Source organism: Flavobacterium koreense, assembly GCF_054776075.1.
The window spans coordinates 115343-173013 of the sequence record NZ_BAAHCF010000029.1 but is presented as its reverse complement, the minus strand read 5'-3'; the positions used below and the strand labels follow the sequence as shown (position 1 = coordinate 173013).

Annotated in this window: 45 protein-coding genes (2 of these 45 running past the window's edge); 25 read left to right on the top strand and 20 right to left on the bottom strand. The window is 31.5% G+C overall.

Going from position 1 to position 57671, the window contains the following annotated elements; all coding sequences use genetic code 11:
* On the top strand, positions 1–293 hold the 3' end of the coding sequence (locus tag ACYU7A_RS08935; protein ID WP_460575874.1) for a WbqC family protein. 319 nt of this gene lie to the left of the window's left edge; the window shows 293 of its 612 coding nt (coding positions 320–612); its start codon lies beyond the left edge, outside the window; the stop codon is at positions 291–293.
* On the opposite strand, the gene ACYU7A_RS08930 is transcribed toward ACYU7A_RS08935, so the two are convergent.
* The 6 genes from ACYU7A_RS08930 to ACYU7A_RS08905 form a co-directional block, all read right to left on the bottom strand.
* A complete protein-coding gene (locus ACYU7A_RS08930) occupies positions 294–1340 on the bottom strand; it encodes an endonuclease/exonuclease/phosphatase family protein (RefSeq protein ID WP_298308334.1) in 1047 nt (348 codons plus the stop codon).
* 101 nt (positions 1341–1441) lie between these two features.
* Positions 1442–2308, bottom strand: a complete 867-nt coding sequence (locus tag ACYU7A_RS08925; protein WP_460575872.1) for a rhomboid family intramembrane serine protease — start codon at positions 2306–2308, stop codon at positions 1442–1444.
* Positions 2309–3055, bottom strand: coding sequence for a rhomboid family intramembrane serine protease (locus tag ACYU7A_RS08920; RefSeq protein WP_460576692.1), 747 nt, complete (start codon positions 3053–3055; stop codon positions 2309–2311).
* Positions 3055–4911 (bottom strand): DNA mismatch repair endonuclease MutL, encoded by a 1857-nt coding sequence (gene mutL, locus ACYU7A_RS08915; protein WP_460575870.1) that lies wholly within the window; start codon positions 4909–4911, stop codon positions 3055–3057. The genes ACYU7A_RS08920 and mutL overlap by 1 nt, the downstream gene beginning before the upstream one ends.
* Positions 4912–5075: 164 nt before the next feature.
* Positions 5076–5573 (bottom strand): 6,7-dimethyl-8-ribityllumazine synthase, encoded by a 498-nt coding sequence (gene ribH / locus ACYU7A_RS08910; RefSeq protein ID WP_460575868.1) that lies wholly within the window; start codon positions 5571–5573, stop codon positions 5076–5078.
* Positions 5574–5648: 75 nt separating this feature from the next.
* Positions 5649–6443 carry a tol-pal system YbgF family protein gene (locus tag ACYU7A_RS08905; RefSeq protein WP_396145037.1) on the bottom strand — a complete coding sequence of 265 codons (795 nt, stop codon included), beginning with the start codon at positions 6441–6443 and terminating at the stop codon, positions 5649–5651.
* Positions 6444–6585: 142 nt separating this feature from the next.
* Here ACYU7A_RS08905 and recF point away from each other — a divergent pair, with 142 nt between their 5' ends.
* From recF to ACYU7A_RS08850, 11 genes are all read left to right on the top strand, one after another.
* Entirely contained in the window at positions 6586–7665 is a 1080-nt protein-coding gene (gene recF / locus ACYU7A_RS08900) for a DNA replication/repair protein RecF (RefSeq protein WP_460575865.1), read from the top strand.
* Positions 7666–7720: 55 nt separating this feature from the next.
* A complete protein-coding gene (locus ACYU7A_RS08895; RefSeq protein WP_460575863.1) occupies positions 7721–8440 on the top strand; it encodes a rhodanese-like domain-containing protein in 720 nt (239 codons plus the stop codon).
* 47 nt (positions 8441–8487) lie between these two features.
* Positions 8488–9162, top strand: a complete 675-nt coding sequence (locus ACYU7A_RS08890) for a DUF2461 domain-containing protein (RefSeq protein ID WP_460575861.1) — start codon at positions 8488–8490, stop codon at positions 9160–9162.
* Between the two features lie 88 nt (positions 9163–9250).
* Positions 9251–10264 carry a UDP-N-acetylmuramate dehydrogenase gene (gene murB / locus ACYU7A_RS08885; RefSeq protein WP_460575859.1) on the top strand — a complete coding sequence of 338 codons (1014 nt, stop codon included), beginning with the start codon at positions 9251–9253 and terminating at the stop codon, positions 10262–10264.
* 114 nt (positions 10265–10378) lie between these two features.
* On the top strand, positions 10379–11485 hold the full coding sequence (locus ACYU7A_RS08880) for a glycosyltransferase (RefSeq protein WP_460575857.1): 1107 nt from the start codon (positions 10379–10381) through the stop codon (positions 11483–11485).
* Positions 11476–12027: an RNA polymerase sigma factor gene (locus tag ACYU7A_RS08875; RefSeq protein WP_298308368.1), complete on the top strand. Its 552-nt coding sequence runs from the start codon at positions 11476–11478 to the stop codon at positions 12025–12027. Before ACYU7A_RS08880 ends, ACYU7A_RS08875 begins: the two co-directional genes overlap by 10 nt.
* 354 nt (positions 12028–12381) lie before the next feature.
* Positions 12382–13197, top strand: coding sequence for an energy transducer TonB (locus ACYU7A_RS08870; RefSeq protein ID WP_460575856.1), 816 nt, complete (start codon positions 12382–12384; stop codon positions 13195–13197).
* A 174-nt stretch (positions 13198–13371) separates the two neighbouring features.
* Positions 13372–14241 (top strand): lipoyl synthase, encoded by an 870-nt coding sequence (gene lipA / locus ACYU7A_RS08865; RefSeq protein ID WP_298308373.1) that lies wholly within the window; start codon positions 13372–13374, stop codon positions 14239–14241.
* A gap of 4 nt (positions 14242–14245) precedes the next feature.
* Positions 14246–15127, top strand: a complete 882-nt coding sequence (locus ACYU7A_RS08860; protein ID WP_298308376.1) for a cation diffusion facilitator family transporter — start codon at positions 14246–14248, stop codon at positions 15125–15127.
* Entirely contained in the window at positions 15120–16112 is a 993-nt protein-coding gene (gene gap / locus ACYU7A_RS08855; RefSeq protein ID WP_460575854.1) for a type I glyceraldehyde-3-phosphate dehydrogenase, read from the top strand. The genes ACYU7A_RS08860 and gap overlap by 8 nt, the downstream gene beginning before the upstream one ends.
* A gap of 41 nt (positions 16113–16153) precedes the next feature.
* A complete protein-coding gene (locus ACYU7A_RS08850) occupies positions 16154–18322 on the top strand; it encodes an ATP-binding protein (RefSeq protein WP_460575852.1) in 2169 nt (722 codons plus the stop codon).
* A gap of 33 nt (positions 18323–18355) precedes the next feature.
* On the opposite strand, the gene ACYU7A_RS08845 is transcribed toward ACYU7A_RS08850, so the two are convergent.
* Positions 18356–19168, bottom strand: coding sequence for a purine-nucleoside phosphorylase (locus ACYU7A_RS08845; protein ID WP_460575851.1), 813 nt, complete (start codon positions 19166–19168; stop codon positions 18356–18358).
* Positions 19140–20156 carry a tetraacyldisaccharide 4'-kinase gene (gene lpxK, locus ACYU7A_RS08840; RefSeq protein ID WP_460575849.1) on the bottom strand — a complete coding sequence of 339 codons (1017 nt, stop codon included), beginning with the start codon at positions 20154–20156 and terminating at the stop codon, positions 19140–19142. Before lpxK ends, ACYU7A_RS08845 begins: the two co-directional genes overlap by 29 nt.
* Before the next feature lie 49 nt (positions 20157–20205).
* Here lpxK and ACYU7A_RS08835 point away from each other — a divergent pair, with 49 nt between their 5' ends.
* The 5 genes from ACYU7A_RS08835 to rluF all read left to right on the top strand — a co-directional run bounded on the left by ACYU7A_RS08835 (position 20206) and on the right by rluF (position 24465).
* Complete coding sequence (locus ACYU7A_RS08835) at positions 20206–20769, top strand: hypothetical protein (RefSeq protein WP_460575847.1); 564 nt, start codon at positions 20206–20208, stop codon at positions 20767–20769.
* A gap of 70 nt (positions 20770–20839) precedes the next feature.
* Positions 20840–21934, top strand: coding sequence for a Nif3-like dinuclear metal center hexameric protein (locus ACYU7A_RS08830; RefSeq protein ID WP_460575845.1), 1095 nt, complete (start codon positions 20840–20842; stop codon positions 21932–21934).
* 3 nt (positions 21935–21937) lie between these two features.
* Complete coding sequence (locus tag ACYU7A_RS08825) at positions 21938–22717, top strand: zinc ribbon domain-containing protein (protein WP_460575843.1); 780 nt, start codon at positions 21938–21940, stop codon at positions 22715–22717.
* A 34-nt stretch (positions 22718–22751) separates the two neighbouring features.
* On the top strand, positions 22752–23591 hold the full coding sequence (locus ACYU7A_RS08820; protein WP_460575841.1) for an alpha/beta fold hydrolase: 840 nt from the start codon (positions 22752–22754) through the stop codon (positions 23589–23591).
* Positions 23592–23673: 82 nt separating this feature from the next.
* Positions 23674–24465 (top strand): 23S rRNA pseudouridine(2604) synthase RluF, encoded by a 792-nt coding sequence (rluF, locus tag ACYU7A_RS08815; protein ID WP_460575839.1) that lies wholly within the window; start codon positions 23674–23676, stop codon positions 24463–24465.
* Positions 24466–24495: 30 nt separating this feature from the next.
* Here rluF and ACYU7A_RS08810 read toward each other — a convergent pair whose 3' ends face one another.
* From ACYU7A_RS08810 to ACYU7A_RS08775, 8 genes are all read right to left on the bottom strand, one after another.
* Positions 24496–24987: a GNAT family N-acetyltransferase gene (locus ACYU7A_RS08810; protein ID WP_460575837.1), complete on the bottom strand. Its 492-nt coding sequence runs from the start codon at positions 24985–24987 to the stop codon at positions 24496–24498.
* Position 24988: 1 nt separating this feature from the next.
* Positions 24989–25873 carry a bifunctional 5,10-methylenetetrahydrofolate dehydrogenase/5,10-methenyltetrahydrofolate cyclohydrolase gene (locus ACYU7A_RS08805; protein WP_460575835.1) on the bottom strand — a complete coding sequence of 295 codons (885 nt, stop codon included), beginning with the start codon at positions 25871–25873 and terminating at the stop codon, positions 24989–24991.
* A 63-nt stretch (positions 25874–25936) separates the two neighbouring features.
* The gene (gene ffh / locus ACYU7A_RS08800; protein ID WP_460575833.1) at positions 25937–27274 is read right to left on the bottom strand and encodes a signal recognition particle protein; all 1338 of its coding nucleotides are present in this window, start codon (positions 27272–27274) and stop codon (positions 25937–25939) included.
* Between the two features lie 133 nt (positions 27275–27407).
* The gene (locus tag ACYU7A_RS08795) at positions 27408–27872 is read right to left on the bottom strand and encodes a hypothetical protein (protein ID WP_460575831.1); all 465 of its coding nucleotides are present in this window, start codon (positions 27870–27872) and stop codon (positions 27408–27410) included.
* Between the two features lie 63 nt (positions 27873–27935).
* The gene (gene argS / locus ACYU7A_RS08790; protein WP_460575829.1) at positions 27936–29711 is read right to left on the bottom strand and encodes an arginine--tRNA ligase; all 1776 of its coding nucleotides are present in this window, start codon (positions 29709–29711) and stop codon (positions 27936–27938) included.
* Positions 29712–30097: 386 nt separating this feature from the next.
* Positions 30098–30442, bottom strand: coding sequence for a hypothetical protein (locus tag ACYU7A_RS08785; RefSeq protein WP_460575827.1), 345 nt, complete (start codon positions 30440–30442; stop codon positions 30098–30100).
* Between the two features lie 3 nt (positions 30443–30445).
* The gene (locus ACYU7A_RS08780; RefSeq protein ID WP_344815081.1) at positions 30446–31453 is read right to left on the bottom strand and encodes a 3-oxoacyl-ACP synthase III family protein; all 1008 of its coding nucleotides are present in this window, start codon (positions 31451–31453) and stop codon (positions 30446–30448) included.
* Between the two features lie 158 nt (positions 31454–31611).
* The gene (locus ACYU7A_RS08775) at positions 31612–31944 is read right to left on the bottom strand and encodes a YegP family protein (protein ID WP_460575825.1); all 333 of its coding nucleotides are present in this window, start codon (positions 31942–31944) and stop codon (positions 31612–31614) included.
* A gap of 234 nt (positions 31945–32178) precedes the next feature.
* Between ACYU7A_RS08775 and ACYU7A_RS08770 the strand changes: the two genes are divergently transcribed.
* Together ACYU7A_RS08770 and ACYU7A_RS08765 are read left to right on the top strand one after the other, a co-directional pair.
* A complete protein-coding gene (locus tag ACYU7A_RS08770; protein ID WP_460575823.1) occupies positions 32179–36840 on the top strand; it encodes a T9SS type A sorting domain-containing protein in 4662 nt (1553 codons plus the stop codon).
* Between the two features lie 4 nt (positions 36841–36844).
* Positions 36845–37819, top strand: a complete 975-nt coding sequence (locus tag ACYU7A_RS08765) for a T9SS type A sorting domain-containing protein (protein ID WP_460575821.1) — start codon at positions 36845–36847, stop codon at positions 37817–37819.
* A 4-nt stretch (positions 37820–37823) separates the two neighbouring features.
* Here ACYU7A_RS08765 and ACYU7A_RS08760 read toward each other — a convergent pair whose 3' ends face one another.
* Entirely contained in the window at positions 37824–39083 is a 1260-nt protein-coding gene (locus ACYU7A_RS08760) for a T9SS type A sorting domain-containing protein (protein ID WP_460575819.1), read from the bottom strand.
* A 151-nt stretch (positions 39084–39234) separates the two neighbouring features.
* On the opposite strand from ACYU7A_RS08760, the gene ACYU7A_RS08755 reads away from it, so the two are divergent.
* Positions 39235–41643 carry a prolyl oligopeptidase family serine peptidase gene (locus tag ACYU7A_RS08755; RefSeq protein WP_460575817.1) on the top strand — a complete coding sequence of 803 codons (2409 nt, stop codon included), beginning with the start codon at positions 39235–39237 and terminating at the stop codon, positions 41641–41643.
* A gap of 55 nt (positions 41644–41698) precedes the next feature.
* On the opposite strand, the gene ACYU7A_RS08750 is transcribed toward ACYU7A_RS08755, so the two are convergent.
* The gene (locus ACYU7A_RS08750) at positions 41699–42619 is read right to left on the bottom strand and encodes an ABC transporter ATP-binding protein (RefSeq protein WP_460576690.1); all 921 of its coding nucleotides are present in this window, start codon (positions 42617–42619) and stop codon (positions 41699–41701) included.
* A gap of 193 nt (positions 42620–42812) precedes the next feature.
* On the opposite strand from ACYU7A_RS08750, the gene ACYU7A_RS08745 reads away from it, so the two are divergent.
* From ACYU7A_RS08745 to ACYU7A_RS08730, 4 genes are all read left to right on the top strand, one after another.
* Entirely contained in the window at positions 42813–44228 is a 1416-nt protein-coding gene (locus ACYU7A_RS08745; RefSeq protein WP_460575815.1) for an autotransporter outer membrane beta-barrel domain-containing protein, read from the top strand.
* Positions 44229–44823: 595 nt separating this feature from the next.
* Positions 44824–48939: a MopE-related protein gene (locus ACYU7A_RS08740; protein ID WP_460575813.1), complete on the top strand. Its 4116-nt coding sequence runs from the start codon at positions 44824–44826 to the stop codon at positions 48937–48939.
* Between the two features lie 87 nt (positions 48940–49026).
* Positions 49027–51252, top strand: a complete 2226-nt coding sequence (locus ACYU7A_RS08735) for a beta strand repeat-containing protein (RefSeq protein ID WP_460575811.1) — start codon at positions 49027–49029, stop codon at positions 51250–51252.
* Between the two features lie 232 nt (positions 51253–51484).
* Complete coding sequence (locus ACYU7A_RS08730; protein WP_460575809.1) at positions 51485–53089, top strand: hypothetical protein; 1605 nt, start codon at positions 51485–51487, stop codon at positions 53087–53089.
* 71 nt (positions 53090–53160) lie between these two features.
* Here ACYU7A_RS08730 and ACYU7A_RS08725 read toward each other — a convergent pair whose 3' ends face one another.
* A complete protein-coding gene (locus ACYU7A_RS08725; RefSeq protein ID WP_460575807.1) occupies positions 53161–54474 on the bottom strand; it encodes an ABC1 kinase family protein in 1314 nt (437 codons plus the stop codon).
* A 24-nt stretch (positions 54475–54498) separates the two neighbouring features.
* Positions 54499–55170: a TetR family transcriptional regulator C-terminal domain-containing protein gene (locus ACYU7A_RS08720; protein ID WP_460575805.1), complete on the bottom strand. Its 672-nt coding sequence runs from the start codon at positions 55168–55170 to the stop codon at positions 54499–54501.
* Between the two features lie 346 nt (positions 55171–55516).
* Between ACYU7A_RS08720 and ACYU7A_RS08715 the strand changes: the two genes are divergently transcribed.
* Positions 55517–57671: the beginning of a PKD domain-containing protein gene (locus ACYU7A_RS08715; protein WP_460575803.1), read on the top strand. 2732 nt of this gene lie beyond the right edge of the window; only the first 2155 of its 4887 coding nucleotides appear in the window; its start codon is at positions 55517–55519; its stop codon lies beyond the right edge, outside the window.

The window sequence follows — 57671 nt, the reverse complement described above, 5'->3', positions numbered from 1 at the left end:
TTGAAAAAAAATATGCTTTTTTGAAAGATTTAAATTTTGATACCATGACTTTGGTTTCAAAATGTTTACGAATGCCATTTGAATATAAAGAAACTTCAGAATATTTTCAAGAAGTTCCAAACTTCAGAGACTTTAGAGATTTAGCTAACGGAAAAAAAGACACAACCATCATTACTCCATACACACAAGTATTTGATGATAAACATGGTTTTAAAAACAATTTGAGTATTCTCGATTTGCTTTTTAATGAAGGTCGTTATGCTTTAGATTATTTAAAAAATCAATCATTATAATCACTCAATCATTAACCTAGCAATGATTGGATAATGATCTGAATTTTTGAAGTTTGGAAAGCTTTGAAAGCTCTTAACTTGAATTGATTTGTCAGCAAAAATATAATCAATTCGTGCAGGATAATATTTGAAGTTATAGGTTTGACCAAAACCATTTCCCACCTCTTCAAAACAATCGTTCAGGTTTCCTTTAATACTTCTATAAACATACGAAAAGGCACTATTATTCATATCGCCACAAATAATCATTGGATACGAACACTCTTTTTTGTGTTTTACTAAAATCTCTGCTTGCAATTGCTGTTTTGTAAAAGCTTTACTAATTCTTTTTACAACTAATTCCGATTTGTGTTGGTTTATAGAATCAACATTATCTTGCATTTCGTTAACATCTGGCGATATTTTAATGGATTGCAAATGCATATTATAAACTCTTATTGTGTCTTTTCCTTTTCTAATATCGGCGTAAACGATTAGGTTATTAGATTCTGGAAATTCAATATTTCCTTTATCAATAATAGGATATTTTGAAAAAATAGCTTGACCTGTTCTAATTTTATTGCCTTGCATAAAAATAAACTTATGCTTGTACACACGTAAATCTACATTAGCAGTTTCTGAATATTCTTGAATACAAAGAATATCAGGATTTTGATCATTAATAAATTGTTTAATCTCATCGCCTACATTTTCCTTAGGTAACCATTGAAAAAGATTGAATAGTCGAACATTATAACTCATAACCACAAAATCCTTTTCTTCAAAAGTTTTTTCATTAGAAGAAAACTTGTAAAACTTATTTACGAAAGTAATTCCAAGAATTAATACAATGCCAGAAAGCATCATTTGTCTTTTGATTTGAAACAACCAATAAATAAAGAATAATCCGTTTAGTATTAAAAATAAAGGCAATATGAGTGTCAAAACTGATAAAAACGGAAAAAACTTTGGCGCAAGAAACGGCAAAACATAAGCAAGAAAAGTCAATACAGTCAACACTATATTGAAAAAATACATTACTTTATTAAACCATGAAAGCTTCTTCATATTTGTTTTACCAGAAAGTTAATTTTATTATTTGCAAACTGAAAACTGCTATCTATTTTCTGCAAACTGCAAACTGAACACTGAACACTGAACACTGAACACTATTTACCAGCTTTAAACAAAAACTCCTTTTCTTCTGTTGTTAAACTATCATAACCGGATTGACTTATTTTATCTAAAATTTCATCAATTTGTTGTTGTGTTTTATCTTTTACTACTATCTTACTTTTAGTTGTAGTATTAGATTTTTTTGTATTAACATGAACTTTTTTGAATGGTGTCGATTTCTTTGGTTGAAACAAATTAACAAAAAAATCAATTACTATGGTTACAATTCTACTTAAATCCGTTCCGCTTTGAAGTAACTTGATATAAATAACTCCAAAAAAAGCACCAGCAATGTGTGCGATGTGTCCACCAGTATTTTCTATTAAAATCTGCATAATATCTAAAATAAGAATTACTGCAGTTATGTGCCATAGCTTTACATTTCCTATCAACAACAATCTAACATTCATTAATGGTTGATAGGCAGTTGCAGCAACTAATATAGATAAAACTGCTGCAGAAGCTCCAACAATTGGCGCATTAATTCCGAGCAAATAATAAGAAACAGCAAAAACCAAACCTGCAAAAATGGAACTCAAAATGTACAATCCTAAAAACTGCTTTTGTGTAAAAAACGTCAAAAACAATCTTCCTGAGAAATTGAGCATTACCATATTAAAAAACAAATGCCAAAATCCAGAATGAAGAAAAGCATAAGTCAAAAATGTCCAAGGAAATATCAAAAAATCATTTGGATTTGATGATAAAGCTAACCATGAAGGATAATCAAATTGATATTCCTTAAACTTAAAAAAAAGCACTAACGACAATAGAAAAACACCAACATTCCAATAAATTACTTTATTAGTGATGTCGCCAATTTTGTATTGCAATTTTATATCATCAAAAATCCTACTCATTTAGTCCCAACGTTTATGATTAAACTGATTTTTCTTCCAATACCACATCATTATAAAACCTGTTAATGCACCACCAATGTGAGCAAAATGGGCAATTCCTGTACTTCCTGCTCCAAAAATTGAACTTCCTTTGAAACCTAAAAATAAATCAATTGCTAAAATCCCAGGTACAAAATATTTGGCTTTTATTGGAATTGGAATAAACATCAATGCTAATTCAGCATTTGGAAACATAAAAGCAAAAGCAACTAAAAGGCCGTAAACAGCTCCTGAAGCTCCAACGGCTGGAGTATGGTAAGAAATACTTAATACATCAACTCCATCTTGTCCAATTATATCTAACCATCTTCTGTCAAACATATTTTGATTTAGTAAACTAAGTACATCCTCTTTTTTAAAACCAGAATCTAGTAAACACGAAAGTTCATTTCTAAACTCTAAATAATTAATAAAACTATGCAATAAAGCCGCTCCAAGTCCACATGAAATATAAAAAAACAAGAACTTATTTCCACCCCAAAAATGCTCTAAAGCACTTCCAAAGGAATACAATGCAAACATATTAAAGAAAATATGTGCAATCCCTCCATGCATAAACATGTGTGTTAATGGTTGCCAGAACTTGAACATGGGATTTTCAAAATAGTACAATGCAAAATAACTTTCTGCAAGTGGAACTATTTGACTTCCAATAAAAAAGATAATATTAATTATCAAAAGTTGTTTTACAACAGGTGTGATATTCATCATAAGGCAAATCGTTTATCAATATCTTCCACACGCATCGTGATGAAAGTTGGTTTTTGAAATGGCGAAACATTCGGTTCTTTGCACGCAAAAAGATTGTTAACCAAGTTTTCCTGTTCTTTTTCTGTTAAATAAGTTCCTGTTTTTACAGCCAAACTTTTGGCCATAGACTTAGCAATAGTATCATTTTGACTAAAACTACTATCAGGAATTCCGTCTTGCAAATCGGAAAGTAATTGCTCTAAAACCATTGAAATTTCACTTTCCGTAGTATTCACAGGAATTCCAGAAATATGAATAGAGTCTGTATCAAAAGCTTCAAAAACAAATCCTGTATTCTCTAAAGAAGGTTGCAATTCGGCTATCAATTTCAGTTCATTATTTGAAAAATACATCTGCAAAGGAAACAACAACTGTTGACTTGAAGCTTGATGAACAGTCATATTCGTAAGAAATTGTTCATACAAAATACGTTGATGCGCACGACCTTGATCCATAATAACCATTCCAGACTTTATTGGACTAACAATGTATTTTTTATGAATTTGATACGTTCTATTTATGGTTTGTTCTTCTTCTTTTTCATCAAATAATGATGCCGTCACTTCTTCACTTTCAAATGAAAAAGTTTCTACTTCTGAAGTATCATTTTTTAAACCAACATATAAACTTTCCCAATTAGAACCTGCAACTTCCTGCTTTTTATAAGAATTAGAACCTCCTGAAAATTGTTTGCTTGGCTTTTCGTCTGCAAATGGATTAAAAGTACTATCCACCTGAACTGTTGGATATTCTGCAGTTTTATTTTGATATTGATATGGCGTATCTAAATTTGGATCTCTATCAAAATCTAAAACAGGCGCTACATTAAATTGTCCTAAACTGTGCTTGATTGTGGAACGCAAAATCGCATACAAAGCATGTTCATCATCAAACTTAATTTCAGTTTTTGTTGGATGAATATTGATATCAATAGTATTAGGCGGAACATTTAAGTAAATAAAATAAGTAGGTTGCGAACCATTAGGCAACAAACCTTCGTAAGCAGCCATCACAGCATGATGCAAATAACCACTTTTTATGAATCTATCGTTGACAAAAAAGAATTGCTCGCCTCGATTTTTCTTAGCAAATTCAGGTTTTCCAACAAATCCTTCAATAGTTACAATTTCAGTTTCTTCTTGAATTGGAACCAATTTTTCATTGGTTTTACCCGAAAAAACATTCACAATTCGCTGACGATAATTAGAATTTGGAAGATTAAACATTTCACTTCCATTGTGATACATTGTGAAATAAATGTTTGGATGTGCTAACGCTACACGTTGAAATTCATCAACAATATGACGAAATTCAACTGTTTCAGATTTAAGAAAATTACGTCGTGCCGGAATATTAAAAAACAAATTCTTCACGGCAAACGAAGTTCCTTTTGGCAAAACTGATGGATCTTGCGAAATAAATTTGCTCCCTTCAATAATTATATGAGTTCCTAGTTCGTCTTGTTCTTGTTTGGTTTTCATTTCCACATGAGCAATAGCAGCAATCGATGCTAAAGCTTCACCGCGAAAACCTTTGGTATGAAGCGAAAATAAATCTTCCGCTTGACGAATTTTGGAAGTTGCGTGACGTTCAAAACACAATCTTGAATCGGTAACACTCATTCCTTTTCCGTTATCAATAACTTGAACTAACGATTTTCCAGCATCTTTTATAATTAATTTTATATCCGTTGCTCCAGCATCAACAGCATTTTCTAATAATTCTTTTACTACAGAAGCAGGACGTTGCACCACTTCACCAGCGGCAATTTGGTTGGCAACATGATCGGGAAGTAATTGAATTATGCTAGACATTTATTTGTTTATGGTTTGGTGTTTATTGTTCATGGTTAAAAACCAAAGTTAGCAAATTTAAGGAAAATCTATTGTTTATTATAGTTAACAACTTACTAAAAAAGAAAAAACCTACTCTTTGAAAAAGCAGGTTTAAATTTTATGTTTTATAACTTGAGTTAGAATTACTTATTTTCAGAATTTCTTCTTAAATCAGCCATTTTAATTGCCGCAATTGCTGCTTCTGTTCCTTTATTACCATGAACTCCTCCACTTCTATCGATAGATTGTTGCTCGTTATTATCAGTAAGCAAACAAAATATCACTGGAACATCAGTTTGAACATTCAAATCTTTTATTCCTTGAGTCACACCTTCGCAAACAAATTCGAAATGCATTGTTTCACCTTTGATTACACAACCAATCGTAATTACAACATCAACTTCTTGTGTTACAATCATTCTTTGCGCACCATAAACAAGTTCAAAACTTCCTGGCACATTCCAACGAATGATATTTTCTTGAACAGCACCACAATCCAAAAGAGCATCCAAAGTTCCTTTATAAAGTCCTTCTGTGATGTGGTCATTCCATTCTGAAACAACAATCCCAAACCGAAAGTTCTTCGCGTTTGGGATTGTGTTTTTATCGTAATTGGATAAATTTTTATTAGCTGTAGCCATTTTATTAGTGTTCAGTGCTCAGTTCACAGTGTTCAGCAACAAACTGCTAACTGAACACTGAATACTGAATACTAATTATTGAGCCATTCCAATTAAAGCATCAATTTGTTGTGCTTCTGGTGCAGTCTCATATTTTTCTTTGATTTGAGTAAAATATTTCAAAGCATCCGATTTTTTACCTAAAGCTAAAGCCGTTTGTCCTGCTTTATATAAATATCTTGGAGTTGTAAATTCATTTACATTTTGTTCAGAAGCTTTCACGTAAAAATCTAAAGCTTTTTGTGTGTCATTCTTTTGAGCGTAAGCATCACCAATAGCTCCAGTTGCAATAGCACCTAAGAAAGCATCTTTAGATGAAAATTTCTCAAGATATTTGATTGCATCATCATACTTTTTAAGATTCAAAGAAGCAATACCAGCATAATAGTTAGCTATATTTCCAGAATCAGTACCAGAATATTGGTCAGCGATTCCAGGAGCTCCTTGTTTTCCTTCAGAACCTTTAAGAACTAAAGTATATAATGAATCTTGTTTTTTAGCATCAGTAGCATCAGTAGCTAATTGAAAATTTTGTTGAGCAACAAATAAATCTTCAGTAGCATCAACTTGCTTTGGCTCAGCAATAAACTTTTGATAAAGTAAATAACCAATAGTTACAAGAGCAACAGCTCCTAAAAATCCTAAAATATATTTTTGGTTTTTAGCAACAAAATCTTCTGTTTTCGATGCTGTTTCATCTAATGCGTCAAATGCTTTTGCAGTTGTACTATCTTTAGCATCAACATTTGGAGTATCTTCAATAAAATTAGCGTCTACTTTTTCTTCTTTTTCTTTTGGTGTTTTGTAACCTCTCTTATTATAAGTTGCCATTTAAATTTAATTTAGTGTGCGCAAAAATAAAATTTTTATTCTAATTTGAAAGTCATTTTGTCGATAATTTTCAATAATTTGCACCCACTTAAAAAAAAATACTTATCAAGTCGCTGATTATAGTGTTTTCAAGCCATTACAAATGTTTTTAAAAAAAATTTCTTTATTCAATTATAAAAATTTTTCGGAAGCTTCCTTCGAATTTGATTCCAAAATCAATTGTTTCGTTGGAAAAAATGGTATTGGAAAGACCAATGTGCTTGATGCAATTTATCATTTGGCTTATGGAAAAAGCTATTTTAATCCGTTAGCGGTTCAAAATATTAAGCATAATGAAGAGTTTTTTGTAATTGATGGCGAATTTGAAAAATCAGAACGAAACGAACAAATTGTAAGTAGTTTCAAAAAAGGTCAGAAGAAAATTTTGAAAAGAAACGGAAAACCTTACGAGAAATTTTCAGATCATATTGGATTTATTCCGCTAGTAATTATTTCACCAGCAGACAACGATTTAATTATTGAAGGAAGTGAAACTCGTAGAAAATTCATTGACAGTGTTATTTCGCAATTGGATTCCTCCTATTTGCAAGAATTGATTCAATATCAAAAAATTATCAGTCAACGTAATGCTTTGCTGAAATATTTCGCACTAAATCATGTATTTGAAACTGATACATTATCAATTTACAACGAACAGTTGAATGATTTAGGTCAGAAAATTTTTGAAAAAAGAAAACAATTTATCAATGATTTTTTACCGATTTTTAATAAACATCATCAAGCTATTTCTGGTTCAGAAGAAAAAGTGCAATTGGTTTATGAAAGTCATTTATTTGAAGGAACAACATTGCAATTATTAGAACAAAACTTGTCGAAAGATAGAGCATTGCAATATACTTCTGTTGGAATTCACAAAGATGATTTAGCTTTTCAAATTGATGGTTTTCCAATTAAAAAATTTGGTTCTCAAGGGCAACAAAAATCGTTTTTAATTGCTCTTAAACTTGCTCAATTTGAATTTGTAAAAAAACAAAGTGGCGAAAAACCGATTTTATTATTTGATGATATTTTTGATAAATTGGATGAAACGCGTGTGAGTAAAATTGTAGCAATGGTCAACCAAGAGGAATTTGGACAACTTTTCATCTCTGACACACATCCAGAACGCACAGAAAGTATTGTAAAAACAACACATCAGAGTTATAAAATATTTAGTTTGTAACATTTGTTATATTGTTCTATTTTTACTTCTTTAATTTTGCTTCAAAAAAAATATTATGAGAAAAATTCTATCAATACTATCGTTATCCATCCTATTTATTAGTTGTCAAGGACAAACAAGTAAATCTGTTGAAACTGCAGAATCAAATCAACCTATCAAAACTCTTGCAGGAATCGATTATGAAACAAAATTATTAGGAACAAAAAATCCTCAATTATTAGATGTTAGAACTCCTGAAGAATATTCTGTTGAACATCTTGAAAATGCCTCAAACGTTAATTGGAACGGAAGTGATTTTACTGCAAAAGTTGAAAAGTTAGACAAATCAAAACCTGTTTTCGTTTATTGTAAAGTTGGAGGAAGAAGCAGTCAAGCAGCCAATAAATTATCTGAACTTGGATTCAAAGAAATCTACAATTTAGATGGCGGAATCATGAAATGGCAAGGAAAGAAAACTTCAAATGCAGCTGCAACTCCAAAAGGATTATCGGTTTCAGAATTTGAAAAATTAATCAATTCCGACAAAAAAGTTATCATTAATTTTTCTGCAAAATGGTGTGCGCCATGTAAAAAAATGGCACCTTATTTAACCAAAATGCAAGAAGAATTAAAAGGTAAAATATCATTAATTAGATTAGATGCCGATGAAAACAAAACTTTATTGGAAACTATGAAACTTGATGAATTACCAGTAATTTTGATTTATGAAAATGGTAAAGAAACATGGAGACATCTAGGCTTTTTATCTGAAGAAGATTTGAGAAAACGACTATAAATTAACGATTGAAGATTAACGATTTTTGATTTTAGAAACTATAAAAAATGATAACAAAAGAAGCGCTTCAATTTCTAGCCGATTTAATTGCAAACAATAATACCGAATGGATGCATGAGAACAAAAAAAGATATGAAAGTTATAAGAAAGACTATCATAACTTCATTGCGTCTATTCTCAATGAAATGAAGCCATTAGACAAATCGCTTGAGCCATTGGAGGTTAAAAATTGTACATTTCGTATCAATCGTGATATCCGTTTTTCTAAAGATAAATCGCCTTACAAAACCAATATGGGTGTTTGGATGTCTCAAAATAAAAACAGCAAAAATGCTCCTGGTTATTACATTCATTTTGAAAAAGGAAATTGTTTTATCGCAGGTGGCGTTTGGTGTCCAGAACCTAGTGAGTTAAAATTGATTCGTAAGGAAATAGAATTTTTTCACGACGATTTAGAAGCTATTGTTGCTGATAAAACTTTTAAAAATGAGTTTAAAGAACTGACTAGAGACGAAAGCAATACTTTGAAAAAAGCACCAAAAGATTTTGATCCAAACCATCCAGCGATTGAATTTTTAAAATTGAAAAGCTTTACCGCTTCACATAAAATCGATGAAAAACTATTTACTGATAAAGATTTTAGTAAAATCATAGCTCAAAAACTAATCGCACTAAAACCGATGAATGACTTTTTGAGAAGAGCTTTAGAAACAACGGATTAAAATTCCAAAAAAGAAATACCAAATTCCAATTTTCTCTTTGCGAACTTTGCGAAAAACTTTGCGAACTTTGCGTTAAAATTTCAAACAAATGCAAATCCATAATAATTTCTCCTTAAAAAAATACAATACTTTTGGTATTGAAGCCAAAGCCAAACAATTTGTAGCGGTTCATAATATTGATGAATTGAAATCTGTTTTAGAAAATCACGTTTCAGATAAAAAATTCATTCTTGGTGGTGGAAGCAATATGCTGTTAACAAAGGATATTGAAGCTTTGGTAATCCATGTTGATTTGAAAGGAAAAAAAATCATTAAAGAAGACGACGATTTTGTTTGGGTTGAAAGTCAAGCAGGCGAAAATTGGCACGAATTTGTACTTTGGACCATCAATCAAAATTTTGGTGGATTGGAAAACATGTCTTTGATTCCTGGTAATGTTGGTACAACACCAGTTCAAAATATTGGTGCTTACGGAACCGAAATTAAAGACACTTTTGTATCCAGTGAAGCTATGAATATTCTATCACAAGAAATGAAATCCTTCACGAAAGAAGATTGCAATTTTGGCTATAGAGAAAGTGTTTTCAAGCAAGAAGCAAAAGATAAATATGTGATCACTTCTGTGGTTTTCAAACTCACAAAACGCAATCACAAAATCAATACTTCGTATGGTGATATTACAAAAGAATTGGAAAAACAAAATGTTATAACTCCAACATTAAAAGACGTTTCTAATGCTGTGATAGCCATTCGTCAAAGTAAATTACCTGATCCAAAAGAACTTGGAAATAGCGGAAGTTTCTTTAAAAACCCCATTATTTCAAAAGAATTATTCGAAAAAGTACAACAAAAATTTCCAGAAGTAAAATTCTTTGAAGTTTCACCAACCGAAGTGAAAGTTCCTGCAGGTTGGCTTATTGAACATTCTGGATTAAAAGGTTATCGAAAAGACGATGCAGGAGTTCATAAAAACCAAGCGCTAGTTCTAGTAAATTACGGAAACGCAACTGGACAAGATATTTTAAACTTATCAAAATACGTTCAAAAAACAGTTTTCGATAAATACGGAATTGCAATTGAGGCAGAAGTTAATGTGATATGATATCAAATTTTGAATTTTAGATATTAAATTTGAAAATCTGCTATTTAAAATCTAAAATTCAAAATTGAATTTCATACTTTTGCAATCGTTTTTAAATAAGACCATAAAGCCATTATGTTACTAATTTTACTTTGTTTATTCATTGCTGTTGTAGTTGTTCAATTCCTATATTATGTAGTGTTTTTTGGTAAATTTTCTTTTGCTAAACCACAAACTTCTACACCAAAAAGAGTTCCGATTTCAGTAATTGTTTGTGCTAAAAACGAAGAAGAAAATGTAAAAAGTTTCGTTCCCTTATTGGCTGAACAAAATTATCCAGATTACGAAATAGTGCTTATTGACGATGCTTCGAGCGATGAAACCTTAGAAGTTTTTGAAGCTTTTGAAAAACAATATCCTAATGTTAAATTAGTAAAAGTAGAAAATAACGAAGCGTTTTGGGGAAATAAAAAATTTGCTTTAACACTTGGAATAAAAGCTGCAAAAAACGAATACCTACTTTTCTCAGATGCTGATTGTTACCCAAAATCTAATGATTGGATTAAAGAAATGTCATCCCAATTTACCCAACAAAAAACGATTGTGTTAGGTTATGGCGCTTACGAAAAAATTAAAAATTCGTTTCTAAATAAAATCATCCGTTTTGAAACCTTATTGACGGCAACGCAATATTTTTCATGGGCAAAATTAGGAAAACCTTACATGGGTGTTGGTCGTAATATGGCCTACAAACGTGAAGAATTTTTCAAAGTTCGCGGTTTTATGGATCACATGAAAATTCGTTCTGGAGATGATGATTTGTTCATCAATCAAGCGGCAAACGCCAAGAATACAACCGTTTGTTACACACCAGAAAGTTTTACTTTTTCTAAGCCAAAAACTACTTTTAAAGACTGGTTTACACAAAAAAGAAGACACGTTGCCACTGCACAACATTACAAAGCATCAGACAGAACGCAATTGGCAATTTTTTATGCTACCCAATTATTATTTCTAATTTTACCAATAATCCTTTTAGCATTCCAATTTCAGTGGATTATTGTACTAAGTTTGATAGGTTTCCGTTATCTATTTGCATGGTTATCACTTGGATTTGCAGCCGGAAAACTAAAAGAAAAAGACGTAATGTATTGGTTTCCAATTATTGAAATCGTTTTAATATTCACGCAACTTAACGTTTTCATCACCAATACCTTTTCAAAACCCGTTCAGTGGAAATAAATCCGTACATAGAAAAAGCTAAAAAAGGCGATCAAGTAGCCTTCACTTACCTACTCGACCATTATTGGAATGAGGTCTATGGATTTATGCTAAAACGTACCGAAAACGAAACCGATGCCGAAGATATTACCATAGAAACATTCTCAAAAGCATTCGATAAATTAACCACTTACAATCCTGAATTTCAATTCAATACTTGGTTAATTGCCATTGCAAAAAACGTTCACATTGATTTGCTTCGCAAAAAAAAATCAACACTTTTTGTAGAAATTACCGACGAAGAAGATCAACAAGCTTATAATATAGCTGACACATCTCCAACAGCTGAAGATGAGTTGATTACAGAGCAAAATTTATCACAACTCTTACAATTTATAAAAGAATTAAAACCTCATTATCAAGAAGTAATACAACTTCGTTACTTTCAAGAAATGAGTTACCAAGAAATTGCCGAACAACTTGAAGAACCTTTGAGTAACGTCAAAATCAAACTCCTTCGCGCCAAAAAACTCTTAGCAGAAATCATCCAAACAAAACGATAATTATTTCTGGAAACGAATGGCTTGGTTCCTTTTGGTTTCCATTTTCCTGCTTTACATTACAATCTTTGTTTATCAACAAAGGATTTCCATTGCAATCAGGGTTAGCTAGTTCATGTATTGAATAGAGTTCCAGATTCACAAAAACTCAACTATAAATTCAATTTACAAACAATACATTATAATAAAATACATTTTCTTACAAAAATCACACAATATTGGAATAATCTTTGCGTTATTAAAACAAGAAACAGATTAGAATAATTTACAAAGTTTTTGAAATCTGAAATCTGATATCTGAAATCTAATATCTAAAGCTTATGTAACATCGATACTTAACAATTAAAACTATAAATTATGTCAAACTTAAGTATCTTTGAAAAAAAGTGGTTAGACCTTGTATTTGAAGGCAAAAACCAAGAGTATGGTGCATACAAATTACGTCAAGACAGCACCAAAACAACCATTATTGCATTCTTCTCAGGAATTCTATTCCTTGGTTTTGTATCAGGAATGGGTATGCTTTTAAGTTCATTTGGACCTAAACCTGTAATCTTGCCAGAGGAACCACTAAATGATTCTATAATAGTAGTAAAGTATGTAGAACCATTAATTGAAAAACCAAAATCTGCTGAACCAATTACTAATAATAGCGCTCCTGTAGAAAAAGTTCCTATTAACAAAAAAATTGTTGTTGCTGCTACAGTTGAAGCAAAAGAACCTGTTCCAATAACTTCTGAATTGCCAAAAATCAACACTCCAATTGGCACACCAGGTACAGGAACTCCAGGAACACCAGGTGTAGTTGATGGTGGTGGAACAATACCTAAACCAGAGGTAATTACTCCAAAAGGACCAGTTACTCCAGCTGAATTAGACAAACAACCTTTTTTTCCTGGAGGAATTAAAAAATTCTATGAGTACGTGGGAACAAATTTTGAAAAACAAAATATTGATGAAGAAGAAGGGCAAGCAATAAGAGTTTTAGTGTCTTTTGTAATTGAGAAAAATGGATCAATGACAGATATTGAAGTAACAAGAAAAACAACTCCAGAAATTGATAAAGAAGCTATTAGAGTTTTAAAATCTTTAAAAACTAAATGGGCTCCTGGAATTAAAAATGGAGAACCAGTAAGAACTCAATTTACGCTACCAATTACTGTAATGCTATAATTATTGATTCCTGACTTGTAATTCAAGTTAATAAATGTGTGAACTGCTTTGCCAAAACAAAGCAGTTTTTTTTTGAAACAAAGTATAAATATTTCTTAATGATCAAAAATCTGAAATAGAATAATCAAAATCTAAAATCTACATTCGTATCTTTGCATTTCAAAAAAAGTGAATATGGAAACGGCTACTGAAAATAACCTTCCAATTGGAAAACCAAAATGGCTAAAAGTTAAGTTACCTATTGGTCAAAAATATACCGAACTTCGTGGATTAGTTGACAAATACAAACTAAATACTATCTGTACCTCAGGAAGTTGTCCAAATATGGGTGAATGTTGGGGTGAAGGAACAGCTACTTTCATGATTCTTGGTAATATTTGTACGCGTTCTTGCGGATTTTGTGGCGTAAAAACTGGACGTCCAGAAAATGTTGATTGGGATGAACCAGAAAAAGTAGCGCGTTCTATAAAAATAATGAACATCAAACATGCAGTTATCACTAGTGTTGATAGAGATGACTTGAAAGACATGGGTTCAATTATATGGTTAGAAACTGTTCAAGCCATTCGCAGAATGAATCCAAACACAACTTTAGAAACTTTAATTCCAGATTTTCAAGGAAATACTAGAAATATCGATAGAATTATTGAAGCTAATCCTGAAGTTGTTTCACACAATATGGAAACGGTTCGTCGTTTAACTCGTGAAGTTAGAATTCAAGCGAAATATGATAAGAGTTTAGAAGTTTTAAGATATTTAAAAGAAAAAGGAATTCGCAGAACTAAATCGGGAATCATGTTAGGTTTGGGTGAAACTGAAGCAGAAGTTATTGAAACTATGCAAGACATTCGCAACCAAAATGTAGATATCATTACTATTGGACAATATTTGCAACCAAGTAAAAAACACTTACCTGTAAAAGAGTTTATCACTCCAGAACAATTTGAAAAATACGAAAAATTAGGTAAAGAAATGGGATTCCGTCATGTAGAAAGTGGAGCTTTAGTGCGTTCTTCTTATCATGCTGAAAAGCATATTTTGTAAATAAATGTCAAGAGATTTAGCCAACCAACAAGCAGCCATCAAAGCAACCTATTTTAGTTTAATAGGCAATGCATCTTTAGCTGTAATTAAAGGATTGGCAGGTTTTTTTGGTAATTCTTATGCTTTAATTGCTGATGCAATTGAATCAACAACCGATATTTTTTCTTCATTTTTAGTATTATTTGGAATCAAATATTCCAGCAGACCAGCAGATGAAAATCATCCTTATGGACATGGACGTGCCGAACCTTTGATAACATTTATTGTTGTTGGTTTTCTAATAACATCAGCAACAATTATTGCCTACGAAAGCATCTTAAATATTGGAACACCACATGAATTGCCGAAATCTTGGACCTTAATTGTGTTAGGATTAATAATTGTTTGGAAAGAAATCTCTTTTCAATTAGTTATGAAAAAAAGCATCGAAACCAATAGTTCTTCACTAAAAGCTGATGCTTGGCACCATAGAAGTGACGCAATAACATCTGTTGCAGCATTTATAGGTATTTCTATTGCTCTATTTCTTGGAAAAGGATACGAATCTGCTGATGATTGGGCGGCTCTTTTTGCTTCAGGTTTTATTTTATACAACAGCTATTTAATTTTCAGACCTGCTTTGGGCGAAATAATGGATGAGCATTTATATGATGATTTAGTTGAAGAAATAAGAACAGTATCGCATAAAGTGAAAGGTGTAATTGACACTGAAAAATGTTTCATAAGAAAAGCCGGAATGAAATATCACGTTGATTTACACGCCATTGTTGATGCTACCATTTCTGTAAAAGAAGGTCATGATATTTCACATCGTTTAAAAGATACTTTGCGTGAAGAAATTCCACAATTAGGTCACGTTTTAATACACATAGAACCCAATGACTAAAACAAAAATTGCCATAAATGGTTTTGGAAGAATTGGAAGAAATCTTTTCAGATTACTTATCAATCACCCAAATATTGAAGTTGTTGCCATAAATGATATTGCTGACAATAGAACTATGGCACATTTAATAAAATATGATAGCATTCATGGTGTTTTACCTTTTCAAGTTTCATTTGATGAAACATCAATAATCGTTGATGGAAAATCTTATACTTTTTATCACGAAAAAGAAATTTCAAATCTAAATTGGAATGGAATCGATATTGTAATTGAATCTACAGGAAAATATAAAACTTTTGACGAAATTAATGCTCACATCATTTCTGGTGCCAAAAAAGTAATTCTTTCAGCACCATCAGAAGTTTCCGAAATAAAAACTGTGGTTCTTGGAGTTAATGAAAGCATCCTTGACGGAACAGAAAAAATTATTTCCAATGCAAGTTGCACTACTAATAATGCAGCTCCAATGATGAAAGTCATTAATGATTTATGTGGCATTGAACAAGCATATATAACAACTGTTCACTCTTATACAACTGACCAAAGCCTTCACGACCAACCACATAAAGATTTACGTCGTGCTCGTGGTGCAAGTCAATCCATTGTACCTACAACAACAGGTGCGGCAAAAGCTTTAACCAAAATATTTCCAGAAATGGAAGGAAAAATTGGAGGTTGTGGCATTAGAGTTCCTGTTCCTGATGGTTCGTTGACCGACATAACTTTCAATGTAAAACGAGCTGTTTCTATTGAAGAAATCAATGAAGCATTCTTAAAAGCTTCTCATACAAATTTAAAAGGAATTTTAGATTATACTGAAGATCCTATCGTTTCTGTTGACATTCTTGGAAATCGAAATTCTTGTCTTTTTGATTCACAATTAACTTCTGTAATCGATAAAATGGTAAAAGTTGTGGGTTGGTACGACAACGAAATTGGTTATTCATCGAGAATAATTGATTTAATACTACTTATTCAAAAATAATTTCTTTATTTTAGACCTCGCAAAAAAGGAATTTTCCTATTATGAGGTATATTTTTGTCTTATTTTTTTTACTTCCAATAATTTCATTTTCTCAAATAAAAAATTCTGAGAAAATTGATAGCACTGATTATTATATTGATTTAGTGAAGTTTAACCAGAAAAAAAACAATTATAGAAATTGCCTTATTTATTCTCAAAAAGCATTAGATTTTGCGAATAAATCCAACAATCAAAAATCTATTGCTGATAGTTATTCTAACCTAGGAATTGTATATTTAGAATTAAAAAAAATCGATGATGCTATTGATGTTTTAGTAAAAAGTATTGCAATTTATGCCACTTTACCTTTATCCTCTCAACAAGCACTAGCGCATTATAGCATTGGTGTTTGCTATCTTGAAAAAAATAATTTAGCCATGGCTGAAAAAAATTTCAATACGGCTGGAGGAATTTATGAGAAAATTAAAATTCCTAGTGCAATTGAAATGCTAAATCTTCAAAAAGGAATTGTTTATAAAGAAAAAGGTAAAATTGACTTAGCAATGCCTTTATTTGAAAATATTATTATAAAAAAAGACACTAGCGATACTTATAAAACTAAAGCTGAAGCATTATACCAAGTAGGAACAATTGAATTTGGGAAAAAGAGATATAATTTAGCTATTAATTATTTCAATAGAGCTCTTGAAATAAATAACAACAATTTAGAACAAAAAGCCAATATCATTTTGGCGCTTAGTGAGTGTTTTGAAAAATCATTGAATATTGAAAAGTCGCATTATTTATTGAAACAATATCTAAAATTGAAAGATAGTTTAACCTATTTAAATGATAAAAAAATAGGGAATGAAGATTTTGCTTCTTTCAAAGATTCCGAAAAATTAAAACTGATTGAACAAATTGATAAAGACAACAAGAGTCAAGAAAAAGCGAATACTTTTGCTAAGTTAATAAGCATATTGGCTATTGCACTAATCTCAATTTTGTCACTCTTAAGTTTGTCTTTGTATAAAAACAATGTACTAAGAACAGAGTCTAATGCTTTACTAAAAGAAAAAAACAAAGAGCTTGAAATAGCAAAAGAGAATGCCGAAAGAGCAACCAAAGCTCGTTCAGAATTTCTTTCTACTGTGAGTCACGAATTGCGAACTCCTTTAAATGCTATTAATGGAATTACACATTTATTGTTAGAAGAAAATCCAAAAGATAGCCAATTGAATTATCTTAATTCATTGAAATTTTCTGGAAATTATTTAATTACTTTTATAAATGACATATTAGAAATTAATAGAATTGAATCAGAAAGAATACCTATTGAAAAAATTAATTGCAACCTAAAACTTCAATTATCTAATATTCAAAAATCTTTCAAAGAAATTGCACATGAAAATAATAATACATTTATCTTAGAAATTGAAGATACTATTCCCGATAATTTAATTTGTGACCCTACAAAGCTGTCGCAAATTTTCATTAATCTAGTTAGTAATTCATTAAAATTTACTAAAAATGGTTATGTAAAACTAATTGCTAAACTTGAAAAAGTTGAAGACAAAAAAATACAAATTCAATTTAAAGTTTCTGATAATGGAATTGGGATACCTGAAGATAAGCAAAACGAAATTTTTGAAAGTTTTTCTCAAGGTTCAATAGAAATTAATAGAAAATATGGTGGTACAGGACTTGGACTAGCCATTGTAAAACGATTAATAGAATTATTGGGTGGAAGAATTCAAATTAATAGTAAAGTTGGATTGGGAACCACTTTTTCATTTTCGCTTCCATTTGAAGTTGGTAAAAATGAAATCTTAGAAATCAAAGAACAAGCCATAGATAATGCCGCAATTGAGAACAAGAAAATTTTATTGGTAGAAGATAATAAAATCAATCAAATGATTACCAAGAAGATGATTGAAAACAAAGGTATGTTCTGCAAAATATTAGACAATGGTGAAGATAGTGTTACCTATTTAAGACAAAAGCATAATTATGATTTAGTTTTAATGGACGTTCACTTACCTGGAATAAATGGCACAATAGCAACGCAACAAATTAGAGAATTCAATACTGAAATTCCAATTATTGCACTTACAGCAATTTCACTAAATGAAAATAGAGAAATGCTTCTTTCTTATGGAATGAATGATGTAATCACCAAACCATTTGATCCAGAGCAATTTTACAAAATCATTGCAGAAAATTTATTATAAAAAAAAGACGCTTTTGATGAGCGTCTTTCTTTTTTAATATTGTTTGATTAGTTCTTTTATCAGTAATCTTACACTTGGTTCTGCTTTTTGAGCAGCTTTTAGAACCTCTTCGTGGTTAACTTCTTCAATATTTTCTTCATCTCCCATATCTGTAATAACTGAAAGACCAAAAGTTTCTAATTCCATGTGGCGTGCTACAATAACTTCTGGTACAGTTGACATTCCAACGCAATCAGCACCAATGTTTTTTACCATCTTGTATTCTGCTAATGTTTCAAAAGTTGGTCCTTGCAAGCCCATATAAATTCCATCATGAACTTCTATATTGGCTTCACTTGCAATCGCTTTTGCCTTTGCAATCATTTTCAAACTATAAGGTTCGCTCATGTTTACAAATCTTGGTCCGAAACGTTCATCATTTTTCCCACGCAATGGATGTTCTGGCATCATGTTGATATGATCTTTTATCAAAACTATTGAACCAACTTCATATTTTGGATTAACGCCACCTGAAGCATTAGATACTATCAATTTAGTAACACCCAAATATTTCATAACTCTCACAGGAAAAGTCACTTGCTTCATATCATAACCTTCGTAGAAATGAAATCTTCCTTGCATTGCAACAACTTTTTTATCACCAATTGTTCCAAAAACTAAAGCTCCTTTATGACCTTGAACGGTTGATACAGGAAAATTAGGGATTTCAGAATAAGGCATCGTAAATTCAATTGCAATATCATCAGTAAAACTTCCCAATCCTGAACCTAAGATTACTCCATATTCTGGTGTGAAACCTGTTTTTTCTTTGATGTAATTAACGGTTTCTTGTACTTGTTCCCACATAATTTAAAATTGTTTGGTTAAAATCATCACCTTTAGAAATGAAACTACTTTTAATAGGTAAATAAAAAAGTGATTTCAAATTCTGATTTTTCAATCTAACGTAATCCTTTTCTGTTGTGATAATTAACTTATTGTTTGCTTTATTTTTAATTTCTTCAATATCTTTTTCTGAAAAATGATGATGATCTGAATAAACTAGTTTTACATTTTTTTCAGCCTGCAAATATGCAAAAAAGGGTTCGGGTTTTGCTATTCCGGCTAAAAGTAATTTATCAACATCAATTATTTCCTCAACTTTTTTAGATCCAAATTCATTATAAACTTCTGAATCATAATCTATAAAACTAAAAAAGATTGGAACATTTAATCCTATCTTTTTAATCATATTTTGTTGTGCAAGTTCCGATAAATCTTTGGGACATTTAGTGATAATTATCACGTTAGCTCTTTTCGCTCCGCTTCTACTCTCTCTTAAATTGCCTGTTGGCAGCATGAAATCATTAAAATACAAATCATCAAATGAAGATAACAAAATGTAAAATCCAGCTTTTACTTTTCTATGCTGAAAAGCGTCATCTAATAAAATAACTTCTGGTTTATTATCTAATTTTAATAATTGCTCGATTCCATTTTTCCTTTGAGCATCGACTGCTACATGAATATTTGGAAATTTTTGATGAATTTGAAACGGCTCATCTCCCAAAATTTCAGCATTTGAATTTGAATCTGCCAAAACAAAACCTTCCGATTTTCTTTTATAACCTCGACTTAAGGTAGCAATTTTATAATTTGGAGAAAGCAAACGAATTAAATATTCAATTTGAGGTGTTTTACCAGTTCCGCCAACGCTAAGGTTTCCGACAGCAATTATGGGAATATCAAACGAATAGGATTTCAAAATTCCTTTATCAAAAAGAAAGTTTCTGATGGAAGTTATCCAACCATAAAGAATTGAAAAAGGAAAAAGTAAATACCTTAAAATAATCATAGTACGAAAGTATAATTTTTTATCTTTGAATTGAAATTAATTTTACAAAATGAACTTTAGAATTAAATTATTATTTGCTTTTATCTTTTGTTTTCAAATTGGATTTAGCCAAGAAAACAACGATGTTGCAATTTTAAAAGTGCTTTTATCAAAATATTACGCCAACGAAAAAGTAATTGTAAAGAACAGATTGCAATTATTGAGTTTCTACTGTAACAAAGCACCCAATAATGAAGAAACTTTAGAAGTAATTGCTAAAAGCGATTTACTAAAGAAAAACGCACAAGAAATTAAAAATCAAATTAATATCAAACTTAACGAAAATTGGACAAAAGAATTTGATTTACTTTTTACAAATCAAAATCAGTATTTGAAAAGTAAAGTCAATAATTGTTTGAGTTTGGAAGAGTTTCAGAAAGTCTCTGATAGGTTTCACGACAACAATCAAAGATTAATGATAGTTAGCAAACCCATGTATTTTGCACAAAAATTTTGTTTAGTAAAAGTAGCTTTTTATAGAAGTATTGAGCATAATTCAGGAAGCTTTTTCTTATTTGAAAATACTAATGGAGTATGGAATATTAAAGAAGTTTTAAATGAATGGGCAACTTGATTTAGATTGCAGTTTACAGATATCAGATTGCAGAACATAGATTGCAGATTTAAGAAGATAAAATAAGATTATGAAAATAAAAGAAATACTCACAATTCTTGAAGAAATGGCTCCTTTGGCTTATGCTGAAGATTTTGACAACATAGGATTATTGGTTGGAAATCAAAATGATGAAGCTACTGGAGTTTTAGTTTGTCATGATGCTCTTGAAAGCGTTATTGATGAAGCCATTGCCAAAAAATGTAATTTGGTAGTTTGCTTTCATCCAATCCTTTTCAGTGGCTTGAAGAAGATTACTGGAAAAAATTATGTAGAACGTGCTGTTCTAAAAGCTATAAAAAATGATATAGCCATTTATGCCGTTCACACAGCTTTGGATAATCATAAGAATGGTGTCAACAAAATTTTCTGTAATGCTTTGGGTTTGAAGAATACTAAAGTGTTAGTTCCTAAGCAAAATTTCATTCAAAAGTTGGTAACTTATACTATTCCAGAGAATGTTGAAAAAGTACGCAATGCTTTATTTGATGCTGGTGCAGGAAAAATTGGCAACTATGAAGATTGCAGTTTCAACTCTCAAGGAATTGGAACTTACATGGGAAATGAAAATAGCAATCCCGAAATTGGAGAACGATTTGAATTTGTGGAAGCACAAGAAATTAAAATCGAAGTTACTTTTGAAAAACATTTGCAAAGCAAAATTCTGAAAGCACTTTTTTCAAATCATGTTTATGAAGAAGTAGCTTATGAAATTTATGATTTACAAAATTCACATCAAAATATTGGCTTAGGAATGATTGGTGAACTAGAAAATCCAATGTCTGAAATTGACTTTTTGGAATTTGTAAAAGACAAAATGCAGTGTGGAGGAATTCGACATTCGCAATTACTTGGAAAACAAGTTAAAAAGATTGCAGTTCTTGGTGGTTCGGGAAGTTTTGCAATAAAAAACGCAATTCAAGCCAATGTTGACGTTTTTTTAACATCTGATTTGAAATATCACAACTTTTATGAAGCTGAAAATCAGATAGTTTTAGCCGATATTGGTCACTTTGAAAGCGAAAGATATACAAAAAATTATATTGTTGATTTTCTTAAAGAAAAAATTACTAATTTTGCAATCGTTTTATCAGAAGAAAATACAAATCCAGTTAAGTACTTATAAAATATGGCTACTACAAAAGAATTGAGCGTTGAAGAAAAATTAAGAGCGCTTTACGATTTACAAATAATCGATACTAGAATTGACGAAATCAGAAATGTAAGAGGTGAATTGCCTTTAGAAGTGGAAGATCTTGAAGATGAAGTAGCAGGTTTGACTACTCGTTTAGAAAAACTACAAAGCGATTTAGTAACTATTGAAGATAGTATTAAAGCTAAAAAGAATGCTATTGAAAATCATCAAGCAGCAATCAAAAAATATACTGAACAACAAAAAGATGTTCGTAACAATAGAGAATTCAACTCTTTAACTAAAGAAGTAGAATTTCAAGAACTTGAGATTCAATTAGCTGAAAAGCAAATTAAAGAATTGAAAGCTTCAATTGAGCACAAAAAAGAAGTGGTTTCAAATTCTAAAGAAAAATTAGAACAAAAAACAACTCACTTAAAGCACAAAAAAGCTGAATTGAACGACATTATGGCTGAAACTCAAAAAGAAGAATCTTTCTTAACACAAAAATCAGCAGAATATGAGCAACAAATTGAAGATCGTTTATTAGCTGCTTACAAAAGAATCCGTTCTAGCGTTAGAAATGGTTTGGCTGTAGTTTCTATTGAACGTGGAGCATCTGCTGGTTCATTCTTTACTATTCCTCCACAAACGCAAGTTGAAATTGCTTCAAGAAAAAAAATCATTACTGATGAGCATTCTGGAAGAATTTTAGTTGATGCATCATTGGCAGATGAAGAAAGAGAAAAAATGGAAAAAATATTCGCAAAAATGTAATATCTTGAATCCCGATTAACGTCGGGATTTTTTTATGGACAAAACTATTCAATTTATTCTTGTAAAAAGTGTTGGGTTGTACATCAATACTCTTAGTTTAATTGCTCCAAAAAAAGCATTTGCATTAGCGTATAAACTCTTTAGTCAACCCAGAAAAGGCAGAATTACCGAAAACAAAATTCCGAAAACATTACTTAAAGCAGAACATGTTAGCTATAAGCACAATGAACATGAATTTCAAACTTACATTTGGAAAGGTAATGAAGATACCATTTTACTAATTCACGGCTGGGAAAGCAACGCATCTCGTTGGAAGAAATTACTATCACATTTAAAGAAAACTGGAAAAACCATTATTGCAATTGATGGTCCAGCTCACGGAAAAAGTAGCGGAAAAGAATTTAATGTTCCTACTTATGCCGAATTCATTGATGTTGTTGTTCAAAAATACAATCCAAAAATTGCTATTGGGCATTCTATTGGCGGAAATGCAATTGCTTATTTTCAGGCACACTACAATCATAATTTTGAAAAAATAGTTTTACTTGGAGCTCCTTCTGATTTTAAAGTGATTTTAAATAACTACATTAAAATGTTGAGCCTTAACAAACGTATTCATCAATCTTTAATTGATTACACTAAGAAAAGATTCAATCTAACTATAGACGATTTTTCAGCTTCTAAATTCTTAAAGAATAGTACAATTGAAGGAATTGTAGCTCATGATCTTCAAGACACTGTAGTACTATTTGAAGAAGGAAAAAAGATTTCAAAAGCTTGGGAAAAAGCACAATTTATTGAAACAAAAGGTCTTGGACACAGTATGCATGATGCCTATTTGTATCAAACTATTGTAGATTTTGTTCAGAAGTAATTTTTCGACAAATTATTTTATCAAACAATCTAATCCCGAAGACTCGGGACTGAAATCTGAAAAATAAATCTATCTTTGCATTATGGAAGAAAATCTAACTCGCATCAACAAATTTCTATCAGAAACTGGATTTTGCTCACGTCGTGAAGCAGATAAGTTAATTGAACAAGGAAGAGTTACGATTAATGGAACTGTGCCAGAAATGGGCACTAAAATTGCCCCAACAGATGAAGTGCGTGTTGATGGAAAATTAGTTAGAGAGAATAATAAAAAACGTGTTTATCTTGCTTTCAACAAGCCACCCGGAATTGAATGTACAACCAATCTTGAAGTAAGAGATAATATTGTTGATTACATCAATTATCACGAACGTATTTTTCCAATTGGTAGATTAGATAAAGCCAGTGAAGGATTGATATTTATGACCAATGATGGCGACATTGTAAATAAGATTCTTCGAGCAAGAAACAATCACGAAAAAGAATATATAGTAACTGTAAATAGACCTATAACTGATAGGTTTATAGATAGAATGGCTAATGGAATTCCAATTCTTGAAACGGTTACCAGAAAATGTAAAGTTGAACAAGTTAGCAAATACGTATTTAGAATTGTACTTACACAAGGACTTAACAGACAAATTCGTAGAATGTGTGAATATCTTGATTACGAAGTAACTGCATTAAAAAGAACACGAATTATTAATATTTCACTAGATGTTCCTTTGGGAAGATATCGTGAACTTACTGAAGCTGAAATTACACAATTAAATCAATTGATAGAGCCTTCAAGTAAAACTGAAGAGGCAAGTTTGCCGAAAGTTACTCCAAAAATTTCACCTCAACCTCGTAGAGATTTTAGAAAAAGACAATAAAAAAACTCCAACTTTTCAGTTGGAGTTTTTTTAGCATTCAATTTCCATAACATAATCGTCCATAATGTAGTTATTTCCTATGTCGATTACTTCTTCTTTTATAATTTGGAAACCATATTTTTGGTAAAAGTCTTTGGCTTTATTGAATTTATTCACATTCAAAAACAAAGCTAAATTATTCGATAGAACTACTTTTTCCTGAATATAATCAATTACTTGCTTTCCGATTCCTTTTCCTTGGATTTCTGGTAAAACATATAATTTTTGAAGCTTAGTTTTATTTGAATTATTACAATTTAATTCGTAGGATGCAAAACCTATAAAATTTTGATTATCCTCAATCAATAGAAAAATATGTCCATTATCAAATTGTTTTTCTAAAGAATCGATAGAATAAATCATTTCTAACATATAGTCTAATTGAGCTTTTGAAAGAATAGTTTCGTAAGCATTAGGCCAAATTATATATGCCAAGTTTTTAACTATTGCTAATTGTTCTTTAGTGGCAACAACAATATTCATATTATTTTTTTAGGCGTTTTTGTTCCCTTGCCAAAAGTGTATTTTTCAACAACATAGCAATAGTCATTGGTCCAACTCCACCTGGAACTGGAGTAATAAATGATGCTTTTTTAGAAACATTTTCAAAGTCAACATCACCAGTTATTCGGTATCCTTTTTCAGTTGATTCATCAATTACTCTTGTGATACCCACATCAATAATTACGGCATCATCTTTAATCATTTCGGCTTTCAAATAATTAGGAACTCCTAAAGCTGTTATGATAATATCGGCTTGAGAGGTAATTTGATTAATATTTTTAGTGTGACTATGAGTTAACGTAACAGTAGAATTTCCAGGAAATCCTTTTCTTCCCATTAAAATGCTCATTGGTCGACCAACAATGTGGCTTCTTCCAATAACAACCGTGTGTTTTCCTTCAGTATCGACATTGTATCGTTCTAAAAGTTCTAAAATTCCAAAAGGTGTCGCAGGAATAAAAGTACTCATATCTAAAGCCATTTTTCCGAAATTTTCCGGATGAAAACCGTCAACATCCTTACTTGGATCAATTGCATTGATAATTTGTTGTGTATCTATTTGCTTAGGCAAAGGCAGTTGCACAATAAAACCATCGATATCATCATTTAAATTGAGTTCTTTAATCTTCTTCAGCAATTCAGTTTCTGAAGTTGTACTTGGCAATTTTATCAATGTAGATTCAAATCCAACTCTTTCGCATGCTTTTACTTTGCTTCCAACATAAGTCAAACTTGCACCATCATTTCCAACAATTATTGCTGCTAAATGAGGAACTTTTTCGCCGTTGTCTTTCATCTTTTGAACTTCAGCTGCGATTTCGTTTTTAATATCTTCTGATACTTTTTTTCCGTCTAAAATGGTCATTGTTGTAGTGTGTTGTGTTGTTGTTATAGTTACAAAAAAGACGCGATAAATCGCGTCTTTCCATTATTTCATACCTTTCATTCCGCCCATTATGCGCATCATGTTTTTTCCTCCAGGACCTTGCATCATTTTCATCATTTTGCTCATTTGGTCAAACTGCTTCATCAATTGATTTACTTCTTCTATTTTTCTACCAGAACCTTTTGCGATTCTAGTTTTTCTTTTCATATCAATTATTGAAGGTTTTGTTCTTTCTGTTGGTGTCATAGAATGGATAATTGCTTCAATGTGTTTGAACGCATCATCTTCAATTTCTACATCTTTAAGCGCTTTTCCAGCACCTGGTATCATTCCAACCAAGTCTTTCATGCTACCCATTTTTTTAATTTGTTGAATTTGAGCTAAGAAATCATCAAAACCAAATTCATTTTTGGCAATCTTCTTCTGAATTTTTCTTGCTTCTTCCTCATCATACTGCTCTTGAGCTCTTTCTACAAGCGAAACAACGTCTCCCATTCCAAGAATTCTATCAGCCATACGTGAAGGATAGAACACATCGATTGCATCCATTTTTTCACCAGTACCAATAAATTTGATTGGCTTATTTACAACTGATTTAATTGTAATCGCTGCTCCACCACGAGTATCACCATCTAACTTTGTAAGTATAACTCCGTCAAAATTTAATCTATCGTTGAAGGCTTTTGCAGTATTAACAGCATCTTGTCCTGTCATTGCATCAACAACAAATAACGTTTCTTGTGGCTGAATGGCTTTGTGAACATTTGCAATTTCAGTCATCATTTCTTCGTCAACAGCTAAACGACCAGCAGTATCGACAATTACTACATTAAAACCATTGGCTTTAGCATAAGCAATAGCTTTTAAAGAAATATCAACAGGATTTTTGTTTTCTGGTTCAGAATAAACCTCAACACCAATTTGATCTCCAACAACATGCAACTGATTGATTGCCGCAGGACGATAAATATCACAAGCAACCAAAAGTGGTTTTTTGTTCTTTTTAGTTTTAAGATAATTGGCTAATTTTCCAGAGAAAGTTGTTTTACCAGAACCTTGCAAACCAGACATTAAAATAACAGTAGGATTTCCTGAAAGATTGATTCCTGCAGCATCACCACCCATTAATTCGGTTAATTCATCTTTAACCAATTTCACCATTAATTGTCCTGGCTCTAATGTAGTTAATACATTTTGCCCCATTGCTTTTTCTTTTACTGATGTAGTAAAATCTTTAGCAATTTTAAAGTTAACATCGGCATCAAGTAAGGCACGACGAACTTCTTTAAGAGTTTCTGCAACGTTTACTTCTGTAATTTTTCCGTGTCCTTTTAGGATATGGAATGCTTTATCTAATTTATCGCTTAAATTATTGAACATAATTTGTGGTGTTTTCTAAAAAATGAAGTGCAAATTTAAGCATTTGAAATTGAAGTATGAAAGTATTAGAAAGAAAAAAACCACTCGAATGACGAATGGTTTTTAAACTAGTATTTATTTATCAGGAATTGATTTAATTTTTTTCAAAAGTTAATAAATCAGTTCCTCCATTTCCACCGCTAACATCTCTTAATTCGATTTTTGAAGCAGTGTAGGTTATAATATCCCAATCATCAGTAAGGTCTGCAAAATTGGCTGGAGAATTAAAGTTAATAACTAAATCTAAATCATTAATTGAATCATCATTACTGTTTGAATCAGCAACAGACCAAATTCCAGTGTGATTATTTGTACCATTTGACGCAGATAATGCATTACCAGAACCGAAAGTAAAATTATATCCTGTGTAGTTACTTGTTTTTATTGTACCTGAGTCATTATAAAGTGTGATTTTCCATGTTCCAGATGAAACAGTATTCATAACAGCATTAAGATGAACGTTACTTGAAGAGGAATTATTATCATCACTACTACACATTGAAGCAACATTTAGCATAAAAATGCATAGCAGAATTGGTATTAATTTTAATGTTTTCATGATATGTTTGTATTTTGGTTACTAAACTATAAACGTTAAAATTACGAAAAAAGTATTAAAAAATTACATTCTTTCAGGAACTTCAATTCCTAATAATTGAAAGGCTGATTTTATAGTATCTGCTACTTTCTTAGATAGTTGAACTCTGAAGACTTTTTTATCTTGATTTTCTTCTCCAAGTATCGATACATTCTGATAAAACGAATTAAATTCTTTCACCAATTCATAAGTATAGTTGGCTATTAAAGCCGGACTATGATTACGAGCTGCATCTTGAATAGTTTCTGGGAAAAGTGCAATTTGTTTAAGTAGCTCTTTTTCTTTTGGATGCAATTCAATTGAAACAGACATCGTTGTATCAAATTCTGCTTTACGCAAAATCGATTGAATACGAGCATAAGTATATTGAATAAATGGACCAGTATTTCCAGCAAAATCAACTGATTCTTCTGGATTGAACATCATTTGCTTTTTCGGATCTACTTTTAGCATGTAATATTTTAAGGCTCCAAGACCAATTGTTCTATACAATTTAGCTTTCTCTTCATCAGAATAACCAGCTAATTTTCCTAATTCTTCCGAAATTGATTTGGCAGTTGTAGTCATTTCTTCCATTAAATCATCGGCATCAACTACAGTTCCTTCTCTAGATTTCATTTTTCCAGAAGGCAATTCTACCATTCCATAAGATAAATGATACAAACTATCAGCCCAATCAAAACCAAGTTTTTTAAGGATTAAGAACAACACTTTAAAATGATAATCTTGCTCATTTCCAACGGTGTAAACCATTCCGCCAACATCTGGAAAATCTTTTACACGTTGAATTGCAGTTCCAATATCTTGTGTCATATACACCGCAGTTCCGTCTGAACGAAGCACGATTTTTCTATCCAATCCATCTGGTGTTAAATCAATCCAAACCGAACCATCAGGATCTTTTTCGAAAATTCCTTTTTCTAAACCAAATTGAACTACTTCTTTTCCTAATAAATAGGTATTTGATTCATAATAATAACTATCAAAATCAACACCTAAACTTTTATACGTTTGAGCAAAACCATCATAAACCCATTGGTTCATAGTTTTCCAAAGCTCCATAACTTCTGGTTTTCCTGCTTCCCAATCTAAAAGCATTTGTTGTGCTTCTAAAATAATTGGTGCTTGTTTTTTAGCTTCTTCTTCTGTCTTTCCTTGAGCCATTAGTTCACTTATTTGAACTTTATACTCTTTATCAAAAGCAACATAAAAATTTCCAACCAACTTATCTCCTTTTAAACCTGAAGTTTCTGGAGTTTGTCCGTTACCATATTTCTGCCAAGCCAACATCGATTTACAAATGTGAATTCCTCTATCGTTGATGATTTGAGTTTTGTATACCTTCTTTCCTGAAGCTTTAATGATTTCGGCAACTGAATATCCTAATAAATTATTACGAACGTGACCAAGATGCAAAGGCTTGTTGGTATTTGGCGAAGAATATTCAACCAAAACCGCTTTAGAATCTGATGAAGCCTCAACAAATCCATAAGAACTATTATCTTTTATTCCGTTGAAAAAAGTAAGATAGTAGGCATCAGAAATTACAATATTTAAAAATCCGGCAACTACATTGAACTTTTCAACTTCAGCTAAATTTTCAACTAAATGAGTTCCAATTTTGGTTCCAATATCTACAGGATTTCCTTTAATAACTTTCAGAAGTGGAAAAATTACCATAGTAATATCACCTTCAAAATCTTTCCTCGTAGCCTGAAATTCAATTTTGTCGATAGTGATATCAAACTGTTTTTGAACGGCTTCAATAATGGCTGGAGTTAAGATTTGTTGTAAAGTCATTTTTATTATTTTTTGAGGTTGCAAAGATAGAATATAATTGGAAAAAGTTTTTATAAAATTTGAGTAGGATAACTATTTTTTGAATTGTTTTATTGTAGAAATAAATTTACACTAAATATAAGAAAATAAATACAAATAAATAAAATATATGTATTTAAACGATTTTATTTGCTTTTTATCGTTTTTTGTATAATATTTATCGGGCTAAATAAAATTCATCTAATGAGGTTACTTTTATTGAAACAAAAACCTAACTAAATACATTAAAAAATTAAGCGCCTTTTTTGCCCCAACAGAAAACAGCTTTTATGATTCAAATTGTAATGCATTTGAACTAAAAAACCCCGAAGTGCAATTCGGGGTTTTTATTTTTAATTAAATATCATTTAGAATAATCCTTCTGATGTACACAATCCAAAACCAATAATTAATAAGACTATTAATGTTATGGTAATTTTTAATTTAGTTTCTGTAGAACTATTTTTTAATTTGAAAATTTTAGGAACTCCAACAAGAAAAATTATAAAACTTAATAATCCTACGATACCTCTGGCAATAGCACCTTCAACTGAGTAACCCAACTCATAAATTGCATAGCAAATTGCCGAAAAATTGATAACTAATAAAATCCAATACGAAATATTTGATTCTTCGTTTTTTTCTGAAAAAAATAATTTTTCAATGTAATAACCTAGAAGTATTGGGCAGATTAATATCAGTAAAAAAATCATTTTCTACCATTTAATTATGGCACTTGCCCAAGTAAATCCGCTACCAAAAGCTGCTAAAACAACAGTATCTCCATCTTTAATTTTACCTAATTCCCATGCTTCTGTAAGCGCAATTGGAATAGACGCTGCTGTTGTATTTCCGTATTTCTGAATGTTGTTAAACACTTGGTCGTCTGTCAATTTGAACTTTTGCTGAATAAATTGTGATATTCTCAAATTAGCTTGATGCGGAATCAACATATCAATATCCGAAACTTGAAGATTATTGGCTTGTAAACCTTCATTGATAACTTCACTAAAACGAACTACGGCATTTTTAAATACAAATTGACCATTCATGTGTGGAAAGTAACTTTCGTCATCTGGATTGTTATCGGCAATGATATCTGTAATCCATCTTCCGCCCATTCCTGGTGCCAAAACTGCTAATTCCTTTGCATGTTGACCTTCTGAATGTAAATGTGTAGAAAGAATTCCTTTGGTAGTGTCAACTTCTCTTGATACCATTGCTGCTCCTGCTCCATCTCCAAAAATAACTGATACACCACGACCTCTATCGGTCATATCTAAACCAAGTGATTGTACTTCTGAAGCTACAACAAGGATATTTTTATACATTCCTGTTTTAATGAATTGATCGGCAACAGAAAGCGCATAGATAAATCCAGAACATTGATTTCTAATATCTAAAGCTCCAACTGTTTTTAACCCAAGCTCTTGTTGTAAAGCAACTCCAGGTCCAGGGAAATAATAATCTGGTGAAATAGTTGCAAAAACTATGAAATCAATATCGTCATTGGCAACACCAGAACGTTCAATAGCAATCTTTGCAGCTTTAACTCCCATAGAAGTTGTAGTATCTTCACCTCTTACTATATGTCTACGTTCTTTTATACCAGTGCGTTCTTGAATCCACTCGTCTGTGGTGTCCATAATTTTAGACAAATCATCATTAGTAACCACATTATCAGGAACATAATATCCTAAACCTATTATTTTGGAATTATACATGTATTATCGTTTTATCAATTTTAGTAACACAAATTTAGTCATCTTTTAAAAAAGCACATCATTTATCGCTATAAATTTTGAATTTAATAGTTTAATAAACAATTATAAAACAAAAAAACCAGTCGCAAAACTGGTTTTTTATTTATTTTTCAAATTGATTATTCCGATTGATCATCAACAGTTGCGTCTGGTGCATTTTTCTTCACTGATTCAATTCCATTTTCTCTTGAAGCTACACTTTCATACATTTCACTGTTTCCAATGATTTGACCATTACCTGCTTTCAAGTTGAAATAAGGTTGACCACTTTTAGCTTCCAATCTATCAAAACGACCATCGTCCTGCGAATTTTTTCTAACTGATTCTATACCATTTAAGCAAGCTGCTTTAGTTGTATAACCTTCACTTGCAAGAATAGTTTGCCCATTTCCTGCTTTTAAATTGAATTGAAACTCACCATTTTTTCTTGTTGTGATTACAAATTTTCCCATGATTTATGTTTTAGTTTTTTTATTTAAAATTTTAATAAAATTAAAAGTTTTTTTTAAAATAAACAAATAATATCTGTCCTATTTTTACTACTTCCCTACTTTAACCGACTGTCTTCCAGTATTAGTGTGCAAATAAGAGTATAAAATTAAATTACTAGGTTATAGATTAATAAATAATTTTTAATTAGTAAAACTTTTTTCATATATTTGAAAATCAACCACTAAATCCTTCTTATGGACACACACACACACTTTTCGCTTAAAAAACTATTCTGTTTTTTACTGATTATGCTTGTTTCTGTTGGATATTCTCAAAATCCTCAAAACAAACACATTACCCCTAATGGTGTTTTGGATGCAATTTTTGACAAACAAGGAAATAAATATACTTTTAATGATATTTTAATAAATACCGATAATAACCAATCATATAATAGAGTAGCTTTATTGGGTTGTTCTACTAATTCTATTTTTAATTTATATTTTGAAACTGGGTGTGGTTTAGATAATATTGCAAGTCAAATTGACAACGATAGAAGAGCTGTCATATGTCAAGTTTTTGAGGATTTATCTGCCTTTATAACTACAACTAATTCAGCTTTACAGCCAACATCCACAACTAAAGTTAATATTTGGGTAAGAAATATTAACAACATTCCAAATGCTAATAATTCTGTTCTTGGTGTGGCAAGTGGTTTTTATAATATGCCATCAAATAATTCAATTGGAGGTATCACTGATAATGAAATATGGAAGACTATTCATGCTGGAGTTGATTCATATGCTAATGTTGTTGCACCCTTAGTTTCAAATGGTGGAAGCTCAAACGCAAATGGTATTTTTTATCATGGGTATATGGCTTACAATTTTAATCCAACAAATACAACAACTGGTTTTACGGCTTATAATTGGAACCTTGATACGTCAAATCCTGCTACTTCGACACAGATTGATTTATACTCAATAGTACTTCATGAAATGTTGCATGCTTTAGGTTTTAATAGTTTGGTAAATGCTAATGGAACTTCTCAATTTGGTTCAAATTATAAATATTTTTCAAGATATGACCAATTTTTAAAAAACAACAGTAATGTCGCTTTATTGACAACTAGTTCAAGTTCTCTATTATACAACCAGTCTTTTAACAACTTACTAAACACAAACATTCTACGTCCTGGATGTTCAATTCCAGGTAATATTAATTCAGGAAATTCTATTGATACAACTCTATGCAATGATGCATTAAAATTTGTTGGTTCAAATGGTATTGTTCCTGTATATACTCCAACTTGTTTTGAAAACGGAAGTAGTTTGAGCCATTTTGAAGATGAAATTTATCCAACATGTTCTTCTCATTATCCAGATAACAGTTATTTTGTTATGAGTAATGCTAATTATAGTGGTGCAACAAAACGTTACATTAAACCAGAAGAAAGAGCAGCTTTATGCGATGTAGGATATAGTGTAAATACTTCATTTGGTGTTAGTGGTGCAAAAATTGATGGAAATAACACTTTCTATAATTATCAAAATACAAATGCTTGTAATGGAATAACTGTTGCAGGAATTAATGATGGTAAGAATCCTAATAATACCTTCACATATATAGGAGATGAAGGCACAAATATTAGTATAAATGCAGCAAATATATTATTAAATGATTTTAACGCTACTGAATTTATTGGTTTAGAAGATATAACTGCTAGTTCAAATATTAGTCCAACTTTTGGAAATTCTTCAACAAATATAATTTTCACTAGTTTAGTAACTGGTGTTCACTTATTAAGGTATGTCCCTAAAAATGGAAATGAATTGGGAAATATTACATACATTTATGTTTATGTTCAGCCAATAATAAATAATAGTGGAGGACAGATGGGAATTACTAGTTGTAATCCAATCCCAAACGCTTGTGATTTAGTTATGAATGGAAATTTTGAACAAAATTCTTCACTTCCTGACAATTTAGGTCAAATTAATAAAGCATGCGGTTGGTGGGATGATGTCGTTGGTGGAACAGACTATTTTCATACCAACGTGCTTTTTTCTCCAACATTTACACCTCTAATTCCATGTAGTCTAATTGGTAAACAAAATGTGACTGTAGCCGGTAGTAGTGCACATACAGGTTTTTTAACACAAAAAAATATTATTAACCCATTATTAAATCAATATGAAATAATAAAGACAAAATTATCTACACCATTAATTGCAGGAGTAGAATATCAACTAAGTTTTAATGTGTCAAAAGCGGAAAATACAAGCGCTAACGTCATTAAAATTCAAGCTTTTTTAAGTTCCAATAACATTCCTATTCCAACATCTGGAAATCTTGATATTTCAAATGGTATTTTCTATGAAAATAGCTATTATACAACAAATTATAACGATAATCTCTGGGATACATTTGTGTTCAATTTTACCTCACCTACAGGAGGAGAACAATTTTTATATATTGGAGGTTTAAATAATGTGCAATTTTCTTTACAACCAGCTGTTAGTTCTCCTTCAAACGGATGTACTTTTTCAAATCTAAATAATGTATCTAATGGTAACTTATATTCTTATTATTTTGTAGATAATGTTTCTTTAATCCCAACTAATGGTGCTGAATTTAATTTGCCTACTAACATTGCTTGTGGTGATCCAATTATTTCAAATTTGGCTACTTTTTTAAATGCGGTTCCTCTCTCTGGTTCTTTTTCTGGTCAAGGTGTTACATTTGATGGTAGCACTTACTCTTTTAGTCCTGCACTATCAGGTATAGGTAATATTGCAATAACTTACACTTATACTAATAGTTCGGTTTGTCCTGTTTCACTAATTAAAAATATTATTGTTTCTACTCCTTCTATAGTACCAACTTTTCCAGCAGTTACAGCAATTTGTAATGGTGCTGCTTATGTTTTACCAACAACTTCAAACAATGGTTTTACTGGTACTTGGTCTCCTGCATTTAATAATTTAGCAACTACAACTTACACTTTTACGCCTAGTATAAATTCGTGCGCTATCGCTACAACTTTGACTATACCTGTAAATACATCAATAAATGCAGCAATTCCCACATTTAACGCGATTGCTCCTATTTGTGTAGGAGATGTATTTTCTTTACCATCTATATCTAATAATGGTTTTTTAGGTACATGGTCACCTGCAATAAATAATACACAAACAACAACTTATACTTTTACACCAGATAATGGACAATGCGCAAAAAAAGCTACATTAACAGTTGTAGTTAATAATGCATCAGTTACTATAACTGGAAGTAATAGTGTTTGTAGAAATAGCGGAGAAACATACTCAGCTAGTATTAATGGTGGTATTTGGTTATCATCGGATGTTAGTATAGCAGATATTGAACCAACAACTGGAGAGCTTTTTATTAATCAATCAGGTACTTTTGAAGTTCTATACTTGTTAACAGTTGGCTCTTGCAGTTCAATGACTTCATATGTAGTTACTATTGTAGAACCAGATACTCCACCTTTATTTAGTTTTCAAACTACAATATGTCTAGGTGGTATAAGACCACATTTACCAAATTTTTCAGATGATGGAATACATGGCAATTGGGTTCCAGATACTGTTGATAACTCAGCAACATCAAACTATACGTTTTATCCAGATAATAACTGTACTAATCCATTTACTCAAATAGTTACTGTTATAAATGGTGGTTCATTAGTTGCTAATCAAGATACTATGTTTTTACCCTATTCATCAACTGGTTTTTTAAGCCCGAACATACTTTTAAACGATACCTTTAACGGAAATCCTTTCACATCCAATTCACTAGGATTAAATATTGTTTTAGTTACAACCACAAATAATATAACCATCAATCAAGACGGAACCTTAAATATACCACCAGATTTACCAATTGGGATTTACACAGTTGAATATTTTTTAGAAAATGATTGTTTGCAAAGTAATATTATTAGAGTTGATATTACAATTTATGACTCTACAATCACTGCTGATGAAAAGACCGAAATAAATGTTTGTTATGCACAAAATGCTTATACTACTTCAGAATCAATATTTGAAAAAGTTTCAATAGGAGGATTGCGTGCTGATGCCACTACAATAGATATAAACAACTTAACAACACCATCAGGCTTCTCATTAAACACAGACGGAACCATTAATGTTCCTGCTAACACCTTACCTGGAACCTATAATTTTAATTATAATCTTTGCCCAGCAGGAAGTTCTTCTGGTTGTGTAAATGATATAACATTTCAAGTAATTGTTAATTCGAAAATTAGAGCTAATCCTGGTATTTATACTTTTCAAACCACTGGTGCACAAGTACCTGGAGCAAGCTATAACATTTTTAGCACTGACACATATTCAACAGATTGCTTTTTAGCTGCACCAAATAATGGTGTGCCTGTTAATATAGCTGCAAATGGTAACGCTGTTTTGAGTGGTGCAATTAATTATATTGGGAATACTAATAACTACTTTTTTATTTTACCGAATGGTGAAATCATATATGGTGGAAATAACGCTCCAGTTGGTTCCTATTTTTTTGAATATACAATCTGTGATAAACTATTCCCAAACATTTGTAGCACAGTTTCAGAATGGATTAATGTGGTAGGTTTTAGCAGTAGATTATCTAATAGTGATAATGAAATTAATTTTAATGATTTAGTTGTTGAGCCAAATCCGTCAGATAATAAATTCAATATACATTTTAATAATACTGTATCAAAATTAACAAAAGTCGAGGTTTTTAATTTATTAAATCAACGAGTATATTCTGATGAAATAAATAATGTAAATAATTATGAATTATTTTTAACTAATTTACCTAGTGGCACTTATTTGTTAAAAGTGTCAAACAATTTCGGGACAGTGACAAAAAAAATTATTAAAAATTAAAGTTATGAAAGTAAAATTAGTATTTATAGCTTTATTATTTAAAAGTTTATCATTTTCTCAAATTATTCCAATTCCTGATATAAATTTTAAAAATAAACTATTACAAGCAGATATAAATAATAATATTGCAGGATTTATAAAAATTGATCTTAACAATAATGGAGAAATTGAACAAAGCGAAGCATTAAATGTAACCTACTTATTTTTATTCACATCAAATATTAGTAGCCTCGATGGAATTGAATTTTTTACAAATTTACAATTTTTGTATTGTCATTATAACTCTTTAAGTAGCTTGAATATAACAAGTTTAACTCAATTAAAAATTTTAAGATGTGATTTTAATAATTTATCAAATATTAATTTAACAGGGTTAACAAATTTACAGGGTGTTAATTGTACTAATAATCAAATAAATAATTTGAATTTTACGGGACTTAATAATTTGAAATCGATAATATGTGCAAATAATCAAATAACACAACTTGACTTTAGTCTTAATCCTCTTTTTAAAGAATTAGAATGTAAAAACAACAATCTAACCTCCATCAATCTAAAAAACGGTATTAACCACGATTTTAGTAATGTAAATTTCAACGACTGCTGGAAAACCGGCAATCCAAACTTGGCTACCATATGTGTTGATGCTAGTGAGTTGGCTAGTGTGCAAAATCATTTAAACAATTGTGGTACGGCGCAAACTATAAGCATTACAAGCAATTGTGGTTTGGGTGGTGAGGAGTTTGCAGCTAATAAAGTAGTTTTATATCCTAATCCTACAAGCTCAATAATAAATATTAATGGTAGTGAAACCATCAAAAGTATTGAGTTGTATGATAGTTTGAGTAGGCTTTTAGTTTCTAAAATTGTAGGTGATAATCAATCCTCGTTAGACCTTTCTAATTATAGTAATGGTATTTATTTTGTAAAAATTAGTACAGAAAATAGTGATATAATAGAAAAAGTAGTGAAGCAATAATCTTTTACTTCACTACTTTAACCGACTGTCTTCCAGTATTAGTGTGTAAATTGATGAAATAGATTCCTGCAGGATAAGGAAAATCAAAAGTGTACTTTTTGGTTATAGCGCCTTCAATTTCATCAAGCTTTAGTTGTTTTATAAGTTGTCCTGTGCTAGAATATAATCCTAACATTAAATGATCTACACCTTTAAAATCAATTTCTAAATTCAATTTGTCTTTTATTGGGTTTGGTGCAACCCTAACGACTAATGGTATTCTAGCTTGCTCTTGAAATTGATTGACTGCTAAATTATTAGTCATTTTGTAAATAGTAGTTCCACAAGCATAAGCCAAATCATTATTTAAAATAAAAATTCGATTTAAATTACTTCCTACAGTTGTGTTTGTCCAAGTATCGCCACCATTGGTAGTTTCATAAAAACCTGTGACATGACCACCCATCCAACCATGATTTTCATCTACAAAACCAACTGCTTGAATGTCAACTTCTGGAGCATTTTTTGTTGTCCAAGTAGCGCCATTATTTATAGATTTTATAAGTTTTCCATCGTTAGGAAAAACCGATTCTATGGCTCCAAAAATTACATTGGTATTGTTGTGTAAGGTTTGTAATTTCCAAACATATTCACCAGGAATAGAGCCATTGTAAAGAATTGACCACGTCGTTCCGCCATCGGTAGTTTTTAAGATTACTGCTCCAGTAGCATTATTTCCAGCAGCATAACCTGTATTTACATCCAAAAATAATACTTCTACCAAAGCATTTGCGTGTGCACTCATATCAATATATTGCCACGTAGCACCACTATCGGTAGATTTTATAATGTAAGCTGGAGAAAAATAAGCACCACAGCCATAAATAGTTGAAGTTCCAACACAATCCAAACCACAAATAGCAGCTGGATTTGGGGTTATGGTAACCAAATTCCATGTGGCACCACCATCAAGAGTTTTGTAAAATTTACCATTCAAACTTCCTAAAAAACCAATATTGGCATCAAGAAATTCGATATTTCTAAAATAATGACTGCTACCAAGTATCGCATTATTGGTTTGTAGATTCCAATTTAAACCACCATCGGTTGTTTTGTAAACTGCAGCATAAAATCCATTAGCGGCCCAACCTAAATTTTCATTCAAAAAGAAAACATCATCAAATCGTTGTCCGTTGGTGTTCACCGCAGCATTTGGAAGTGGTGACCATGTTAATTGCGCTGAAGCAAAAGAAGAAATCAGCAATAAAAAGTAGAATTTTTTCATCAATCAATATTTTGCATAAAATTATAAAATTAATTGGCTGTAGCTTAAAATTGGTGAATTTTTTTAAGGATATTTTTAACACAAACCAAAACAATTATGTAACAAGTTTGTTTTACTTTAGTCCAATAAATTTTCACTAAAACTAAACTTTATGAAATTACGATTTATTGCATTATTGTTTTTGGGAGTTATTAGCTTAACTTTTGCTCAAGAAAATCTTAGCTACCAAAAGCCTTCAGCAGAGATTTTAGCTCTTGCCGATTATGAAAGAGCACCATCTGTAAGTATGGATTCTAAAAAAGAATACATGCTTTTAAGTTACAGAAATACTTACAAAACGCTTGACGATTTAAATCAAGAAGAAATGCGATTGGGAGGTTTACGTATTAATCCTGTGACTAATATTTCGAGTACGGTTACGTATATCAGCAATTTAAAAATTAGAAAAATAGCTGCTAAAGACGAAACTCAAGTATCAGGTCTTCCTCAAAATGCTAGACTAACCAACATTTCTTGGTCGCCAGACGAAAAGAAAATTGCATTTACGAATACTACGAATTCTGGAGTTGAACTTTGGATAATTGATGTGGCAACCGCTTCGGCAAAAAAAATAACATCAGACAATTTGAATGCCAATTTAGGAAGTCCTTACAGTTGGATGAATGACAATCAAACGTTATTGGTAAAAGTTTTGCCTAAAAATCGTCCGGCTTTAATTAATGAGAAAAAAGATTTACCAAAAGGACCAACCGTTTCTGTAAGTGATGGTGCAAAATCTCAAAATAGGACGTATCAAGATTTGTTGAAAAACAAAAATGATGAAGCTAATTTTGATGCTTTAGTAACATCCGAATTGTATAAAGTAACGATTTCTGGAGCTTCAACTTTATTCAAACCAGCTGATATTTATGCTGGAGAAAGTTTTTCACCAGATGGAAATTATTTGATGATTACTACAATTCAAAAACCATATTCTTATATTGTTCCATTGAGTCGTTTTCCACAAAAATCTGTAGTTTATGATTTGAATGGAAAAGAAATTAAGCCAGTAAATGAAGTTCCTTTAACGGAAATTATGCCAAAAGGTTTTTCTTCAGTTAGAAAAGGAAAAAGAAGCATGAGTTGGAGAGCAGACAAACCAGCAACTTTAGTTTATGTAGAAGCACTTGATGAAGGTGATCAAGCTAAAAAAGTAGATTATAGAGATGAAGTTTTTCAATGGAATGCGCCTTTCAATTCGGCACCAACTTCTATGATGAAGACGCAACAACGCTTTGGCGGAATCAATTGGGGAAATGACACTTTTGCAATAGCTTATGATAGTTGGTATGATACAAGAAATGCCAAAACTTATTTGTTAAATCCATCTAATCCTAATGAAACTCCAAAAGTAATTTCGGATAGAAACTCGCAAGACATCTATTCTGATCCAGGAAATTTTGAAACCAAAAAGAATGAATTTGGAAGATATGTAATCGCTACCGAAAATGGCAATGCTTATTTAATTGGTGACGGACATACCAAAGAAGGTCAATTTCCTTTTATCGATGAATTGAATTTGAAAACATTAAAAACAAAACGTTTATACACTTCAAAAATAATGGACAAAAAAGAAGATTTGATGTCAATTGAAGATTATAAAAAAGGAGATGTTTTAGTGATGATTCAATCTAAAAATGATTATCCAAATTACTATTTTAGAAATATTAAATCTGGTAAACTAACACCAATTACAGCTTTTAAAAATCCATTTGAAAGCATTAAAAATGTGTATAAAGAAGTAATTAAATACAAAAGAAAAGATGGAGTAGATTTGTCTGGAACTTTATATTTACCAGCAGGTTACGACAGAACTAAAAAAGAGAAATTACCTTTATTAATTTGGGCATATCCAGCAGAATTTAAAGACAAAAACTCGGCAGGACAAAATGATAAAAATCCAAATGAATTTACGTTTCCAAACTATGGTTCGTTTGTTTATTGGGTAACTAAAGGTTATGCTGTTTTAGATGATGCTTCATTTCCTATTATTGGAGAAGGAACTACAGAACCAAACGATACTTTTATTACACAACTAGTTGATGACGCAGAAGCTGCAATTAATGCAGTAGACAATTTAGGATATATCAATCGTAAAAAAGTGGCTGTTGGCGGACATTCTTACGGAGCTTTTATGACAGCTAACTTATTAACTCATTCTAATTTATTTGCTTGTGGAATTGCACGAAGCGGAGCTTACAACAGAACTTTAACTCCGTTCGGATTTCAAAGTGAGCAACGTAATTACTGGGATGTTCCTACAATTTACAACGGAATGTCTCCTTTTATGAATGCAGATAAAATGAAAACACCTTTACTTTTAGTTCATGGCGATGCCGATAATAATCCTGGTACTTTTACTTTACAATCTGAACGTTATTTCCAAGCTCTTAAAGGACTTGGTGCGCCAGCAAGATTGGTTTTATTACCAAAAGAATCACACGGATATGCTGCTAAAGAAAATATCTTTCACTTACTTTGGGAACAAGATCAGTTTTTAGAGAAGTATTTGAAGAATTAAAAAGAGAATAGAAAATAGAAAAAAGATTATAGACCTTTGAAGTAAATTTGAAGGTCTATTTTATTTTTAGATATACTTGAGTTGTTTTGGGAATTTCTGAATTGTGTTCGAAAAATAGAATTTCGTTATCCAATTTTGCTTCAATCAAAAAATGACTTCCTCTGAAATAAGAATTTAAAACCTCAACTTGTATATCTGAGTTTTCAACAACTTTAATTTGATGTGGGTAAATGTATTGTAATTTACCATCAATATTAATTTCATTCACATCTCCAAAAAGTGAAGCAATATATTTAGATTTTGGATTTTCAAAAATTGCTTTTGGAGTTCCACTTTCAATGATTTCTCCATTTTTCATTATCAGAACTTCATCAGCAAATGAAAGAACATCAGTGCTGTCGTGAGTTGCTGTTATACAAGTAATTTGTTTTTCCTTTAGATAGGCGAATAATTTTCTTCGCAAACTGTTTTTTCTAAAGTTATCGATGTGACTGAAAGGTTCATCAAGTAATAAAACTTCTGGCTCTAAGGCTAAAACTCTTGCAATTGCAACTCTTTGCATTTGACCACCACTAAGATTTTTGGCTTTTATATCGAAAAAGTCTTCCATTTCTACAATTTCTAAAAGCTCTTTTACCCTATTCCATTTTTTTTCAGAATCGATATTTGACAAATACTTTCCAACATTTTCTGCTACTGTAATGTAAGGCATCAAATCGAAATCTTGTGCAAGATATTTCATGAAATCCATGCCTGGAATCAAATTATATTTTGGTCCTAAAACTTCTGTATCATTCCAAAAAATATTTCCGTCGTTCAAGTCATACAAGCCATAAATTAATTTTAGAAGCGTACTTTTTCCGCAACCACTCTCGCCAATTATAGAAACATTATGACCTTTATGGATTGAAAAAGCACTTTTTTTAATGGTAACTTCTTTCGAATAAGAAAAAATTATGTCTTGAACTCTAAGCATTTTACAAAAATAACAACTTATTTGATACATTTTATCAGTGATTTACGCCATTTGCGATAAAGTTTTGATAATTAGCTAAATGAAAAAAAAATATTTTATTTAATGAGATAATTTAGTGAAATTTGTAGCCCCAATTCTTTTAATAACCTTTGCAATTGTTGAATCGATATTTTTCAAAATAATTTGAATAACAATGGAAATTAAAAAAATATTATTTGTTTGTATTTTCTTAATCAGTTTTATTTCTAAAGCTCAAGTAGGTATTGGCACTGCTAGTCCAAATGCTTCTTCTATGTTGGACATCACTTCTACAAATAGTGGTTTACTTATTCCTAGAGTAGCCTTAACAAGTACTTCCGATGTAACAACTATAGCATCTCCAACAACTTCATTATTAGTTTATAATTCAGGGTTTGCACCAAACGGTTATTATTATTGGAATGGTACGCTTTGGGTTCAATTAGCAACCGTAAATAATACAAATTGGTCGATTTCTGGTAATAGCGGAACAAGTTCAGCAACTAATTTTATTGGAACTACAGATGATGTAGATTTAGTGATAAGAAGAAATAACATTCGTAGCGGATTTATTGGAAACCCTGCAATAGCTTCTGGTAATAAGAATACTTCTTTTGGAGCAAACTCTTTAAATGCAGCCGGAACAGGCATACGAAATACAGCTATCGGAACCAATGTTATGCCTGGCAATACTACAGGACAATTAAATGTTTCTATTGGTGACCAATCCATGTTTTCAAACTTGACTGGAAATACTAATACCGTGATTGGTGTTGGCGCTTTATATTCTAATTCATCAGGAAGTGAAAATGTGGCTTTTGGAAGAAATGCTTTAACAAGTGCTAATGCTAATAACAATACCGCTCTTGGTTTTGCCACGCTTCGTCAAAATTCAACTGGAACTAACAATGTAGCCATTGGTCATCAAGCTGGTTATAACGAAACCGGAAGTAATAAATTATATATTGAGATGTCTACTGCTGCAAACGGAACTGACTCAAGTATAGATAATGCTTTAATTTATGGTGAATTTAATAATCGAATTGTTAGAACTAACGGTACAATTCAAGTAGGAAATCCAACTACATCTGGGTATTCTTTTCCCACATCAAGAGGAACTGTAGGTCAAGTTCTTCAAACTGATGGTGCAGGAGGAACAAGTTGGGCTAATTCAGTAAATAGCTTATCGTTAGTAAGAACTAATTTATCTGCAAATCAAAATGTTGCATCAACTGGTTGGCAAAAAATCACTTTTAATACTATTGCTTTTGATACCAACTCTGAATTTAACACAACAACCAATAGATTTACTGCAACAAAAGCTGGCTATTATGAAGTAAATGCAGGTTTTCATACTTTCAATAAATCAGATGCTGAATATTATGGTATTGCCGTTTATAAAAATGGTGTAGAATATCAAGAAACTTCTTCACATCATTATGGAGACAAATTGATTTCAAGAATCATTAACTGTACAATTAACTTAATTCCTGGTGATTATATAGAAATATATATTTTTAATGGAAATGCACCTTCAACAATTGATGCTTATGTAGGGAAAAGTTATTTTGAGATTAGGCAGTTAAAATAAGTCAAAGAAACGAGTGTGACTTTTCTAAAAAAGATATTGATATTGCTCTTAATCAATAAGCTTCCTGAATTTGGATTGGCAAAAACTTACTTCTAATTATAAATTTTCATCATCAATCCATTATTTGTCAAAATTTTCTCAGATGATAACTCTGGATAATATTTTGGGAACCGAAAATTGCATAACAAAAACTTATCAAAATAATTGTTGTGACATTTTACTTTTATGGATGCTAAACATTGGTGCGTTTTAAAAACATTTTCTTCTAAATTTTTATATAATTAACAAAACCCAATAACAATAATTACAATATTAATATTTTTATTGTTATTTTTTTTAGACAATACACAACTCAAACGTTGTATTAACATAAATGTAAAGATGTTTTACCTATACATTAGTACAACATTATAATAATTACTATTTAATTATTAAGAAGTAAGTATCTAAACAATGATTGTTGAAACTGAATAATAATCTAATTTTTTATAGTTTTTTTTAACATTTCAAATTTCGTATAGTTTTTATACACTAACACTTTATTAATTGAGAAAATTAAACTTGTAAGTTTGAAATTGAACAAAATCAAACAATTATGAAAAAATTTTTATTATTAATTTTCCTTTTGTCTTTTACATTAGGCCAATCACAAGGTGCTGCACCTGGAGATCCTGGAAGAAATTCTTGGGATGTCATTTCTCTTTTCTCAGCAGCCTACTCGGACGTTCCGGGAACAAATTTTAACCCAAATTGGGGACAAACAGCTGGTTATCCCAGCAACTTAACCACACCGTCATATGGTGGTGATGCAGTAAAACAGTATCAAAATACTGGTAGTTATCAAGGAACTGAAACTCAAAGTGATATTAATGTGTCTGCAATGACTACTTTTCACATTGAAATTTATTCTTCAACACTTACTTCAATAAGATTATCTCTTATTAAAATCACTGCTGGTACAGTTGAAATACCTACAACTTTACCTTTAGTTCCTGGACAATGGAACGTATTCAACATCGACATTTCAGGTGCTTCTTTTGCTTCTGTTCGTCCAAATTTTCGTCAAATTAAATATGATCAACCAGCTGGAGCTGGAAATATTCAAAACTTAATTATTGACAATATGTTCTTTTGGAGGCCAGCAACTCTTCAGCCTCCAACTGTTGGAACTTTTACAGTAGCAGCTCAACCAGTTGGCGCACCAAATTACACTTTAGTTCCGCCAACTTCAAACAACACAAGCACTTTTACTTATTCTAGTAGTAATGGAACTGTTGCAACTATTGTAAATGGAAATGAACTACAAATTAATGGAGCTGGATCTTCTATAATTACAGCTTCACAAGTTTCAGATGGAACATATGGACCTAGTAGTTCTATAGCAACTTTAAATGTGACTTATCCTGCTCCAGGACCTTCTCCAACTCCTCCAGTTAGAGATCCTGGTACAACAATTTCAATGTACACTGGTACTCCAGTTGTTCCTGGATATCCTAATCCTGTTGGGTATAATATGGTTCGTGCTCCATGGACTGCAGGCACAGGGTCTGATTTAAATTTTCCAAATGGATCAAATACTTGTATCAAATTAGAAAATTTTGGTTTTTTTGGTTTTGTAACTAGTGCGGAACCTGTTCGTTTTAGTGTAGTTGGAATGGCAAAACTCCATGTTGATATTTATTTGAATACACCAATTGCAAATATGTTCGTTTTCCTTTTGTCTAATGGAGACCAAAACTATAATACTGGACCTCTTGTTGCAGGTTGGAATTCACTCGATATTCCTCTAACAAGTTATCCTGGAGCAAATTTAGCTAGTATCTACGGATTCAAATTTGAACACAATCAACCTGGTTTAAGACAAATTTATTTAGATAACATCTACTTTTATAACGGAGGAACTGATCCAATTATAAGTGATTTTAATGTTCCTTCTGCTGTTCTTGGAGATTCAAATATTGTGTTAACAGCACCAATTTCTGATAGCCCAGGTGCTTTTTCTTACACAAGTAGTAATACAAGTGTTGCTACTATTGTTAATGGTAATCAAATACAAATAAACGGAATTGGTTCATCTACCATTACAGCAAACCAAGCTGCAAGTGGAAGTTTTGATGCTGGTTCAATAACTGCACAATTAGTCGTTGCTGCTCCACCATTAGCTACTCCTGCACCAAATCCTCCTGCAAGAAATCCTTGGGATGTTGTATCACTTTACAGTGATGCCTACACCAATTTACCATCAGCAGTTTGGGTAGGTGCATCTTCATTAACAGATGAATTACTTGGTGGAAATCCAACCAAAAAAATGAGTAATTTTTTAGTTGAGTTCATTAATTTTGCACCTACTAATGTATCAGAAATGACCATGTTACACATGGATATTTATACACCAGATGTAACTGGCTTTAATATTTGGTTACTTAATAATGGTGATAGAAATGCACAATTTTTCCCAACTTTAAACGGTTGGTACAGTGTTGATATTCCTTTATCTACCTATGTAAATAATGGTTTAAATATGACTGGATTAATCCAACTTAAATTTGAAGGTTTAAATGGACCAGGAAAAACTGCTTATGTAGACAATGTATATTTCTACAGACCAGCAACTTTACAACCGCCAACAGTTGGAACTTTTACTGTACCAGCTAAAAATGTTGGAGATGCTACTTTTACAATTACTCCTCCAACTTCAAATAATACAAGTCCTTTTACTTACTCAAGTAGTAATAATGCAATAGCAACAATTGTAAATGGAGACCAAATACAAGTTGGTACAGGTGGAACTTGTACCATTACAGCAACTCAAGTTTCTGATGGTACTTATGGACCATCATTAAGAACAGCAACTTTTGTGGTTAGCTTTCCTGCTCCTGGCCCATCACCTATTCCTCCAGCTAGACTTCCTTCTAAAGTTAAATCATTGTATAGCGCTGCTTACACTACTGATCCTGGTTTTGATATGGTACGAGCATTTTGGACTGCAGGAACTACATTGACAACAGTTCCAAATGGTACTGACACTGCGCTAAGAGTAGATAATTTAGGATACATTGGATTAATTGACTCTACAGAAAGACGTTTGAATGTTTCAACAATGACAACTTTACATATGGATGTTTATGTTGATACTCCATTTGCAAATTTATTTTTCTGGCTTTTAACTGATGGTGATCAAAGAAGAGATATCACAAATCTTCAAACTGGTTGGAATTCAATTACCATTAATTTATCTGAATTTGCAGGAGCTAATTTATCTAATGTTTATGGTTTAAAGTTTGAACAAAATCAACCTTCACCGTTGCGTTTTTATATAGATAACGTATACTTTAGTGATGATACTGTTTATGCAGATAATGATGGTGATGGTTATGGTGATTTTGCATCTACTGCTATTGGTGCTCAGCCAGGTTATGTATCAAATTCAACTGACTGTAACGATGCTAATGCAGCTATCAATCCAGGTGCAGTTGATGTATGTTACGACGGAATCGATAACGATTGTAATGGTATTATCGACAATGCTTGTACACCAATTGTAGGGTCACTACCATCAGGAACATGTGGTACAACTCTTGCAGGATGGTACTCAACTGTTACGGCAAGCTGGACTAATTTTGCTCAAGGATACAGATTCAAAATCACTAAAGTGGATATGAATACAAATGCACCAATTGCTACACCAGTTATCATTGACAGACCAACCAATAATATTTCATTGGCTAACGTTCCAGGAACGACTTACAACTCAAGATATATGTTTGAGATTGCAGTACGATACAACAATGTATGGCAACCCTTCTTTGGAGCACCATGTTACTTAAACACACCAAATCCAGTTTCAACAATTGGAGCACAATGTGGAAGTACACTAACTGCTATGAACCAATGGATAAATGCAGGAGCTGTTTCTAATGTTACTGCTTATAGATTTAGAGTTACAAAAGTAATTGCAGGAAATCCAACAGGAACTTCTCAAGAAACTACGCAACCATCTAATAAGTTTAATATGACTCAATTGTCAGGAATCTTGTTTGCAAGTACTTATAGAGTAGAAGTTTCATTAAGAAATACTGATGGTACCTTCTTACCTTATGGTACACCATGTGATATCAATACACCGTCTTATCCAACTACACAAGTTAGATCGGTTCAATGTAATAACTATCAAGTTACAAGTAACTCAGAGTTAATTATTGCAGACGGAGTTAATGGAGCAACAATGTATCGATTTAGAGTTTACAACGGAGTTGATTATGATACATTCTATGATAACCAATACAACAGATTTACATTAAACAATTTCCCTGGATTAATTCCAAACGGAGAGCTTTATTCTGTACAAGTAGCGGTTAAGTTACCAAATGAGCCAAATTTTGGTCCATACAGTAAATCATGTACAATCAAAACTCCGATGCAAGCAAGAGCTATAGCATCAGATGTTCAATTAGAAGTAGTAAATGTATTTGAGGCTTTGGCTTATCCAAATCCATTTGCAGAGAACTTCAAGTTGGATGTAAAAACTAATAGCGAAGCTAGCATTCAAGTTAGAGTTTACGACATGATAGGAAAACTAGTTGAAGACAAAATGATAAACGCTTCTGATATTCAAAATTTTGAATTAGGAAACCAATATCCATCTGGAGTTTACAATGTAATAGTATCTCAAGAGTCTAACACTAAAACACTACGTGTAATAAGAAGATAATTTAAATTAAAGCTAAATATTAAAAATACCTCTCTTTCTTTGAGAGGTATTTTTTAATATTTTTTCATGCATATTCAAGAAGTAATTATGAAAAATTTCACATCAATTCGAATCATAATAGTATTTCTATTTACCATAGTGAGTCAAGCTCAAGTAGGAATTGATACACCAACACCTCAAGGAGCGTTAGACATAACATCATCAAATGATGGCTTATTAATACCTAGAGTAGCCTTAACAATTACCACAAGTGCATTGCCACTAACATCACCAACAATATCTGAATTAGTATACAATTCTGCTACTGTTGCTGATGTTACACCTGGTTTTTATTATTGGAATGGAACAATTTGGGTTAGATTAGCAGCTGGAGTAACAAATGATTGGAGCATAACAGGAAATACAGGAATAATTGATGGAACGAATTTTATTGGTACAGCCGCTGCAACAAATGTTGATGTAGCCTTTAGAAGAAATAACTTAGCTGCAGGGAAAATAGGAGCAACAAGTACTTCCTTCGGTGTAGGAGCATTGACCGCTGGAGCAACAACAAATAGTTCGGCTTTTGGAACGAATGCATTAACACTAAATACTGGTGCTAATAATGTAGCTGTTGGGAATGGTTCATTAGCCGCAAATACTACAGGTAATACAAATGTAGCTGTTGGAAATAGCACATTAGCAGCCAATGTAAGTGGAATTCAAAACACCGGCGTTGGAAATAACGCATTATTACTTAATACTGGAAGTGCGTCAACAGCTATTGGATTTGAGGCATTAAGAGCAAATACAACTGGAAATAATGGAACAGCCGTTGGATTTAGAGCTTTATCAGGCAATACAACAGCAAGCAACAATACTGCTATTGGATTTGAAACTATGTTAGGTAATACTATTGGTAACGAAAATACTGCAGTAGGTTTTCAATCAGCTAGATTCAATACTTCTGGAACCAAAAATACCGCAGTTGGTCATATTGCTTTAAACAATAATACAGGATCTGAAAATACCGCTTTTGGACATAGTGCCTTGGTAGGAATTTCTCAAGCAGGATCAAGATTTAATACTGCAATTGGTTATCAAGCTATGTTTGCTATTGGTCTACCTCCTTTTGCAACCACTACCAATGTTGTAGCTGTTGGAGCAAATGCACTTTTTCAAAACAGAGCTTCCAATGCAACAGCTGTAGGATATAATGCTTTACAAGGTCAAATTGCTGGAGGTACTGGAAATACAGGTGTTGGATATAGTGTATTGAATAATAATATTAATGGTGACAATAATACTGCTGTTGGTAATGAAGCAGGGTTTGCAGCAACAGGATCAGATAATACACTTATTGGAAATTTTGCAGGACAATTTACTACTGGTTCCAATAATATAGCTATTGGTTCTAATTCATTGAGAGCAAATGGTCCTTCAGCTAATAGTGTCGCAATTGGATTTAATGCACTTAATTCAAATACCGCAACAAGCAATACTGCCATTGGATATAATGCATTAAGAACAAATGGTGCTGGTACTGGAAATGTAGCAATAGGTAACCAAGCTGGAGAATTTGAAACAACTTCTAATAAATTATACATAACGAATTCAAGTACAAATGCTACAACATCTCTTATTTATGGAGAGTTTAGTCCAACAAGAATTCTTAGAACAAATAGTACTTTTCAAATAGGTGATCCGGCAGGAACGGGTTATGTTTTTCCAGCTGCAAGAGGAACCTTAAATCAAGTTCTTCAAACAAATGCAGCCGGAGTTTTAAGTTGGGTGAATCCATCATCATTAACCATTACTGAAACTGATCCGCAAGTATCATCAGTAACAATCAATAACATTCCAAAATGGAATGGTACAACACTTGTGGATGGAATAGTAACAGATAATGGAACTACCGTTACAGTTGCTGGTACAACTTCAACAACTAATTTGCAAATGACTGCTGGTGCAACGGCGAATTATTTTTTACAAAGTGATGCTGCTGGAAACGGTAGTTGGGCTCAAATTCCTGTAAATACTGTAAAACCATATATTACAACTGGAGTAGCAACTGGTATCTATACCATTTCATTATCTGAATATACTATTAGAGTATTCAATGCGATTTCTGAAGTCAGATTACCAAATGCCGTTGGCAATACAGGTAAAATTTACATAATTATTGGAAGTAATACAATAAGCCCGAAAATACTATCAACAAGTGGAGGAAATATATATGATGACGTTACGAATACTTTCATAAATACTATAAATGCAAACGAGCGATATACGGTTCAAAGCGATGGTACTGATTGGATTGTAATTGGAAGATAAAAAGATAAATTATAGTCAATCCGTTTCTTTTTATGAGTTTTATAATATCTTCAACTAAAATATGTAAAAACTTTTTTTGAAGTAAGGCAAATAAAATAAAATGCAGAAAAAATTATATTTTTTTCTGCATTTTATCGTTTTTAATAGTTTTTTATCGATAAAAAATATCTTTGAATATTTTTTGTTAGTAATTTTAAGAAAATGTTTGAATTTTTCTAAAAACTAATGAATCATGAAAAAGATAATTTTACTCCTCTGTTTTATAGTATTTAATCTATACCAAACCAATGCTCAAATTGGAATTGGAACAACATTACCAAATGCGCAATTAGATATTCGTTCAAGTAATCAAGCGACTCCTGCAAATAATGATGGAATATTAATTCCAAAAGTTAATGTATTTCCTGCTACTAATCCTACAGTTGCTCAACAAGGTATGCTTGTTTACTTAACAACACCTACAACTTTTTTAGCAACTTCAAGACAACCAGGTTTTTATTATTGGAACAATCCTACTTCCGATTGGATTGGATTGAATTCTGTTGCTAATGGTGACCATGATTGGTATGAAGTTGCAACAACATTACCTCCAAATGCTATCACTGACGATATGTTTCATACTGGAAATGTTGGAATAGGAACGTCAACAATAGCAGCAAATACAAAACTTGAAGTTAATAGTGGAACTACAAGTGATGCTATTTATGGTCATTCTAACAATGTTGGTGGTATTTTAGGTAGAGAAGTAAATTTTTCATTTGGAACACCATCACAATCTTTATTAGGAGCTGGCGTTTATGCAAATAATCCTGCTGCAGGATATACAAGTATTTTTGCTCAATCAACTGGTTCGGCAACAGTAGCTGCAAACATTTCATATTCTGATGTATGGATTGGAAGTTATAATTATGTACAAAACAATACTTCTACTTCAAATCCACCAGCAAACTATAATCAACTAAATATAACAAATTCGGCATTAGGTGGTTCTCAAATAGCATTAAGAGGCTACAATTCTAGAGGGACAACAACAGGGAATCCAGGATATTCAATAGGTGCTCAAGGTGTTGCAGACAGTCAAAATCAAGATGCGATGGGTGTTCAAGGTTTATCTTTCAGTAATGGAGCTATAAGAATTGGTGGATATTTTGAAGGATTATCATATCCTGGAGTTTCACAAGCATATGCTTATGTTGGCGGAACTGTAAATAGTGGAGTAACCCAAAGAAAAATTATTGGAACGGGTTCAGTTTCTGAAATTATTCCAACTGAAAACCATGGTAGAGTAACATTAACATGTCCAGAATCTCCTGAATATTGGTATCAAGATTACGGAACAGTAGAGATGATAAATGGTAAAGCTACTATAATAGTTGATGAAATTTTAGCTGACATCATTGTAGTGGATGAAGAAAATCCTTTAAGAGTAATTTGTACACCTGTGGGAATGCCTTATTTTAATGGAATAACAATTATGTCCCAAACTAAAAACTCAGTTGAAATTTTAGAGTTAAATGGCGGAAATCATTCAGGGAAGTTACAATACCAACTAGTTGCAAAGCCTAAAACAAATTTTGGAGAAGGACGTTTTCCTCAAGCTCCAGGTCCAGGTTATCTAAAATCTGACAAAGAACCAATGGCAGCAAAAGCTAAAAACCAACCAACAGATGGTAGAAAAATTTTCAGTTGGCCAACAGATCATATCGTTTACAAGTATAATCCAGAAGATTATGTTTCTATAGGTGATGTAATTCCTGCAGGTCCAAATGCTGGTAAAATTAAACTAGGAGATGGCAAATACGGTGAAGGCATTCCTGCTGAAAAACCTAAAAGATAAAAAACAATAAGAGCGATGCTAAAACGTGTAGCCATCGCTCTTATCAACCTAACCAATAAACAAACAATCTTTTATTTCTTAATATATTTTTCAAACTCTTTTGTTTGAACTCTTGCTTTTAAATCATGTAACAAGTTGTACAAACCAAAAAACGTTCTGTTTATGTACAAAAAGTGTTTTGAACCTCTATTACCATTCATTTTTCTTAATTGAGTATCTTTAGCGAACTCCTCTCCCATTGTTGCAATTTGACCAAAGAAATCATCATCAGAAAAATCGAAGAAGTCTCCGTGAAATGGTTTGGTAAATAAGCTCAATAAGTCATGAAATAATTTTGTAAAATATTTTATTTCTTCTTTAGAATCATCTAATCTTAAAATCTCTAATTCATATAATTTTTCGTTGAACAATTTCGGATTATCAATCACTGCTGGATTTGCTAATTCAAAATAAGGAACATAAAATTCTAAAGGAACATGTTTGATACAACCAAAATCAATTGCAACTAATTTATCGTCTTTATCAATCAAGAAGTTTCCAGGATGTGGATCAGCATGTACTTGTTTTAAATGATGCATTTGATACATATAAAAATCCCAAAGCGCCTGACCTATTTTATCACCTTTAACTCTATCCGTATTGTGAGCTGCAAATTCTGACAAATGTTCTCCGTCAATCCATTCCATTGTCAAAATTTTCTCTGATGACAATTCTGAATAATATTTTGGGAAACGTAAATTTGTAATGTGCTTACACCAATCAGATACTTCTAAACTTTGCTTTAATTCTAAATTATAATCAGTTTCTTCCAATAATTTATCTTCAACTTCTTTGAAATATTTATCAGAATCTTTACCCTTTATGTTAAACATTCTAATCGCGAATGGTTTCACTAAAGCCAAATCAGAACTTATACTATCCGCAACACCTGGGTATTGGATTTTCACAGCAAGATTTTTCCCATCTTTGGTTGCTTTGTGTACCTGACCGATACTCGCAGCATTCATAGCATCTGGCGTAAACGTGTCGTATAAGTTCTCTGGATATTGACCTAAATATTTTTTAAATGTTTTTCTAACTAATGGCGCAGATAAAGGCGGTACCGAAAATTGTGACAACGAAAATTTATCTACATATTGTTGTGGCATAATGCTTTTGTCCATGCTCAACATTTGAGCAACCTTCAAAGCACTTCCTTTTAAATTCTTTAAACCATCATAAATGTCTTCGGCATTGCTTTCATTTAATTTATCACGATTTAAAGATGGATTTACTATTTTTTCACCATAATAAGCAACATAGTTTCCTCCTACTTTAAATCCGGTTTTTACTAATTGACTGGCGCGCTCTATCTTTCCTGTTGGAATTTTATCTAATGTTCTCATACTTGTGCTGAATTTATTTCAGTATTAATTCATTTTTTCTTTCCAAAGGAATTTTCCTAAATCGAATAAACTTTCTAATGGTTTTGTATCTAATAAATCAACCACTGTATTTACAGATTTTTCGATTAAGACATCTGTTTTTTCAAAACCTACAGAAGTATCATCCATCCAAAATTTCAATAAAAATAAGAACTGAATCCATGCTCCTTCTGCAAAAACTGGTTTGGTAATTTTAGAAATTTTATCACTTACCATATTTTCATTCTCATCAATAATACTTACGATAAAATCTTTAAAATGGTTTCTGAATTGTTTTAAACTTTTCAAATTCTTTAGTCCTTCTTTATTTTCTTTTAAAGAAAACATTACATAACTTCTGTTCAAGGATAAAATTTCAAACAAAGTAAAATACAACGTCAAAAGTTTATTTTTATCTGAATAACTTTCAAAAGCTTCATCTTTCTTTATGGAAGCTTCAGCGTTTTCAAAAAATTTAACCCAAATTTCCTGCCTCAATGCATCCAACGAACCAAAGAATTTGTAGAAATCTGCTTCCTCAATTTTGTGCTCTTTACAAAATGAGAATACATTTTTAGGTTCGGCGTTATTGCTTAGAACATAATCCATGTACATAGAAATGATAGCATCATCAGTTACCAATTTCTTTTTGCTTGTTGTTTTCTTAGAAGTTTCCATTTGAAATAAATTTGATTGTAAAATTACTTATTGTTTAACAATTAATGAAATTATCTAAACAAAAAGTTTTGTTAAATGTTGTTCAAAATATTTGAAAATAAAGACACACGAGAAATTATGCAGTATAATTTGGTTTACAATTAAAATTTGATATTGTTACCATTTGTTTGTCAATAACAATAAATTGTTACTATAATTGTTAAAATTGTATTTTTTTTAACAAGTAATCTTCTTTTTAGTATCTTTATGAAAATAATTGTAATAAAAATATTATGAGAAATAATTACTACCACACACACACACACACACACACACAAATTGGGCTTTTACAAAAACGTTTATGATTTTGAGTGTTTTATTTTTATCTGGTTTAATGCATTCACAAACCATTGGAAACAATGTTGCAATTACCTGGGACAATAATGTAGGTTGTCAAATTGTAACAAATACAGGCGATACTCATGACCCCAAAATCTCTGAGGAAATAGAAGAAGGTCAATGTTTAAAAGTTTGTGAATTTAGTACTGTTACCTACAGTTTATATGGAAACCTGATTAATGTGCAAGATGCAGTTTGGTCAATAACAGGAGGAACAGTAAATTCAACTAGTGTTTCAAATACAATTGTGACATGGGATGTTTCAGGTATCGGTGCAGTTCAAGTAGATATTACTTTTAATGACGGAACAACAATAACAAAATCTTTTTGTGTAAATAAAATAAATCCACCTGTAGCACAATTTAACACAATACCAGATATTTTAAATGTTGATACAAGTTTATGTATAAAACAAAATATACAATTTAACAATACTTCTCATCAAAATGGTGGTAGCGAAATTGTTAGTTATTATTGGGATTTTGGTGATAATACATTTAGCAGTGAACAAAATCCAATACATACCTATGATAATTCGGGACCTTACTTGGTTCAGTTAACAGTAACCAATAGCTGTGGATGTTCTTCAAAAGAGAAGCTTGAAATTTATGTCAATGGACCAGGAATAAACATATCATGTCAAAATGTGGAATGTGAAAAGGATACAACTATTTACTCAGTCAATACGAATCAACTCAATGGGTGTAATAACTTTTCATGGTCTGTTGAAGGAGGTCATGAAGGTTCTTTAGGTCATAATCAATCTCAATATGAAGTAATTTGGGACGCGGTGAACTATACTGGCTTTGGAATCATAAATCTAAACTTATTACATTGTGATATTGAATGTCCATCGATTGTTTCTATTAAAGTGCCAATAATTAAAAAAGTAGGAACAATCCTCGGTGAGACAAATCTTTGCGAGAAAAAAAGATACCGTTACAAATTGCCTCAATGGCCAACAACCGATTTTCAATGGACACTAGATGATGGCGGAACTGGAGCAACATTAATTTTAACCGACCAAAGAAATGAAGTAGTAGTTTTAACATCTAACCCTGGATCATTAATCTTAGAATGTATCTATACTAATACATTATTAAAATGTGATGGGAAAGCAGTAATTAAAATGGAGGTTAACAATAGCTTGATTATAAATGGACCAAAAATAGTTTGTCAAGATTCTAATAGTACTTACTATTTGGTAGACAGTTTTGGTAATCCAGTTATTGGTGATTGGACTTTTCAAGGTCCAGGCGGTGTAATTTTTCATCATACTGGAAGTCAATATAATGTACAGTTTGAAACAATTGGCACATTTACTCTTAGCGCATCAGGATATAACTTTTGTTTTAATGAAGATTTTGTTATTAATGTAAAAGAAAAACCAATTGCTCCTGTTGGAATAATTGGAGAATCTGAGGTTTGTACAGCAAGACCTTACACTTTTTCTGTAGATTCACCAGTTTTAGGAACTACTTATCAATGGTTTGTTACTGGTGGTGTTTTTCAAGGTTTGTCATTTGGAACGGAAGTAACTGTAGTTTTTTTTAATAACCAACCAAGTTATAATATCCAAGTTCGTGCAATTGGTGCTGAAAGCCCATTTTGTGTTTCTGATGCTTTTACAAAAACCATTACAAAGATAAATCCTGCAACAACAATAATAGCAGCAAGTAATTCTAATATTGTTTGTGCTAGTTCTTATGAAAATTATTCCACAAGTTACTTAGAAGGAGATACTTATCTTTGGACAGTTGAACCACCAGAAGCGGGAAGTGTTAGTAGTGGCAATGGTACGCCAAATGTAACCGTACTTTGGAATAATTATACAGGTACAGCAGTTCCATTTCTAAAATTGAAAGTTGTAAAGTGTAATTCAAATTTTATAACTGGTTATAATGTGCAAATAATTTTTGCGCCAGAAATTGTGATTCAAGCACCAAGTAATGTTTGTAGAAATACTTCATTTAATCTTAGTGTAACTCATTTAATGCCAAATATTCCTGTAAACTCATTTAGTTCAGTGCGTTGGGATTTTGGTGATGCAACAGTTTATGAAAACACTACATCATTAAATGCTACACATATTTATGTTGATTCAGCAACTTCTCATATAGTTA

Excerpts from the sequence above, each read along its gene's own strand:
- ACYU7A_RS08930 (WP_298308334.1), bottom strand. The coding sequence starts at position 1,340 with ATGAAGAAGCTTTCATGGTTTAATAAAGTAATGTATTTTTTCAATATA.
- ACYU7A_RS08925 (WP_460575872.1), bottom strand. The coding sequence starts at position 2,308 with ATGAGTAGGATTTTTGATGATATAAAATTGCAATACAAAATTGGCGAC.
- ACYU7A_RS08920 (WP_460576692.1), bottom strand. The coding sequence starts at position 3,055 with ATGAATATCACACCTGTTGTAAAACAACTTTTGATAATTAATATTATC.
- mutL (WP_460575870.1), bottom strand. The coding sequence starts at position 4,911 with ATGTCTAGCATAATTCAATTACTTCCCGATCATGTTGCCAACCAAATT.
- ribH (WP_460575868.1), bottom strand. The coding sequence starts at position 5,573 with ATGGCTACAGCTAATAAAAATTTATCCAATTACGATAAAAACACAATC.
- ACYU7A_RS08905 (WP_396145037.1), bottom strand. The coding sequence starts at position 6,443 with ATGGCAACTTATAATAAGAGAGGTTACAAAACACCAAAAGAAAAAGAA.
- recF (WP_460575865.1), top strand. The coding sequence starts at position 6,586 with ATGTTTTTAAAAAAAATTTCTTTATTCAATTATAAAAATTTTTCGGAA.
- ACYU7A_RS08895 (WP_460575863.1), top strand. The coding sequence starts at position 7,721 with ATGAGAAAAATTCTATCAATACTATCGTTATCCATCCTATTTATTAGT.
- ACYU7A_RS08890 (WP_460575861.1), top strand. The coding sequence starts at position 8,488 with ATGATAACAAAAGAAGCGCTTCAATTTCTAGCCGATTTAATTGCAAAC.
- murB (WP_460575859.1), top strand. The coding sequence starts at position 9,251 with ATGCAAATCCATAATAATTTCTCCTTAAAAAAATACAATACTTTTGGT.
- ACYU7A_RS08880 (WP_460575857.1), top strand. The coding sequence starts at position 10,379 with ATGTTACTAATTTTACTTTGTTTATTCATTGCTGTTGTAGTTGTTCAA.
- ACYU7A_RS08870 (WP_460575856.1), top strand. The coding sequence starts at position 12,382 with ATGTCAAACTTAAGTATCTTTGAAAAAAAGTGGTTAGACCTTGTATTT.
- lipA (WP_298308373.1), top strand. The coding sequence starts at position 13,372 with ATGGAAACGGCTACTGAAAATAACCTTCCAATTGGAAAACCAAAATGG.
- ACYU7A_RS08860 (WP_298308376.1), top strand. The coding sequence starts at position 14,246 with ATGTCAAGAGATTTAGCCAACCAACAAGCAGCCATCAAAGCAACCTAT.
- gap (WP_460575854.1), top strand. The coding sequence starts at position 15,120 with ATGACTAAAACAAAAATTGCCATAAATGGTTTTGGAAGAATTGGAAGA.
- ACYU7A_RS08850 (WP_460575852.1), top strand. The coding sequence starts at position 16,154 with ATGAGGTATATTTTTGTCTTATTTTTTTTACTTCCAATAATTTCATTT.
- ACYU7A_RS08845 (WP_460575851.1), bottom strand. The coding sequence starts at position 19,168 with ATGTGGGAACAAGTACAAGAAACCGTTAATTACATCAAAGAAAAAACA.
- lpxK (WP_460575849.1), bottom strand. The coding sequence starts at position 20,156 with ATGATTATTTTAAGGTATTTACTTTTTCCTTTTTCAATTCTTTATGGT.
- ACYU7A_RS08835 (WP_460575847.1), top strand. The coding sequence starts at position 20,206 with ATGAACTTTAGAATTAAATTATTATTTGCTTTTATCTTTTGTTTTCAA.
- ACYU7A_RS08830 (WP_460575845.1), top strand. The coding sequence starts at position 20,840 with ATGAAAATAAAAGAAATACTCACAATTCTTGAAGAAATGGCTCCTTTG.
- ACYU7A_RS08825 (WP_460575843.1), top strand. The coding sequence starts at position 21,938 with ATGGCTACTACAAAAGAATTGAGCGTTGAAGAAAAATTAAGAGCGCTT.
- ACYU7A_RS08820 (WP_460575841.1), top strand. The coding sequence starts at position 22,752 with ATGGACAAAACTATTCAATTTATTCTTGTAAAAAGTGTTGGGTTGTAC.
- rluF (WP_460575839.1), top strand. The coding sequence starts at position 23,674 with ATGGAAGAAAATCTAACTCGCATCAACAAATTTCTATCAGAAACTGGA.
- ACYU7A_RS08810 (WP_460575837.1), bottom strand. The coding sequence starts at position 24,987 with ATGAATATTGTTGTTGCCACTAAAGAACAATTAGCAATAGTTAAAAAC.
- ACYU7A_RS08805 (WP_460575835.1), bottom strand. The coding sequence starts at position 25,873 with ATGACCATTTTAGACGGAAAAAAAGTATCAGAAGATATTAAAAACGAA.
- ffh (WP_460575833.1), bottom strand. The coding sequence starts at position 27,274 with ATGTTCAATAATTTAAGCGATAAATTAGATAAAGCATTCCATATCCTA.
- ACYU7A_RS08795 (WP_460575831.1), bottom strand. The coding sequence starts at position 27,872 with ATGAAAACATTAAAATTAATACCAATTCTGCTATGCATTTTTATGCTA.
- argS (WP_460575829.1), bottom strand. The coding sequence starts at position 29,711 with ATGACTTTACAACAAATCTTAACTCCAGCCATTATTGAAGCCGTTCAA.
- ACYU7A_RS08785 (WP_460575827.1), bottom strand. The coding sequence starts at position 30,442 with ATGATTTTTTTACTGATATTAATCTGCCCAATACTTCTAGGTTATTAC.
- ACYU7A_RS08780 (WP_344815081.1), bottom strand. The coding sequence starts at position 31,453 with ATGTATAATTCCAAAATAATAGGTTTAGGATATTATGTTCCTGATAAT.
- ACYU7A_RS08775 (WP_460575825.1), bottom strand. The coding sequence starts at position 31,944 with ATGGGAAAATTTGTAATCACAACAAGAAAAAATGGTGAGTTTCAATTC.
- ACYU7A_RS08770 (WP_460575823.1), top strand. The coding sequence starts at position 32,179 with ATGGACACACACACACACTTTTCGCTTAAAAAACTATTCTGTTTTTTA.
- ACYU7A_RS08765 (WP_460575821.1), top strand. The coding sequence starts at position 36,845 with ATGAAAGTAAAATTAGTATTTATAGCTTTATTATTTAAAAGTTTATCA.
- ACYU7A_RS08760 (WP_460575819.1), bottom strand. The coding sequence starts at position 39,083 with ATGAAAAAATTCTACTTTTTATTGCTGATTTCTTCTTTTGCTTCAGCG.
- ACYU7A_RS08755 (WP_460575817.1), top strand. The coding sequence starts at position 39,235 with ATGAAATTACGATTTATTGCATTATTGTTTTTGGGAGTTATTAGCTTA.
- ACYU7A_RS08750 (WP_460576690.1), bottom strand. The coding sequence starts at position 42,619 with ATGCTTAGAGTTCAAGACATAATTTTTTCTTATTCGAAAGAAGTTACC.
- ACYU7A_RS08745 (WP_460575815.1), top strand. The coding sequence starts at position 42,813 with ATGGAAATTAAAAAAATATTATTTGTTTGTATTTTCTTAATCAGTTTT.
- ACYU7A_RS08740 (WP_460575813.1), top strand. The coding sequence starts at position 44,824 with ATGAAAAAATTTTTATTATTAATTTTCCTTTTGTCTTTTACATTAGGC.
- ACYU7A_RS08735 (WP_460575811.1), top strand. The coding sequence starts at position 49,027 with ATGAAAAATTTCACATCAATTCGAATCATAATAGTATTTCTATTTACC.
- ACYU7A_RS08730 (WP_460575809.1), top strand. The coding sequence starts at position 51,485 with ATGAAAAAGATAATTTTACTCCTCTGTTTTATAGTATTTAATCTATAC.
- ACYU7A_RS08725 (WP_460575807.1), bottom strand. The coding sequence starts at position 54,474 with ATGAGAACATTAGATAAAATTCCAACAGGAAAGATAGAGCGCGCCAGT.
- ACYU7A_RS08720 (WP_460575805.1), bottom strand. The coding sequence starts at position 55,170 with ATGGAAACTTCTAAGAAAACAACAAGCAAAAAGAAATTGGTAACTGAT.